The sequence below is a fragment of the Belnapia arida genome, from assembly GCF_016773205.1.
Lineage (GTDB): Bacteria > Pseudomonadota > Alphaproteobacteria > Acetobacterales > Acetobacteraceae > Belnapia > Belnapia arida.
In genome coordinates this window covers 1-56361 of sequence record NZ_JAETWB010000023.1, presented here as the reverse complement: position 1 = coordinate 56361, position 56361 = coordinate 1, and the positions used below count along the sequence as shown (strand labels likewise).

Annotated in this window: 54 protein-coding genes and 7 pseudogenes (1 of these 61 only partly in view); 46 read left to right on the top strand and 15 right to left on the bottom strand. The window is 63.9% G+C overall.

All coding sequences use genetic code 11. The features are described from left to right. From kdpA to JMJ56_RS24865, 9 genes are all read left to right on the top strand, one after another. A protein-coding gene (gene kdpA / locus JMJ56_RS24905) for a potassium-transporting ATPase subunit KdpA (RefSeq protein ID WP_202834460.1) crosses the window boundary here: on the top strand, positions 1-255 show its final stretch. It extends 1455 nt beyond the left edge of the window; only the last 255 of its 1710 coding nucleotides appear in the window; the start codon falls outside the window, past its left edge; its stop codon occupies positions 253-255. Positions 256-265: 10 nt separating this feature from the next. Further along, positions 266-2344 (top strand): potassium-transporting ATPase subunit KdpB, encoded by a 2079-nt coding sequence (kdpB, locus tag JMJ56_RS24900; RefSeq protein WP_202834459.1) that lies wholly within the window; start codon positions 266-268, stop codon positions 2342-2344. 3 nt (positions 2345-2347) lie between these two features. After that, on the top strand, positions 2348-2935 hold the full coding sequence (kdpC, locus tag JMJ56_RS24895) for a potassium-transporting ATPase subunit KdpC (protein WP_202834458.1): 588 nt from the start codon (positions 2348-2350) through the stop codon (positions 2933-2935). A gap of 14 nt (positions 2936-2949) precedes the next feature. Next, positions 2950-3726 carry a TorF family putative porin gene (locus JMJ56_RS24890; protein WP_202834457.1) on the top strand — a complete coding sequence of 259 codons (777 nt, stop codon included), beginning with the start codon at positions 2950-2952 and terminating at the stop codon, positions 3724-3726. Between the two features lie 330 nt (positions 3727-4056). Continuing rightward, entirely contained in the window at positions 4057-6744 is a 2688-nt protein-coding gene (locus tag JMJ56_RS24885; RefSeq protein WP_328702465.1) for a sensor histidine kinase KdpD, read from the top strand. After that, positions 6741-7424, top strand: a complete 684-nt coding sequence (locus JMJ56_RS24880; RefSeq protein WP_202834456.1) for a response regulator — start codon at positions 6741-6743, stop codon at positions 7422-7424. Before JMJ56_RS24885 ends, JMJ56_RS24880 begins: the two co-directional genes overlap by 4 nt. 383 nt (positions 7425-7807) lie before the next feature. Beyond that, entirely contained in the window at positions 7808-8125 is a 318-nt protein-coding gene (locus JMJ56_RS24875; RefSeq protein ID WP_202834455.1) for a hypothetical protein, read from the top strand. Positions 8126-8178: 53 nt separating this feature from the next. Next, positions 8179-9132, top strand: a complete 954-nt coding sequence (gene dapA, locus JMJ56_RS24870; protein ID WP_202834454.1) for a 4-hydroxy-tetrahydrodipicolinate synthase — start codon at positions 8179-8181, stop codon at positions 9130-9132. Positions 9133-9375: 243 nt separating this feature from the next. Continuing rightward, positions 9376-9705: a hypothetical protein gene (locus JMJ56_RS24865; protein WP_202834453.1), complete on the top strand. Its 330-nt coding sequence runs from the start codon at positions 9376-9378 to the stop codon at positions 9703-9705. Between the two features lie 558 nt (positions 9706-10263). Here the strand turns inward: JMJ56_RS24865 and JMJ56_RS24860 are convergent. Beyond that, positions 10264-10977 carry an aspartate/glutamate racemase family protein gene (locus JMJ56_RS24860; RefSeq protein WP_202834452.1) on the bottom strand — a complete coding sequence of 238 codons (714 nt, stop codon included), beginning with the start codon at positions 10975-10977 and terminating at the stop codon, positions 10264-10266. A 45-nt stretch (positions 10978-11022) separates the two neighbouring features. Next, positions 11023-11574, bottom strand: a complete 552-nt coding sequence (locus JMJ56_RS24855; protein ID WP_202834451.1) for a TetR/AcrR family transcriptional regulator — start codon at positions 11572-11574, stop codon at positions 11023-11025. 122 nt (positions 11575-11696) lie between these two features. Between JMJ56_RS24855 and JMJ56_RS24850 the strand changes: the two genes are divergently transcribed. Continuing rightward, positions 11697-12278, top strand: a complete 582-nt coding sequence (locus JMJ56_RS24850; RefSeq protein ID WP_202834450.1) for a DUF308 domain-containing protein — start codon at positions 11697-11699, stop codon at positions 12276-12278. A 66-nt stretch (positions 12279-12344) separates the two neighbouring features. Here the strand turns inward: JMJ56_RS24850 and JMJ56_RS24845 are convergent, their stop codons facing one another. Further along, complete coding sequence (locus JMJ56_RS24845) at positions 12345-13199, bottom strand: LysR family transcriptional regulator (protein ID WP_202834449.1); 855 nt, start codon at positions 13197-13199, stop codon at positions 12345-12347. Between the two features lie 244 nt (positions 13200-13443). On the opposite strand from JMJ56_RS24845, the gene JMJ56_RS24840 reads away from it, so the two are divergent. The 5 genes from JMJ56_RS24840 to JMJ56_RS24820 all read left to right on the top strand — a co-directional run bounded on the left by JMJ56_RS24840 (position 13444) and on the right by JMJ56_RS24820 (position 16819). Further along, entirely contained in the window at positions 13444-13743 is a 300-nt protein-coding gene (locus tag JMJ56_RS24840; protein WP_202834448.1) for an EthD family reductase, read from the top strand. A gap of 230 nt (positions 13744-13973) precedes the next feature. Next, complete coding sequence (locus JMJ56_RS24835; protein ID WP_202834447.1) at positions 13974-14798, top strand: oxidoreductase; 825 nt, start codon at positions 13974-13976, stop codon at positions 14796-14798. Positions 14799-14848: 50 nt separating this feature from the next. Next, positions 14849-15697 carry an alpha/beta fold hydrolase gene (locus JMJ56_RS24830; protein WP_202834446.1) on the top strand — a complete coding sequence of 283 codons (849 nt, stop codon included), beginning with the start codon at positions 14849-14851 and terminating at the stop codon, positions 15695-15697. A 104-nt stretch (positions 15698-15801) separates the two neighbouring features. Continuing rightward, the gene (locus JMJ56_RS24825) at positions 15802-16332 is read left to right on the top strand and encodes a VOC family protein (protein ID WP_202834445.1); all 531 of its coding nucleotides are present in this window, start codon (positions 15802-15804) and stop codon (positions 16330-16332) included. 187 nt (positions 16333-16519) lie between these two features. Beyond that, positions 16520-16819 (top strand): EthD family reductase, encoded by a 300-nt coding sequence (locus JMJ56_RS24820; protein ID WP_202834472.1) that lies wholly within the window; start codon positions 16520-16522, stop codon positions 16817-16819. A 127-nt stretch (positions 16820-16946) separates the two neighbouring features. On the opposite strand, the pseudogene JMJ56_RS24815 reads toward JMJ56_RS24820, so the two are convergent. Next, a pseudogene (locus tag JMJ56_RS24815) lies at positions 16947-18066 on the bottom strand (IS3 family transposase). Here JMJ56_RS24815 and JMJ56_RS24810 point away from each other — a divergent pair. Together JMJ56_RS24810 and JMJ56_RS24805 are read left to right on the top strand one after the other, a co-directional pair. Further along, complete coding sequence (locus JMJ56_RS24810) at positions 18065-18562, top strand: hypothetical protein (protein WP_236038435.1); 498 nt, start codon at positions 18065-18067, stop codon at positions 18560-18562. The pseudogene JMJ56_RS24815 and the gene JMJ56_RS24810 sit on opposite strands and share 2 nt — an antisense overlap. A gap of 38 nt (positions 18563-18600) precedes the next feature. Then, on the top strand, positions 18601-18948 hold the full coding sequence (locus JMJ56_RS24805) for a hypothetical protein (RefSeq protein WP_202834443.1): 348 nt from the start codon (positions 18601-18603) through the stop codon (positions 18946-18948). Between the two features lie 32 nt (positions 18949-18980). Here the strand turns inward: JMJ56_RS24805 and JMJ56_RS24800 are convergent, their stop codons facing one another. Beyond that, positions 18981-19886: a LysR family transcriptional regulator gene (locus JMJ56_RS24800; RefSeq protein WP_202834442.1), complete on the bottom strand. Its 906-nt coding sequence runs from the start codon at positions 19884-19886 to the stop codon at positions 18981-18983. A gap of 200 nt (positions 19887-20086) precedes the next feature. On the opposite strand from JMJ56_RS24800, the gene JMJ56_RS24795 reads away from it, so the two are divergent. From JMJ56_RS24795 to JMJ56_RS35635, 4 genes are all read left to right on the top strand, one after another. Continuing rightward, on the top strand, positions 20087-20551 hold the full coding sequence (locus JMJ56_RS24795) for a YybH family protein (protein WP_202834441.1): 465 nt from the start codon (positions 20087-20089) through the stop codon (positions 20549-20551). Between the two features lie 69 nt (positions 20552-20620). Continuing rightward, complete coding sequence (locus JMJ56_RS24790; RefSeq protein ID WP_202834471.1) at positions 20621-22027, top strand: aldehyde dehydrogenase family protein; 1407 nt, start codon at positions 20621-20623, stop codon at positions 22025-22027. A 59-nt stretch (positions 22028-22086) separates the two neighbouring features. After that, a complete protein-coding gene (locus JMJ56_RS24785; protein ID WP_202834440.1) occupies positions 22087-23013 on the top strand; it encodes an aromatic alcohol reductase in 927 nt (308 codons plus the stop codon). Beyond that, positions 22919-23353, top strand: coding sequence for a pyridoxal-phosphate dependent enzyme (locus JMJ56_RS35635; protein ID WP_407927946.1), 435 nt, complete (start codon positions 22919-22921; stop codon positions 23351-23353). The genes JMJ56_RS24785 and JMJ56_RS35635 overlap by 95 nt, the downstream gene beginning before the upstream one ends. A gap of 335 nt (positions 23354-23688) precedes the next feature. Here the strand turns inward: JMJ56_RS35635 and JMJ56_RS24775 are convergent, their stop codons facing one another. Then, positions 23689-24498, bottom strand: coding sequence for a hypothetical protein (locus JMJ56_RS24775; protein ID WP_202834438.1), 810 nt, complete (start codon positions 24496-24498; stop codon positions 23689-23691). 13 nt (positions 24499-24511) lie between these two features. Then, positions 24512-24946, bottom strand: coding sequence for an ABA4-like family protein (locus JMJ56_RS24770; RefSeq protein WP_202834437.1), 435 nt, complete (start codon positions 24944-24946; stop codon positions 24512-24514). 498 nt (positions 24947-25444) lie between these two features. Between JMJ56_RS24770 and JMJ56_RS24765 the strand changes: the two genes are divergently transcribed. Together JMJ56_RS24765 and JMJ56_RS24760 are read left to right on the top strand one after the other, a co-directional pair. Next, positions 25445-26158 carry a response regulator gene (locus JMJ56_RS24765; protein ID WP_202834436.1) on the top strand — a complete coding sequence of 238 codons (714 nt, stop codon included), beginning with the start codon at positions 25445-25447 and terminating at the stop codon, positions 26156-26158. Continuing rightward, entirely contained in the window at positions 26155-27534 is a 1380-nt protein-coding gene (locus tag JMJ56_RS24760; protein WP_202834435.1) for a sensor histidine kinase, read from the top strand. Before JMJ56_RS24765 ends, JMJ56_RS24760 begins: the two co-directional genes overlap by 4 nt. Positions 27535-27885: 351 nt before the next feature. Here the strand turns inward: JMJ56_RS24760 and JMJ56_RS24755 are convergent. Next, a pseudogene (locus JMJ56_RS24755) lies at positions 27886-28547 on the bottom strand (IS6 family transposase). Between the two features lie 228 nt (positions 28548-28775). Here JMJ56_RS24755 and JMJ56_RS24750 point away from each other — a divergent pair. The 10 genes and pseudogenes from JMJ56_RS24750 to JMJ56_RS35620 all read left to right on the top strand — a co-directional run. After that, on the top strand, positions 28776-29573 hold the full coding sequence (locus tag JMJ56_RS24750) for an MlaA family lipoprotein (RefSeq protein ID WP_202834434.1): 798 nt from the start codon (positions 28776-28778) through the stop codon (positions 29571-29573). Positions 29574-29718: 145 nt separating this feature from the next. Then, complete coding sequence (locus JMJ56_RS24745; RefSeq protein WP_202834433.1) at positions 29719-31398, top strand: FAD-dependent monooxygenase; 1680 nt, start codon at positions 29719-29721, stop codon at positions 31396-31398. 67 nt (positions 31399-31465) lie between these two features. After that, a complete protein-coding gene (locus JMJ56_RS24740) occupies positions 31466-32452 on the top strand; it encodes an amidohydrolase family protein (RefSeq protein WP_202834432.1) in 987 nt (328 codons plus the stop codon). Positions 32453-32492: 40 nt separating this feature from the next. After that, complete coding sequence (locus tag JMJ56_RS34960; protein WP_268885092.1) at positions 32493-32627, top strand: hypothetical protein; 135 nt, start codon at positions 32493-32495, stop codon at positions 32625-32627. A 73-nt stretch (positions 32628-32700) separates the two neighbouring features. Further along, positions 32701-33093, top strand: a complete 393-nt coding sequence (locus JMJ56_RS35630; protein ID WP_407927945.1) for a transposase family protein — start codon at positions 32701-32703, stop codon at positions 33091-33093. A gap of 80 nt (positions 33094-33173) precedes the next feature. Continuing rightward, complete coding sequence (locus JMJ56_RS24730; protein WP_202834430.1) at positions 33174-33416, top strand: transposase; 243 nt, start codon at positions 33174-33176, stop codon at positions 33414-33416. Positions 33417-33611: 195 nt separating this feature from the next. After that, complete coding sequence (locus tag JMJ56_RS24725; RefSeq protein ID WP_202834429.1) at positions 33612-33824, top strand: hypothetical protein; 213 nt, start codon at positions 33612-33614, stop codon at positions 33822-33824. 548 nt (positions 33825-34372) lie between these two features. Then, positions 34373-35836: a cation:proton antiporter domain-containing protein gene (locus JMJ56_RS24720; protein WP_236038433.1), complete on the top strand. Its 1464-nt coding sequence runs from the start codon at positions 34373-34375 to the stop codon at positions 35834-35836. 254 nt (positions 35837-36090) lie between these two features. Then, positions 36091-36327 (top strand): annotated as a pseudogene (locus tag JMJ56_RS35625) (transposase); the annotation flags it as partial. A 27-nt stretch (positions 36328-36354) separates the two neighbouring features. Continuing rightward, a pseudogene (locus JMJ56_RS35620) lies at positions 36355-36870 on the top strand (transposase); the annotation flags it as partial. A 223-nt stretch (positions 36871-37093) separates the two neighbouring features. Here the strand turns inward: JMJ56_RS35620 and JMJ56_RS24710 are convergent. The 3 genes from JMJ56_RS24710 to JMJ56_RS24700 all read right to left on the bottom strand — a co-directional run bounded on the left by JMJ56_RS24710 (position 37094) and on the right by JMJ56_RS24700 (position 39160). Next, a complete protein-coding gene (locus tag JMJ56_RS24710; protein ID WP_202834428.1) occupies positions 37094-37534 on the bottom strand; it encodes a Rossmann-fold NAD(P)-binding domain-containing protein in 441 nt (146 codons plus the stop codon). A 190-nt stretch (positions 37535-37724) separates the two neighbouring features. Then, positions 37725-38597, bottom strand: coding sequence for an SDR family oxidoreductase (locus JMJ56_RS24705; RefSeq protein ID WP_202834427.1), 873 nt, complete (start codon positions 38595-38597; stop codon positions 37725-37727). 35 nt (positions 38598-38632) lie between these two features. Next, on the bottom strand, positions 38633-39160 hold the full coding sequence (locus tag JMJ56_RS24700) for a TetR/AcrR family transcriptional regulator (RefSeq protein ID WP_202834426.1): 528 nt from the start codon (positions 39158-39160) through the stop codon (positions 38633-38635). 217 nt (positions 39161-39377) lie between these two features. Between JMJ56_RS24700 and JMJ56_RS24695 the strand changes: the two are divergent. From JMJ56_RS24695 to JMJ56_RS24675, 5 genes and pseudogenes are all read left to right on the top strand, one after another. Continuing rightward, a pseudogene (locus tag JMJ56_RS24695) lies at positions 39378-39764 on the top strand (ATP-dependent RecD-like DNA helicase); the annotation flags it as partial. Between the two features lie 60 nt (positions 39765-39824). After that, positions 39825-40268 carry an IS66-like element accessory protein TnpA gene (gene tnpA, locus JMJ56_RS24690; protein WP_202834425.1) on the top strand — a complete coding sequence of 148 codons (444 nt, stop codon included), beginning with the start codon at positions 39825-39827 and terminating at the stop codon, positions 40266-40268. Then, entirely contained in the window at positions 40265-40621 is a 357-nt protein-coding gene (gene tnpB, locus JMJ56_RS24685) for an IS66 family insertion sequence element accessory protein TnpB (RefSeq protein WP_202834424.1), read from the top strand. The genes tnpA and tnpB overlap by 4 nt, the downstream gene beginning before the upstream one ends. A 60-nt stretch (positions 40622-40681) precedes the next feature. Beyond that, a pseudogene (gene tnpC / locus JMJ56_RS24680) lies at positions 40682-42003 on the top strand (IS66 family transposase). Between the two features lie 42 nt (positions 42004-42045). Next, a complete protein-coding gene (locus tag JMJ56_RS24675) occupies positions 42046-42444 on the top strand; it encodes a transposase (protein ID WP_202834423.1) in 399 nt (132 codons plus the stop codon). Between the two features lie 84 nt (positions 42445-42528). Here JMJ56_RS24675 and JMJ56_RS24670 read toward each other — a convergent pair whose 3' ends face one another. Together JMJ56_RS24670 and JMJ56_RS24665 are read right to left on the bottom strand one after the other, a co-directional pair. Then, positions 42529-43629 carry an ROK family protein gene (locus JMJ56_RS24670; protein ID WP_202834422.1) on the bottom strand — a complete coding sequence of 367 codons (1101 nt, stop codon included), beginning with the start codon at positions 43627-43629 and terminating at the stop codon, positions 42529-42531. Positions 43630-44158: 529 nt separating this feature from the next. Then, positions 44159-45802 carry an inorganic phosphate transporter gene (locus JMJ56_RS24665; protein ID WP_202834421.1) on the bottom strand — a complete coding sequence of 548 codons (1644 nt, stop codon included), beginning with the start codon at positions 45800-45802 and terminating at the stop codon, positions 44159-44161. 128 nt (positions 45803-45930) lie between these two features. On the opposite strand from JMJ56_RS24665, the gene JMJ56_RS24660 reads away from it, so the two are divergent. From JMJ56_RS24660 to JMJ56_RS24625, 8 genes and pseudogenes are all read left to right on the top strand, one after another. Further along, positions 45931-46284, top strand: a complete 354-nt coding sequence (locus JMJ56_RS24660; RefSeq protein WP_202834420.1) for a hypothetical protein — start codon at positions 45931-45933, stop codon at positions 46282-46284. Positions 46285-46479: 195 nt separating this feature from the next. Next, positions 46480-48573: a DNA/RNA non-specific endonuclease gene (locus JMJ56_RS24655; protein ID WP_202834419.1), complete on the top strand. Its 2094-nt coding sequence runs from the start codon at positions 46480-46482 to the stop codon at positions 48571-48573. A 400-nt stretch (positions 48574-48973) separates the two neighbouring features. Next, entirely contained in the window at positions 48974-49537 is a 564-nt protein-coding gene (locus JMJ56_RS24650) for a hypothetical protein (RefSeq protein WP_202834418.1), read from the top strand. Between the two features lie 84 nt (positions 49538-49621). Beyond that, entirely contained in the window at positions 49622-50029 is a 408-nt protein-coding gene (locus JMJ56_RS24645) for a hypothetical protein (RefSeq protein WP_202834417.1), read from the top strand. Between the two features lie 29 nt (positions 50030-50058). After that, positions 50059-50463, top strand: coding sequence for a PRC-barrel domain-containing protein (locus JMJ56_RS24640; protein ID WP_202834416.1), 405 nt, complete (start codon positions 50059-50061; stop codon positions 50461-50463). Between the two features lie 138 nt (positions 50464-50601). Continuing rightward, complete coding sequence (locus JMJ56_RS24635) at positions 50602-51108, top strand: hypothetical protein (RefSeq protein ID WP_202834415.1); 507 nt, start codon at positions 50602-50604, stop codon at positions 51106-51108. A 159-nt stretch (positions 51109-51267) separates the two neighbouring features. Next, positions 51268-52342, top strand: a pseudogene (locus JMJ56_RS24630) (IS630 family transposase). A gap of 1225 nt (positions 52343-53567) precedes the next feature. Beyond that, entirely contained in the window at positions 53568-54218 is a 651-nt protein-coding gene (locus JMJ56_RS24625; protein WP_202834414.1) for a hypothetical protein, read from the top strand. A 239-nt stretch (positions 54219-54457) separates the two neighbouring features. On the opposite strand, the gene JMJ56_RS24620 is transcribed toward JMJ56_RS24625, so the two are convergent. Both JMJ56_RS24620 and JMJ56_RS24615 read right to left on the bottom strand, forming a co-directional pair. Continuing rightward, positions 54458-55315 (bottom strand): KilA-N domain-containing protein, encoded by an 858-nt coding sequence (locus JMJ56_RS24620; RefSeq protein WP_202834413.1) that lies wholly within the window; start codon positions 55313-55315, stop codon positions 54458-54460. A 744-nt stretch (positions 55316-56059) separates the two neighbouring features. After that, positions 56060-56361, bottom strand: a 302-nt coding sequence (locus JMJ56_RS24615) for a transposase (protein WP_202834412.1), incomplete at its 5' end; no start/stop codon positions are given.

The following is a 56361-nucleotide window of genomic DNA, read 5'->3' as shown; positions in this document are numbered from 1 at the left end:
CTCGACACCACCCTCGGCATTGCCATGCTGCTTGGCCGCTTCGCCTTCGTGGTGCCGGTCATGGCGATCGCCGGATCGCTGGCGGCAAAGGTGAAGGTGCCAGAAGGCACGGGCACCTTTCCGACCCATACGCCGCTGTTCGCGGGGCTTCTTGCCGGGGTGATTCTGATCCTCGGTGGCCTGCAGTTCCTCCCCTCCCTTGCCCTGGGTCCGCTCGCCGAGCACTTCGTGATGCTCGCGGCGAAGACCTTCTGAGGTCCGCGTCATGCCCGACATCTCCCCGCCCATCCACCAGGGTGCCTCTACGCGCACCTCCCGTGCCAGTGGCTCTGCCTTCTTCGACCGGGCGATCCTCGGTCGGGCGACGGGCGACGCGCTGCGCAAGCTCAATCCGCTGTCCCTGGTGCGGAACCCGGTCATCTTCACCACCGAGGTCGTCTCGGCCCTCGTCACCGTCCTCGCCATCCGCTCCGCCGTCACCGGTGGGGAATGGGGCTTCGCGGCGGGGATCGCGGCCTGGCTCTGGCTCACCGTCCTCTTCGCGACCTTTGCCGAGGCCGTCGCTGAGGGCCGTGGCCGCGCCCGGGCGGAGAGCCTGCGCCGGGCGCGGACCGAATCCCGCGCCAAGCTGCTGGTCCGCCCCGATGACCGGACGCTGTGGCAACCGCGGGCGGCGACCGATCTGAAGCTCGGCGACGTAGTCCTCGTCGAAGCCGGCGACCTGATCCCGTCGGACGGTGAGGTGGTTCAGGGTATTGCCTCGGTGAACGAGGCGGCCGTCACTGGCGAAAGCGCTCCGGTCATCCGCGAGAGCGGCGGCGACCGGAGCGCGGTCACCGGCGGGACGATGGTGGTCTCCGATTGGCTGGTGGTGCGGATCACCGCCGCGCCCGGCTCGACCTTCCTCGACCGCATGATCTCCCTGGTCGAGGGTGCGTCGCGCCAAAAGACGCCGAACGAGATCGCACTCGACATCCTCCTCGCCGGCATGACGATCATCTTCCTGATTGCCGTGGCCACGCTGGTGGGGCTCGCCTCCTGGAACGGGCAGCCGCCCTCGGTCACGGTGCTGGCGGCGCTGCTGATCACCCTCATCCCGACCACCATCGGCGGGCTGCTCTCGGCAATCGGCATCGCCGGCATGGACCGGCTGGTGCGCTTCAACGTCATGGCGACCAGCGGCCGAGCGGTGGAGGCGGCTGGCGATGTCGACGTGCTGCTGCTCGACAAGACCGGCACCATCACCCTCGGCAACCGCCAGGCCGCGGCCTTCGTGCCCGTGCCCGGCGTCTCCGAGCGTGAGCTGGCCGAGGCCGCGGTCCTGGCATCCCTCGGCGACGAGACCCCCGAAGGGCGCTCCATCCTCACCCTGGCGCGTGACCGTCACGGCGTGACGTCGCCTGCCCTCCCAGCCGACGCCAAGGTCGTGCCCTTCACCGCCCAGACCCGCATCTCGGGCCTTGATGCCGAGGGCGTCCGTTACCGAAAGGGGGCGGTCGAAAGCTTGATCAAGGCGGTTGGCGCCGACCCGCTGCCGGCGCTGTCTCAGGCTGTGGAGCGCATCGCGCGGTCGGGCGGTACCCCGCTGGCGGTTGCCAAGGAGGGTCGCCTGCTGGGGGCGATCGAACTAAAGGACATCGTCAAGCCGGGCATCCGCGAGCGCTTCACCGCCCTCCGCACCATGGGCATCCGCACGGTGATGGTCACCGGCGACAACCGCCTCACCGCGGCGGCGATCGCCGCCGAGGCCGGCGTCGACGATTTCATCGCCGAGGCGACGCCGGAGGACAAGCTCCGCTACATCCGCGATGCTCAGGCCGAGGGCCGCCTGGTGGCCATGGCCGGCGACGGCACCAACGACGCGCCGGCGCTGGCCCAGGCCGATGTCGGCCTGGCGATGCAGACCGGCACCCAGGCGGCGCGCGAGGCGGGCAACATGGTCGACCTCGACAGCGATCCGACGAAGCTGATCGAGGTCGTCGAGATCGGCAAGCAGCTGCTCATCACCCGTGGCGCGCTGACCACCTTTTCCATCGCCAATGACGTGGCGAAGTACTTCGCCATCCTGCCGGCGATCTTCGTCGCCAGCTATCCGGAGCTGCAGGCGCTGAACGTCATGCGGTTGACGAGCCCCGAGAGCGCGATCCTCTCGGCGGTGATCTTCAACGCGCTGATCATCATCGCGCTGGTGCCACTGGCGCTTCGCGGCGTGGCGTACACGCCAGTCGGTGCGGCGGCCCTGCTGCGGCGGAACCTGCTGATCTACGGGCTGGGCGGCATCGTGGCGCCCTTCCTCGGCATCAAGCTGATCGACCTGCTGCTCAACCTTTTCGGGATTTATTGAGCCATGAACACGCTGCTCCGCCCCGCGGTCACGATGGTGGTCGCCCTCACCGCGATCACCGGCCTTGCCATGCCGCTGGCCATGACCGGCATCGCCCAGCTTGCCTTCCCCAGCCAAGGCAGTGGGAGCCTAATCGAGCGCGACGGCAAGGTCATCGGCTCCACGCTGATCGGCCAGGCCTTCGCTGGCGAGCGCTACTTCCATGGCCGCCCGTCGGCGACCACCGAGGCCGATTCGGAGAACGAGGGCAAGACCCGCGCTGCCCCCTACAACGCAGCGGCGTCCGCCGCCTCGCAGCAAGGCCCGACCAGCAAGAGCTTGCTAGCTTCGGTCCGTGAGCGTGTTGAGGCAAACGGGCCGGCGCCAGTGCCGGCGGATGCGGTCACCGCCTCGGGCTCCGGTCTCGATCCGCATATCAGCCCGGCCAATGCGGCGCAGCAGGTGGCACGTGTCGCCGCGGCACGCGGACTTCCGGCGGAGCGCGTCCAGGCGGCCGTCGCCGCCAATACCGAGGGGCGCGAACTCGGCCTGCTCGGCGAGCCGCGGGTGAACGTCCTGCGGCTCAATCTCGCACTCGACGCCCTGCGCTGAAGGAACAAGACATTATGCGCAAACTCTTTAGCGCGCTGCTCCTTGGCGGTTTGGCCTGGCTGCCGGCACTGCCCGCCGCGGCGCAGACAGCCATCCCGTCCCTCGGCCTCACCGTCACGCTGACGCCGGTGATCGCGAACGACTACCTGTTCCGCGGCATCAGCCAGACGCGCAACAACTGGGCCTTTCAGGGCACGGTCGATGTCCAGCACGACAGCGGCTTCTATATCGGCGCCTTCCTCACCAACGCGAAATTCGTCGCCAGCCCCTGGAACAACACGCGGCAGGAACTCGACCTGCTGGCCGGCTACCGCTTCGAGTTGAGAGGCGTCGCACTCGATGTCGGCTACATCGCCTATCTCTACCCAGGTCAGAACAAGGCGCCGGGCACGCAGCTGAACGAGTACCACGAGGTCGCCCTCAAGGCCTCCTACACCATCGACATCGTCAAGCTGATGGGCGCCTTCAACTACTCGCCGAACTTCTTCGGCCGCTCGGGCGACGGCTTCTACGTCGAGGGCGGCGCGGACGTGACGCTGCCTTACGGCTTCACCGCTTCGGGCCGCCTCGGCCACCAGTGGATCGAGCGCAACCCGCTCTTCGGCACGCCGGACTACCTCTGGTACTCGATCGGCGTCTCGCGCGAGATCTATGCCGGCGTGACCGCCTCGGTCGCCTGGTACGGCACGGATATCAGCAAGCGCGACTGCATCCCCGTCGCCGACCGGGCGAGCGGCGGCCAGCGCGCCTGCGACGGCCGCGTGCTCTTCACCTTGAGCAAGGTCTTCTGAGGGGGTGGGCGACGTGGCCGTGACCGGGATGCCAGTTGTTGTCCGCGTGAATGCCCGAAGTGGCAGGACGAAGCCGCTTGCCCGCGATGGGGGCGCACGCCGGGCGCTCCGATCTATCGGCTCGAAACCTCTGCTATTTCTGGGGTTCCTGGCCGAGCTGGGTTGGGGTTTTGTCGGCTCGCTTGGGTTCGGTCTGGGCGTGTCAGCCTCGGCGACCGGCTCTGGTGAAGCACGTCTTTGGCTCGTCGGTGCCTGCGTCATCGGGATCTCAGTTGCCGGTTTGGTTCACCTGGCAGGTGTCGAGAAAGGCTGAGCCATCCGTGCAACCGCATGTCAAAGCCTGCACTGGTCTCCATGCCGCTCGACCCGAACCGTACTGAACCCGGTCGCCCCGACCCCGATGCGCTGCTGGCCATGGCAGCCAAGGAGGGTCGTGGGCGGCTGAAGGTCTTCCTCGGCGCTGCCCCTGGGGTTGGCAAGACCTTCGAAATGCTGGTCCAGGCCCGCCGGCGCCAACTGGGTGGTGCCGATGTAATTGCCGGTGTGATCGAGACTCATGGTCGCGCCGAGACCCTGGGACAGATTGGCGAGCTTCCGGTCCTGCCGCGAGCCCGCATCGACTATCGTGGCCAGGCGCTCGAGGAGTTCGACCTGGATGCGGCCCTGGCCCGTCGCCCGCAGATCCTGCTGCTGGATGAGCTTGCCCATACCAATGTGCCGGGCAGCCGCCACCCCAAGCGCTGGATGGATGTCGAGGAACTGCGGGCGGCGGGGATCGAGGTCTGGACCACAATGAACGTCCAGCACCTCGAGAGCCTGTCAGACGCGGTAGCGCGCATCACCGGCGTGCGGGTCGCCGAGACCGTTCCGGACCGCATCTTGGCCGAGGCCGATGCAATTGAGCTGGTGGACATCCCGCCGGCGGAGTTGCTCGAGCGGATGCGGCAGGGCCGGATCTATCGGCCTGATCAGGCTGAGCGCGCGCTGAAAGGCTTCTTCCGGGAGGGCAATCTCGCCGCACTGCGCGAGCTGGCGTTGCGCCGGACGGCGGAGCGGGTTGATGCCGAGGTCACCGGCTACATGCGGGCCAACGCGATCAGCGGCCCCTGGCCCACCGGCGAGCGCGTTTTGGCGCTGGTCGGGCCCGACGCTGCCGCTGAGACCGTGGTCCGCCAGGCGCGGCGCATCGCCGACGCATTGCGCGGCTCGCTCGTCGCCCTGCATGTGGAGCGGCCGGGGGCCGAGGACCGTGTCGACCCGTCGCCGGCCTTGCAACTGGCCGAAGCCTTGGGCGCCGAGGTCGAGACGGTGGTGGCAGCCGATCTGCTGACGGCCATTCTCAGCTGTGCCCGGGCGCGCAATGTGACCCATCTTGTGTTCGGGCGGGGCCGCACCGCTTGGTGGCGGCGTATCGCGGGCCGCGCTCTCTCGGCGGCTCTGCTGCGCCAAGCGACAGAGTTCTCGCTGCATTTGGTGCCCAACCCTGCCTTGCCACCGCGTCCCCTACGGGAGCGCAGGCCGCTGCCCGCCTGGTTCGGTTGGGGAATGGTCCCCGTCCTGGTCGGGGTGGCGACCGGTATTGGCCTCGCCACCGACGGCATCGTGCCCGAGGGCGCGCTCGGCATGGTGTATCTCGCTGCGATCGTCGCTGCGGCGATGGTGGCCGCCCCGCCGCAGGCGCTGGTCGCCGCCTTTTTGTCGTTCTTATGCTGGAATTACCTCTTTCTGCCGCCGCGTTACGAGCTGACGATCGCCAGCGCGCAGGATGTAGTCGGCGTCGTGGTGTTCAGCCTGGTTGCCCTGTTGCTGGTCGGAACCACGGGCGGGCTGGGCCGGTCCGTGCGGGTGGCGCGGGCCCGGATGTTCAGTCTGAGGCGATTGGTCGAGTTCTCCCGCCGCCTCGGCGCTCCGGGATCGCAGGCCGATCTCGTCACCGCCGTCGCCGAGGAGGCGCAGCGGGTAACCGGCCATGCAACCTGCGTGCTGATGCCGCTACCTGGTGGACCTCCCGGAACACCAGTCGAGCTGGTGGTCCGTGCTGCGATCCCAACCGAGGCCGAGCCGGATGATGCCTCCCTGGCCGCCGCCGCCTGGGCCTTCGAGCACGGCGTCATCACGGGCCACGGTACCGACACCCTGCCGGCCGTGGCTTGGCAGTTCCGACCCATGCGCACGGCCCATACTGTGATCGGGTTGGTTGGGACGCAGCCGCCTGAGGGCCACGACCTCGACGTGGAGCGAGACCGCGCGCTGACGGCGTTGCTCGACCAAGCCGCGGTCGCCATCGAGCGAGCGGAACTGATAGAGGAGCGGGCACGTGGCACAGCCCGCGCCGAGACCGAGGCTTTGCGCACCGCGCTACTGACGTCCCTTGGACACGACCTACGGACGCCGCTGACCGGCATTCGCGGCGCGGCGGAAACGCTCAGAGATAGCGGCGACAGGCTCACCGAGGCCACCCGGACCGATTTACTGACGACCATCGTCGAGGAGGCAACGCGCATGGGGCGCTTCCTGTCGAACATCCTCGACATGGTCCGTGTCGAAGCTGGCGAGATCGCCGCGCGACGCGAGTCTGTGGATGTCATGGAGGCGGTGGAAGCCGCAACGGAACGGGCGGAAGCCACCTCGGGCCGTCGCATCGGGCGCGATCTGGAAACCAAGCGCCTGGTACTGCAGCTAGACGCGGTGCTCCTCCACCAGGTGCTCGGCAACCTTCTCGACAATGCGCTCAAATTCTCAGGTCCCGATGGCCAGGTGCTGATTGGAGTGCGACGCGAAGGCGCTGAGGTTGCCATCTTTGTGGAAGACGACGGGCCGGGCATCCCGCCCGCTGACCTGCATCGCATCTTCGATCCGTTCTTCCGGGCGAGCCGGACCGACCGCATCACCGCCGGCTCGGGGCTCGGGCTGGCGATCTGCCGTGGCCTGGTGGGCGCCATGCAGGGGCGGATTGCGGCTGAGAGCCCGATCCGGCAAGGCCATGGCGCCCGCATGACCATGAGGTTCCCAGCGTGACGGCATCCCGTATCCTGGTGATCGATGACGAACTCCAGATCCACCGATTTCTGACACCGGCACTCGAAGCGGCGGAATATGTCACTCTGCGGGCCGAGACCGCGGCGGAGGGACTTCGGCTGGCGGCATCGCACAGTCCTGCGGCTATCATACTCGATCTTGGCCTACCGGATCTGGATGGGCAGCTCGTTCTCCAGCGACTGGCGGGCTTCAGTCGGGCCCCTGTCATCGTGTTGTCGGCACGGGACACGGAGCAGAGCAAGGTCCTCGCCCTGGATGCCGGGGCCGAGGACTACATCGAGAAGCCCTTCGCCCTGGCCGAGCTTCTTGCACGCCTTCGGGTGGTGTTGCGCCGGGCTGCGACCACACCGGCCATCGAGCCGGAGGAACTCCGCGTCGGGCCCGTTACCATCGACATGCCCGCCCGCCTGGTACGCGTACAAGGCGCGGCGGCACCGCTGCAACTCACCCGGCGAGAGTGGGACCTGCTGGTCATGCTGGCACGACATTCGGGCCGCGTGATCACCCACCGTCAGTTGTTGTCTGCGGTATGGGGCCCCGCCCATGCCGGCGATGCGCAGTATCTGCGCGTCTATATCGGGCATCTGCGGCAGAAGCTTGGCCCGGCCGCACACCTGCTGCGAACAGAACCTGGCCTTGGCTACCGCTTTGGCGAGTAGTTTAAAACTGCTGTGTCCGCACTGACTTTGACAGTGCGAACACTTCGACACCGCGAGGCAAAGCCCTGGCAAATTTTATGGAGGGTTTACGGATCCGGCCTGCAATCGACATCGCATCTTTATTCGCAGCGGCCGATCTTGGTGCGGTGGAGGTTTCGATGCCCTCAGTCACCTTGTCATCCACTGCAACGCCGAGCATAGCGCAGGTCTCTCCAGCCACTGACGCTGTTGGCTCGTCATTGAGCTTTGGCCAACCGGAAGCAACGCACCATCGGCCAGACTTGCCCGAGCAACAGCCCAGCTTGCTCGACGAGATTGGAATTAGGGAGGCAGACCGAGTGCTTGTTCTGGGGTGCTCATGCATCGAGGTGCTTTGTGACGCCGTGCGCCATGGCTGCCGCGCCGCCAGCGAGGCACTGACCCCGCCCAAGCGGCCCGAGCCCGCCGATGTTGTCGTGGCGCCGCGGATCACTTCAGAGGCCGAAGCCATCGCCATCGCCGAGAGCGGCCGACGGGCGCTGATCGCAAACGGCCAGGGTGGCCTTCTCGCCCTTATCCTGGCTGGTGCCCAGCCCCTCTCGATTGCGCAATCCATCTCCGGGCGCCTTCGTGCCTATGGCTTCCGACGCATTCGCCTCAAGCATCAGGCGAATGGGCAATTCCTGCTGATCTGCAATCTCCGCCTCGCTCCCATCAACTGAGCCTTGGCCTTGAGGATGGCGCGAGACGCTCCTCTCTCACACCGGGAAAAGCGATGACATTCAGCGTTCCCCTCTATGCTGGCTCTGTGCCGGCTCTCGTGACGCCGTTCCGCCACTCCGATGGCGCAGTCGACGAGGCGATCCTGTCCGCGCTGGCTGACCGCGCCGTCAAGCAGGGCTCTTCCGCCATCTTGGTATGTGGCAGCACGGGCGAAGCGCCAGCGCTTCTGCCTGACGAGCATGCTCGTATTGTTCGGATCGCGGCCGAGACCGTCGGCTCCAAGGCAGGAGTCTTTGTGGGAGTCGGGGCCTCATCGACCGAGGCGGCGGTTCGCTTGGCGGTTGCCGCCGAACGGTGCGGGGCGTCCGCGCTACTCTGCTCTGCCCCGCCCTATATCAAGCCAGGGCAGGATGGGCTCATCGCCCATATCAGGGCTGTCGCTGCAGCCTCTGTCCTGCCCATCATCCTGTACGACGTGCCGTCGCGGGCGGCGGTCTGCTTCGCAGACGACACCATCGCGCGGCTGTATGACGACCGCCTGATCCAGGCGCTCAAGGATGCCACGGGGGATCTGGCCCGGGTGCAGCGCCTTCGTGCATTGTGTGGCACTGACTTCCCGCAAATGTCTGGTGATGATGCAACCGCTGTGGCGCATCTCGCCATGGGTGGCATCGGCTGCATCTCGGTGACCGCGAATGTCGTGCCTGGCCTATGCGCCGCATTGCAGGAAGCTTGGGCCTTACACCAGTTCGACAAGGCCTTCGAGTTGCGGGACAAGCTAGCTCCGCTGCATGCGGCGCTGTTCACTGAGTCCAATCCTATTCCGGTCAAGGCCGCACTAAGCCGTCTCGGCTTGTGTGAGTCGACACTGCGTCTGCCCTTGCTTCATGCCAAGGAGCCGACCCGGCTACAGCTGGCTCGTATCCTGGCCAATCTGATCCCAGCAGAGCAGGCCCACCATCCTGTGGCGATGCTGCCGAGGCCGGCGCATGGAGAGGCAGCATGACGCGGCCAATGACCCGTACTCGTTCCGACGCAACGATCGAGCAGCTGTGGCTTGGGCGTCGTTCTGGTCAGGGCATAACTCCTTCGAGCAACCTAAGCTACGCCCCCAAGGCAAGAGCGGATTCCGCATGTGTCACGGCGACCCGTGACCAGTCGGTGCGGAGCGTTACACGATACCATCTGATGTTTGGTATCGCAGCGCTGGCTTTTATCGTGATGCTATTGGCATTCTTCTGATCGTTCGATGGCCAAAAACCTGCAAGGCGATGACGATTCAGGCGGACCTCACCGGGGAGTCGTTCAGGCTCGGCTTGATGCGAAGTCGATTGACGCCGTTCGCCGCCTCACTCTGATTCTGCTGTTCATCGGAAGTTGGTGTGCCTTCCAGAAACTTGTAGCTGGCGCACCAACTTTTCCGAAAGTCATGTTGGTAGTCGCGGCCATGAGCACTTTAGCCTGCGCCAAAACGCATGGTGAAGTGATAAGCCCATCAAGCTTTGGCCGGTGGGATGAAGCCGCTGTTTTGCTGCTGCTGGCGTACAGCCTAGAGATGCTACGGGTCATTCTGCCATGAGCGCCAACTATGACCGATCAGGTAATATGTGGAGCACCCATTGGCAGCTCCTCTGGCGGGCTGGATTAACCGGTTTGGCCGTGCACGGCGCCTTCGTGTTAGGCCGCGTTCCGCACACTGGTATATCTTGGAAGTATGCCGTGGCAACTTTCGCCGGAGCTCTTATTACGGTGTCGCTTTGGGCGCAAACATCGCCGATTGAGCGACTTCAACCCGTCTCCCATCTCAGGAAAGTTTTGGAGGTAGCAGGAGCAGCCATCATGGCTGCTGCCTTCGGCACCCTTTTGGGGTGGGCCGCTCATATTACGCCGGGCACGTAGGGCAAGACCTCGGAGACTGTCTTGCCCAGCACGCATCAATCTGCGGCAGGGGAGCCTTATCGCATGTGAGACCACATCTGTGTTCGCTTCTGGAGAACGAACTGCCGGTCCATCTCCAGCTCGGCAGCAACGCCTTGCATCTCATTTGGGACAAACTCGGCGACATGGCGCGCGAGATCGAACGGTGGGAGGGCCCGACCGGTCGGCGGACGGAGCCGGGGTCCAACCTCGCCGGTTGTCAAGCGGCGTGGTTGCGAGCGTCGAAGTCGAGAGCGAAATCCACCGCCGCCGCGGCGTGCATCGCGGTGCTGTCGAAGCCAGGCAGGGGCGTACCGCCCACATCGAGGATCATGCCGACCTCCGTGCAACCGAAGATTAGGCTGTCCGCTCCCTGTGTCTTTGCCTGTGTGACCAAGCCAATCAGCCCCTCGCGCGAGCGGTCGAGCACTTTCCCGGCGCACAGCTCGTCGAAGATGATGTCATGAGTAAGGGTGCGGCCATCCAGCCCTGGGATCATGACATCGATACTATGACGCTTCATTCGGGCCTGGTAGAAGCCCTGCTCCATCGTGTAGCGCGTCGCCAGGAGCAGTGGCCGGTGACGTCCAGCGTGTTTGAGGCGTTCCGCGGTAACGTCAATGACGTGGAGGAAGGGTACGCCCACGGCGGCCTCGATGGCCGGGGCGACGAGGTGCATGGTCACCGTGCACAACACGATGCATTCGGCGCCGGCAGCTTCCAATCCTCGGGCCGCGTCGGCAAGACATTGTCCAGCCTGCTCCCAATGACCCGCCCGCTGCATGTCGACCACGGCCTGAAAGTCGACCGAGCGCATGAGGATGTCGGCCGAGTGCCACCCGCCCAGGCGCTCGCGCACCGCCTCGTTGATCATTCGGTAGTAGATGGCCGAGCTCTCGAAGCTCATTCCGCCGAGTAGACCGATCCTGCGCACAGCGAGACTCCATCCTGCCGTTTTACCCAACCCAAGGCGTTGGACTTACCGGAACGGCATGACCCGCGACAGGAGCGTCTCAACGATTACGGCGAAGCGATGCGGATCGCCAAATGCGCGGGCGGACAGCATCGCTCCATAGACCGCGGACAGGAAGGCGTCGGCCTCCTCCTCCGGCGTGCCAGCAAGCGTCACGTTGCCCTGGCGGAGACCTAGGATGAAGAGGTTTGTTAGCCACCCTTTCAGTTCAACGAAGAAAGCCCTGACTGCTGTTGCGACATCGTCGGGCAGGCTCGGCAGTTCAGCCGCAAGCATCGCGGCAATGCAGAACGGGGCAGAGCCCTCGAGGATACAGCGCTCCCAATATCTCGCGTAGGCGCGTAGCTGCTCAGCAGCCTCAGGCTCGCTTTCTTTCAAGAGTTCCACCTGCGCCCGGATGCCGGCGTGCGCCCGCTCCACCACTGCGGTTGCAAGATCGCTCTTGGCTGCAAAGTGATGGTGCACGTTCGCCTTGCTGACCCCGACGGTTACCGCGATGTCGGCGTAGCTGAAGCCGTTATAGCCGCGAGTCATGATGAGGCTGCGGGCTTCGTCCACGATCCGGTCCGCTGTTGTCGCCATGTCCGCCTCACCTTCCAACTAGTAAGTAAGCTCTTGCGTCGCCTCAGGCAAGCGCATACGGTCTGCTGACCGACTAGATGGTCAGTGGAGTTGGATGAATGGCTTCTCAGGTTCTCGGCAGCGCGTCACTGAATGCGGCGGCTCAGGGTGGATTGCCCGGTTTGCGAGACTACTACTACCTGCGTGCCGGCGTATCGGCAGCATGGGTTGCGATGGCCTTCACAGCGGGTAAGGCGTCCCTGGCGGCGGGGGGCGTGCTGCTTGTCGCCTATCCGGCCTGGGACGCGTTCGCAAACCTGTTCGACGCGCATCGGAGCGGTGGGCTTGCACGCAACCCGACGCAATTCTTCAACGTCGGTGTAAGCGGGGCCACGGCATTGGCCGTAGCGGCCACGCTTGGCAACATGAACACTGTGCTTGCAGCGTTTGGGATCTGGGCCATCCTCGCCGGCCTGTTGCAGCTCGCCACCGGGGTAAGGCGATGGAAGGCGTACGGTGCCCAGTGGGTCATGATCTTGAGCGGGACACAGTCTGCGCTCGCTGGGGGACTTTTCATCAAGCGATCACTCGAAGCCGTGCTCCCGAGCGTGACCGACGTTGCACCTTACGCCGCGGTCGGCGCCTTCTACTTTCTCGTCTCCGCCCTTCTCCTCACCTTCCGCCGCAGGACGTTGGCCTAAAGGTAGAGGTAAGGCGACTAACCCCAATGGGGGCCGGTCCAGTGCGCACGCACGAGCGGCCTTCCATCATGCGGTCGTGTTGCCGATATGGTCCGACACGGTCGAGATGAACGCGCGAAGACGCTGAAGACGCCGTAGATCCCGGTGGTATCCCATCCACATGTCTCGCGCTGGCGGCGACGTCGGCAGTTCCAGCCTGCGGACACCCGGGATCTGATTGCCGACCACGCGGGGCAGGACAGCAATGCCGACGCCTTGCCTGCACATGCGCCCCTGGACGTTGCGGTTGTTTGATCGCAGGACCGGTTTTGCCTTGGGGAAACTCTCGATGAGCCATGCGACGTCGGGGAAGTGGCCCTTGGAAGGGATGATCAGCCGGCAACCCGTCCCGTCGCCATATTTGGGGTCAGGCGCCTCCTCGGCGATGTAGACGCCGTATTCAAGCCTGAAGATCCGCCGCTGAACGATATCAGCAGTGTCGAACGGAACGCCACGGAAGGCGACGTCGGCCTCTCGCTGGGCGAGGCTGAACCGACGCGTGCCGGTCAGGATTTCGACGTCGACATTGGGGTAGGCATTCGAGAAATCCCCTAGGATGGGAGACAGGACATAGGCCCCGAACCAGTCCGTTGCTGAAATGCGCAGACTGCCTTTGAGGTCCTGCTCCTGCCCGGCAAGCCGGCGCTCCATGGCCAGCGCGCCCGCTTCCATCTGCTCCGCCATGGCAATGATCCCGTGGCCCTCGTCGGTCAGGACAAAACCGTCCGCAGTCCGCTGGAAGAGCGTGTGGCCAATCGCCTGCTCAAGGGCGCGCAGACGCCTGCCGACGGTCGGATGGCTTGTCTGCAGTGCGCGCGCCGCGCCGCCGAGCGTGCCGGACCGAACGACAGCAAGAAAGATCCTGACGTCACTCCATTCCATCACAACCACCCAAACAGAATTGAACGCCGACAATACTTTTATGTCCGTTAAAGAACAAATCTGAGCACTTAGATTCCCATCATCGCTTGGAAGCGCTCCCTTCTGTGGATCTCGCCGGCCCATGAAGGCAGCCGCCGGGTAAGTCTGGCTCTGAAACTTAAGGGAAGCTCATCCGGACCGCGCGGAACGATTGTGTAGCAGAAGGCGGCGCCTGCTCCAGCGCTTACAAATAAGGACTTCGATGATGATCACGATGCTGGTGACCTATGAGGGCGATGAGCAGACGCCGTTCGACCGCGATCATTGGATCAACCTGCACTTCCCGCTCGTGCGGAAATGCTGGGGGCCTTATGGGCTGGTCAGCGCCGGAGGGTTTTTTCCACAAGGTGATGGTGCCGGGCTGATCGCGGTTGGCATCGTCAACTTCCGCGACGAGGCCGCCATGGAAGCGGCGCTCAAAGCACCAGAGACCGCCCAGGTCATGGCTGACGTCGACATCGTCACCGCCGTCAAACCACAGCGCAGCATCGTGCAGCCGCTCTGAGCGACGTATCGGTGCCTGTACGAGCGCCGAAGCCGCGGATCCTTCCAAGTCCGACCAGTGCCGATGACGTTGAAAGCCATGGGTTCCATCGCTCCGCCTCCGGCAGCTTTGTCTAGTCCCCTAACCGACCCGAACGTTGCAGTTCGCCCGCAACATCATGATCAACATGGCGATCGAGGCGATGGCTGAGAGTGTCCGGCGTCGCCTGAAAACAATCCGGAGAAAAAGTAATGAAAACCTGGCTCATCACGGGCTGCTCAAGCGGTTTCGGCCGGCGGCTCGCACTGGCTGCGGCACAACGCGGGGATCAGGTCATCGCTACGGCCCGCACTGTCGAGACGATCGAGGACATGGCGGAGCCGTTCGGTAGCCGGATGATCACCTTGCCACTGGACGTGACCGATGCGGCGGCGGCCAAGGCAGCGATCGCAAAGGCGGTCGAGACCTTCGGCGGGTTTGACGTGCTCGTAAACAATGCTGGCTACGGACTGTTTGGCGCAATCGAGGAAGGCACGCCCGAGGAATATCGGCCGATGTTCGAGGTGAACGTCTTTGGCTTGATCGAAACCACCAGAGCCGCCTTGCCTGTCCTGCGACGTTCGGGCGGCACGATCGTCAATATGTCGTCCGGCGCTGGCATCGCCGGCGGCGGCGGTGGCGGATATTACAACGCCACCAAATTCGCCGTGGAAGGGGTTTCCGAAGCGCTCGCCAGCGAGCTGAAGCCGTTCGGCATCCGCGTTCTGATCGTCGAACCTGGTCCCTTTCGCACCGATTTCCTGGGCCGGTCGATCACGATGGCAGCCAACGAGATGCCGGAATACGCCGCGAGTTCGCGCAAGCACTACCGCGAAACCAACAACGGCATTCAGGCGGGTGACCCCGACAAGGCGATCTCGGTGATCCTGCAGGCAGTCGACGCCGATGGCGCCCCGCTTCATCTGCCGCTCGGCCCGGTCGCGCATGCGATCGCCGAGCGAAAGCTGGCTGCCTTCCGCGGCGATATCGACGCCTGGCGCGACATCACGATCGCCACCGATTTCGACCAGCGCTGAGCGCTGCCTGTGAATTCTGTTCGAACGTCAACATCGACTGGAAAGCAATCATGATCGCAACCTTGAAAGGGTTTACCCAGCAGCTGGTGCCAGCGAATGGCATCAAGATCAACGCCGTCATGGGAGGCTCAGGCCCACCGATCCTTCTGCTTCACGGCTGGCCGGAAACATGGTGGGAGTGGCACCATGTGATGCCGCTGCTCGCCGAGCATTTCAGCGTGGTGGCCATAGACCTGCGTGGCGCGGGCTTTTCCGACTGCCCGCTCGACGGCTATGACAAGGCGACGATGGCGCGCGACGCGCACGAAGTCATGGTTTCCCTCGGGCATGAACGCTACGCCGTCTGCGGACATGACATCGGCGGCATGGTGGCGATGCCGCAGGCGGCACTTTATCGAAAGGCTGTCACGCATCTCGCTGTCCTCGACGTTCCGCTCCCCGGCTGGACCGGCTGGGAGGCGACCACCGCGAGGCTCTGGCATTTCAGCTTCCATATGAACCGGGATCTGCCTGAGCGTCTGATCCATGGCCGAGAATATGACTATGTTTCGACCTTCATGGCTGAGCGGTTCTACGATCACAGCACCTTCCATTACGCGGACATCGAGATTTACGCGAAGGCGATGGCGCTTCCTGGCCGCACCCGTGGTGGCATGGAATGGTATCGTACCCTGGCCGCCGATCATGCGGCCGCACTCGAGTACAAGAAGCAGCAGCTCGAGATGCCTGTGCTAGGTCTCGGCGGGGATCAGCGCTTCGGTGCGCAGATGGTGCCGATGCTCAAGGAGTTCGCCGTGGATGTGGCGGGCGGCTCGATTGCCCGGTGCAGCCACTATGTCGCAGATGAGCGGCCGGATGAAGTCGCCGCCGCTCTGATCGCTTTCCTTAAAGCCAATTGAACCTCTGCGTCCGCGCCGTCATAGGCCGCGCGGATCGCAACACTGCGACCGCAACCTACCCGCAGTGTTTTGGTGAACCGATCAGATAAGAAAGGAGACTTGTCATGTCTGCACCTGTCATTCGCGGCGTCAATCATATCGGCATCACGGTGCTCGACATCGAAGCGGCAAAATCCTTCCTGGTGGAGGCTTTCGGCGGCCAGGTGATCTATCAGTCCTTCGGTCCGCAGGATCCGCCACGGCAGGGACCTGAATTCGAGCGGGCCGTTGGCGCCTTCCCCGGAACGGTCGTGCGTGCGCAGGCGATGGTCAAGATCGGAACCGGACCCGACATTGAGCTCTTCGAAATGCACAGCCCCGATCAAGCTCAGCCGGTCCGAGCGAGCGACTTCGGCATCACGCATTTCGGCATTTACACCGACGACATCGACGCATCGGTTGAGCGCTTCCAGAAGGCCGGAGGCATCCCCCTCACCGCGCCACGCGCTATTCCGTATGCCACTGAAAAGGGCCCTGGAAACAGGGTCTGCTACTGCCGCATGCCTTGGGGCACGATGATTGAATTCATCACCACGCCGGACCGCATGGCCTATCATGACCAGACTGGTTTGCGCCGGTGGCAGGACGAGGATTGAGCAGGGGCGCGGGGAGGAATCTGCATCAGCGAAGTCGCGGCGATGCCGACACTGTCGAACGCTTCGACGGGTGCGCAGCAGTGATAGCTGCCTGCCCAATACAGAGAAACATTGCATTATCCATCTGTGGCGATCTTCAGAAGATGAACCGGCGTGCTGAACAGCAGAGGAGAGACGCGTGATCAAGATGCTCGTGACGTGCAACGGGGCGCCGGGCACCCGCATGGATCGCCATTACTACGCCACCACCCACATCCAACTCGCCATACGGCTTTGGGGAAAGTATGGCCTTGAGGAGGCCTCCGCTTTCTTCCCCAGCGATGACGGAAAAGGCGTGCTGTCCATTGGCATCTACCACTTTCGCGATGCAGCGGCGATGGAAGCGGCTCTCGTGTCACCGGAGACAGCCCAAGTCATGGCGGACGTCAAGAATTTCACTGACAGCACAGTCATCGAGCGCTCAGTCTGGGCGCCAATGGCAAACTAACGTCTGGATCCGGCGGCTATCGAAGCCGCCGATGCTGGCGTCTGACCAGCCCCCACGAGGCAGTCCAGGCGGATCTTTAGTGGAACATAGCTGTGAGGCGCTTGGGTTTGGTGGTCCAGGTTCAGCGTTAGCCTTCGCCGGTCGTCGAACCCTTCGTCGACCCCCAAGAGCCTCTTTGCAATAGGTATTCCTGCGGTGTCTTCTGCCCGAGAGCCATGTGAGGGCGGCTCTCATTGTAGTCCCGGCGCCAGGCCTCGACGATGGCACGGGCCTCGGTCAGCGTCTCGAACCAGTGCAGGTTCAGGCACTCGTCCCGCAGCGAGCCGTTGAAGGTCTCGATGAAGGCATTGTCGGTCGGCTTGCCGGGCCGTGACAGGTCGATCTGCACTCCGTGGTGGTAGGCCCAGAGGTCCACCAGCTGGCTGGTGAACTCGCTGCCGTTGTCGGCAAACAGGTACTTCGGCGCACCCCGCTGCTGGACGAGGCGGTTCAGCACCTCGACCACGTGCTCGCCCTTGAGCCGCTGGCCAACCTCGATCGCCAGGCCTTCACGGCTCCAGATATCGACCACGGTCAGAGCGCGGAACTTCGTGCCCTGGCTCAGCTCGTCGTGGACGAAGTCGAGGCTCCAGGCCTCGTTGGGATGCTTGGGCACATACCGCGCCTCGCGGTGCACCACCATCTTGCGCCGCCTCGGCCGTTTGCTGCGCAAGGCAAGGCCCTCCTCGCGGTACAGCCGCCAAACCAAGTTGCGCCCTACCGTCCAGCCGTCACGCCTGAGCATGATGTGGACCCGCCGGTAGCCATAGCGGATCCGCGTCTGGGCGATCTCGTGCATGCGCTGCCGGATCTCGAGGCGTGGGTCCCTGGTGCTTGGCTTGCGCTGGGTCGATCGCTGCTGGCGCGTCAGAGAACAGGCCCGGCGCTCGCTGTAGCCGTGGCTCCGCGCCACATAGGCCACAACCTCCTTCATGAGCGCTGGCCGGGGAACTTTTTTGACAGGACATCCTGCAGCACGGCCTTGTCGAGGCTGAGCTCGGCCACCAGCCGCTTCAGCCGGGCGTTCTCCTCGGTCAGCTGCTTGAACTCCCGGACCTGGTCCGTCTCCAGCCCGGCGTACTGCTTCCTCCAGCGGTGAAGGTCTGTTCCGAGATGCCGAGCTTGCGGGTCAGCTCCGCCACCGGCAGGCCCAACTCGGCCTGCTTCAGCACCGCCACGATCTGCTCCACCGAGAACCGCCGCTTCATGGCCAATCTCCACATCCGTCATGAGGAAATCCGCCGAAACACTAACACCAGAGCTGGACCACTTTCGCCGTGTCACCTCATCTGCTGGTATGCCCAGCGTTGGAAGATCGAGTTGTTCCAAAAGGTCCTGAAGTCCGGCTGCCGCGTCGAAGCGGCACGGCTGCGGATCGCCGAGCGCCTGATCAAGTTGATTGCGCTGTTCTGCATCCTGTCGTGGCGCATTTTCTGGACCACCATGGTTGCCCGTACCGTGCCATGTGCCCCGACCAAGGCGGTGTTGACCGAAACCGAGGTCATCCTACTCGACCGCACTGTCCGGGATCGCCTGTCAACGCCTGTGGCGGCTACGCTGCCGCACTACCTCATGAAGATCGCCTGCCTCGGCGGCTATCGCGCCCGCGATCCGCCACCCGGCATCATCGTCATGTGGCGCGGTTGGTCACGCCTGACAGACATGATGCTCGGAGCTGACGCCATGCAGCAAATTTGTGGGTAATCGAAAGCGTCACCGGACGCTTACGGCCATTCCTTGTCATGGCAGAAGCGCTTCGTGCCCTATACCCGACCATGGCCCCGCCCGCGCCCCCCGAGGGGTTCATCGCGCTCTCGGACCCGAACCGGGTGCACACGGAACTGGAGGCAGCGGGCCTCTCTGCGATCGAGATCGAGGAGATGGACGCTGTCTGGGAGGGCCCTGCCGGCCCGGCCTATCTCGACGATGTTCGGGAGTTGCACGGGTACATGGGCGCGTATGCGATGCTGGGCGACGAGGAGCGTCGCCGCGTGAACGACGTGATCCTGCAAGTAGTGGATCGGATCGCCACGGGGGACCGGATCGTGCTCCGCTCCCCCGTGATCCTGGCCGTAGGGACGCGAAGGTAGTCGACTCTTCCGCCGGATGGCAGGGCCGCAGCCTACCAACTCTTCGCTTCAGACGCGATGAGCTCGATGCACCAGTCTATGAAGGCGCGGACTGCGGTCGAGAGGTGGCGGCTTTGCGGATATAGCAGCGACACGGGTACCGGCGGCGTTTCCAGGTGCGGCACTATCCGGACCAGGCGCCCGTCGGTGAGCGGGCGGCGCACCATGTAGCTCGCCACCCGGATCAGGCCCAGGCCGGCAATGCCCGCAGCGACGTATGCGTCGGTGTCATTGACCGTCACACGGGTCTTCAGGGAAACGGGATTCAGCTGATCGCCATCCTGAAATGCCCAGCTCGACGGGCGCCCGGTACGACTGTCGGCGTAGCCGACGACCAAGTGATCGCAAAGGTCCGCGATTTCGCGGGGCTGCCCGTGCCGTTCCAGATAGGCGGGTGACGCGCACATGTACCAGCGGAACGCCCCGAGGCGGCGCAGGATCAGGCTGGAAGGTTCGGGCTCTCCCGCCCGGATGACGCAGTCGATTCCCTGCTGCACGAGATCGACGACCGCATCGCCGAGCTGAAGGTCGATCTCGATATCCGGGAAACGGACGGTGAAGCGGGGAAGTGCGGGAATGATGAAATGGCGTGCTAGCGACGGCGGCATGCCGGCGCGGATCGTGCCACGAATGGTGCCCGTATCTCGCACGACCACCCCTTCGGCAGCTTCGACCTCGCGGAGGATGGCCTTGCTGCTATCGTAGTAGCGCAGCCCGGCATTGGTGATGCTGAGCGCTCGCGTCGTCCGGTTGAGGAGCTGGACGCCAAGATGCGCCTCCAGATCCTTGATCGTCTTGGTCACGGTCGAAGGGAGCACGCCGAGGGTCTCCGCGGCTCGCTTGAAGCCGCCCGCCTCCACCACTCGCGTAAACGTCTCCATCGCCTGAAGTCGGTCCATACGAGGCGCTCTTCCCATCTAAGCAGGCGGCAGCCGAGTTGCATTTCCGCAGCCCTCAACGCTCGCGCCTCCACCATTATTCGCCATTCTCGAACAATGAAGTCAAGCCGGTTGATCTTATCCGGCCCGCCAGCTCCGCCAAATAGGTGCAGGAACAGACGCACCTTCTTCGGTCCGTCTGCACGCGAAGGAGCAGCAACATGCAGCACGCAGTAACCGAGGACGGCTCCAAAAGCGGGGAAGTCCGAGCCCTCAATGATCTGACCCGCGAGTGGGTGGAGATCGGCTGGCGCCATACACTCGAGGAGCCGTTCGATTTCCGAGAGCGCCTTGCGCGCTTCTACGACTGGTCGTCCGGCGATACGCAGTTCTTCGACGATTTCGATCCGAAACGCCGCGTCAACACGGACGTCGCGCAATATGCGGCGATCTGGGACACGCGCATTCCTTCGATGCAGTCTCTGACCAACGTCACGGTCGGTAATCCACACACCCTGGTGTCCGGCGGCCTGGCGGTCACGAGCGTGCAGTTCGTCACCTCCTACACGACCGCCGATGGTGCTGTGGAGCAGGCGCAGACTCTTTCCAGCCTCGTCTGGCGACGCTCGCCCGAGGGTTGGCGCATCATCCGCGAGCACGGGAGCGGGCTCGCTATCCGCGATTAATCGGCCGGACCACCGCAGGCTCTTTCCGCGAGGCCAGATTCTTCCACCCACCAGTTCGGAGTGCTCGAAATGAAGTACCAAACAAAGCTGACCATCGACGGAGCGCTTGTCGACGGCGACCGCCCCCTTGAGGTGATCGACCCTGCCACCGGCAAGGTCTTTGTGACAGTGGGATCCGCTTCTCCGCAGCAGGCGGAGAAGGCAGTCCAGGCGGCCAAGCGGGCGCAGCCGAACTGGGAGGCGCTCGGCAGGACTGCCCGGGCCAGCATGTTGAAGGAAATCGCCGACCGCATCGAAGCCCGCGCCGACGACTTCACCGATGTCATGGTCGCCGAACAGGGCAAGCCCCGGCGTGAAGCGGCGGAGGAGACCGCCTATTCGGTCGCGTTCATCCGATACTTCGCCAGCTTGGACTTGCCGAATCGGCTCCTCTCGGTGCCGACCAGCGGCAGGGTGGAGCTGCGGCACCGCCCGCTCGGCGTGGTCGTTGGGATTAGCCCGTGGAACTTCCCGCTGCTGATCCCTGCGGCCAAGATCGCGCCGGCGCTGCTGACCGGCAACACGATGGTGGTGAAGCCGGCGCCCACCACGCCGATCCTGGCGCTCATGCTCGGCGAGATTGCAGCAGCCATTCTTCCGCCCGGCGTTCTGAACGTCATCACGGACAAGAACGACCTCGGCGACCTGCTCACCTCCCATCCGGAAGTCGCCAAGGTGACCTTCACCGGCTCGACCGCGACCGGGCGCAAGATCATGGCGAACGCCGCCCCGACCCTCAAGCGCCTGACGCTGGAACTCGGCGGCAACGATGCGGCGATCGTCCTCGACGATGTGGATGTTGAGAAGACGGCGGAGCGCATCTTCGCGGCGGCGTTTTTCAACACCGGCCAGGCCTGCCTTGCAATCAAGCGCGTCTACGTCCCCGATGCGATCTACGACGAGTTCAGCGAGGCGGTTGCCCGCCATGCCCGTGAGGCGATCGTTGGCCCCGGAAGCAGCCCCGGCACGCGCATCGGGCCCTTGCAGAACCGGCAGCAGTTCGAAAAAGCGCAGTATTATCTCGACGTGGCGCGCAGAGATGGGCGCATCATCCCGGGCGGCGAGGTTCGCCACGGTGACGGCTACTTCATCGCCCCTACCGTCGTGCGCGACATCGACGACACTAGCCAGCTCGTCAGCCAGGAACAGTTCTCGCCAATCCTGCCGATCGTGCGGGTGGCGGACGGCGAGGATGCCCTCCGCCGTGCCAATGCCAGCGACTTCGGTCTCGGCGGCTCGGTGTGGTCAGGCGATGCGACCCGCGCCAGGGCTCTCGCGGGCCGGATGCAGTCTGGAACAGTGTGGGTGAACCAGCACCTGAACTTCGGCCCCGAAATCCCGCTTGCGGGCGCCAAGCAATCGGGCATCGGAGTCGAGTGGGCGGAGCTCGGCCTCGCCGAATTCTGCCAGATCAACGTCATCAACCAAGTCGCCTGACAGGCTTCACGGAACCCTGTCGAACATCCATCAGGCGGACAACAGTCAAAGGATTTGAAATGACCGGTACCAAAGTAGATTTGAACGGCATTCTGGTGCTCGGCGCCGGGCAGCTCGGAATGACCGTCCTGCGGGCGCTCGCGCCGCGCCTTCAAGCAGCGAAGCACACGCTGACCGTACTTATCGCTCCAGCAGTTTTGGACGCCCCGTCCGGACAGGACGCCGCGAATCTCGCTGAGTTGTGCAAGCTTGGCGTCGAGACCATTGGACATGATCTCGCTGCCGATGAGCAGTCGCTGGCCGGCCTGTTCCGGCGGTTCCGCACTATCGTGAACTGCACCGGCTTCGTCGTTGGTCCAGGGACTCAACTGAGGATCACGCGCGCGGCGCTTGCGGCTGGCGTAAAGCGCTACTTCCCGTGGCAGTTCGGCGTCGACTACGACGTCGTCGGACGTGGGAGCGGCCAGCCCGTCTTCGACGAGCAGTACGAGGTTCGCGAGTTGCTCCGCGGTCAGTCCGGCACCGAATGGGTGATCGTCTCGACGGGCATGTTCACCAGCTTCCTGTTCGAACCGGCGTTCGACGTCGTCAATCTGCAGCGCGGGACGGTTCACGGGCTCGGCAGCTGGGATACGAGGGTCACGGTGACGACACCGGAGGATGTGGGCAAGCTCACCACCGAGATCCTGCTCGCCAAACCGCGCATCGCCGATCAGGTCGTCTATGTTGCGGGCGACACCATCTCTTACGGGCATTTGGCTGAGGTGGTCGAGCGGGTCACCGGCCGGGCGTTCGAGAAGGTGGAATGGACTCTTGGCAAGCTGCGTGCCGATCTCGCGGCCGCCCCCGATGACGTGATGACCCGCTATCGTGCAGCGTTCGCCCTGGGTGATGGCATGTGGTGGGAAAAATCCACGACCTACAACGAGCGCCAAGGGTTCAGGACCGTTGATGTCGAGGAGTATCTGCGCGCGCGGCTTAGCTGATCCTCTACCGATCTTGCCGGTGCTCGCCCTCGGGGCACCGGCTCCTCCAAACGAGGAACCCACCCGCGGCTTCCCCCATGGAAGACTTTCCCATGGAAGAGGATGCGAGCTCGGCTTCAGCCTTGCGCAGCGCTTCGTCGAGCAAACGCTCCTAGTGACGGAGGAGACTATCCGGCGAGCACAGCGGCTGCTGTGGGAAGAGATGGGCATTATGGCAGAGCCCGACGGAGCGGTCGCCTTGGCCACCTTGCTCGACAGCTCCTACGCCCCAGCGCCCGGCGAACAAGTCGGAGTCGTCGTATGCGGCGGCAATACGGACCCGGCTGCCCTACTTACCTGATCAGACCTGCGGAAGTCGGTGTCCATGTCCGCTTTCGAAAAGTCCGTAAGCCTGCCGTAACCCCGGCATGGGTGCACAGTCGACGGTCCCAAACGCGGGCCCACAAGGAAGAACATCTTTGCATCGGTCAAGGTTTAAGCGCAAGCCACATGGGAGCCCGCTGTCGCTTGCAAGCGCTCACTGGCATGACTGAGGCCTACCGCATGTTTAGATGCCCCCTGTGGGATCTCGATCCGCTGGAGCTGCGGCTTCGCAGTTAGACTGCCATCGATCGTCCAGCGACAAGCTCTGATCGCATCCGGCCACCAACAGTATCGATGTACCAACGCTGCGCCTCAGCCGAGCGGGATAAAGGGGTGCCCGGCAAGCGCCTGGATGAGCAGGCCTACTGTTGCTGCTGACCAGAGCAGAGAGGCAGCCACGAGGGCAGAGCGTGCACTCCGGGTGGTCCGGGCACAAAGCGCGAGGCCGAGCAGTGGGAGAAACTGCGCAGCATGCAAGCCTACGAAGTGCGCAGCCCGTATATCTCCGGCCGTACCGGACCAGCCGAACAGCGGGATGCTGAGCCCGGCATCGCCGACGCTACCCACGACTGCGCCATTGTTGAGTGAGATGGCCCAGCCCGTGACCAGCCCTGCGATGCCGGAGATGAGCAGCCCAAGCCCGACAGCGAGGCTGACAAGGCGGGGCACCTCGGGAGCCGGATGCCGCAGCGCCAGCACGCCGAACAGCGCGGTCGCCAGGACGATGAACGTCGCACCGATGCCCATCAACACGTACATGGCCAGATCGAATGCGCTGGTAGCGAAGTGCGAGGGCAGGCCGCGCCCCCCTTGTACCGTGATCCAGCAGACCTCGAACAACAACATGGCCGAAAAAATCAGCAGTACCACCCTGACCGTGCGGCCCTCCCGCACGCGGCGCTCGATTACACCGAGCGCCAGGGCGACGGTCAGCACATGCACAGCGAGGGACAGCTGAAACTTGAAGGGCTTGAGCCAGACTGAAACCCCGACAATGGTCCGGCCGTCCAGGGCTAAGCCGAAAAGGGTCGGTACGGCCATAGCGAGGAAGAGCAGGCCAAGCGACGTGGCCAGAAGCTCGCGCCGGAGCAGCAGCGCAACATGGGCGATGGTGTCGGACATGGATGAACCCCCGTCAAGCGTTGTGAAACCTCGGGCGCAGCAGCGCGGTGCCAGCAATGGACACGAGCAGCCCGACTGGCCCGAACAGGAAGACCAGAGGCAGCGCCGGGAGCAGCAACCAGCGCGTCAGGCCGCGGCGATCCACCTCGTCGGCGATCCAGCCGCCGATCAGCAGGTCGAAGGCGAGGTAGTGTGCCCAACCGGCCAGCAGCATGCGCGGGTCTTCGAACAGGTGGGCGACCGCGACGAGGGTGTCGTAGCCGCCCTCCGTGTCCGGCCAGGCGACAGCCACAAGCGCCGTGTAGAAGACCGACAGCGAAACCGGCACGACGCGGCCGGCAACGCCGACCCGCAACCAGGACTGGCCCGTGAGAATGCCGAGGATCAGCGACGCCCATCCGGCCAAGGCCACCGTGTTGGCAATCTGGAACAAGTTGTCGGGGTTCATGTGTGTTGCTTTCAGCGCGGCTCTGACGCGTGTTGGTCGGCCGCCCCGCTGCAGGCCACCAGCCGCCGGCGCGGGAGGCCGGCAGTCGGTAGCCGTGCCGCTTGGTCACCGCTGGCAGCCGAAGGCTGGCTCGTCGAGGTGGGGGCAAGCTTGCCGGAACTCGCCCCGGCATATCCCGACACGACGGCGGGGCGGACGCTCATGACACCGGACCAGCCGGTGGCGGGATCGGAGTTCGAGCTCTGCTGCGCCTGGGCCGGGGGAGTGGTGAGCAGCTGCGCGGTAAATAGCAACGGTAACCGAAGGCCGAAGACGGAGAGCGCACGGAGGCTGAACAACATGGGAGGATGCTCCTGTTCATGGGAGGCATCCTTAGGCGCCGGCTTTTGCGGGATGATGTAGGGGTTCTGTCAGCGCCGCCACTGTGTGTCAGGGCTGAAACAAAGCTGTTAAAACTTGGTTATACGGAGACGTGGCTCGGGCGGTAAAAGGAAAGGTATGACGCAAATGCCGCACGTGCTGATCGTGGATGACGACGAGGACATCTTGTCGTTGCTGACGCAGTTCCTGCAGAACCAGGGCTGCCAGGTTGCCGTGGCCCGGCGAGGCGAGGAGATGTTCTCGCTGCTGGATACCCAGGCCGTCAGCGTCGTTATCCTCGACGTGATGCTACGTCGTGAGAACGGCTTCGACCTGTGCCGCCAGCTTCGCACCCGGTCGTCCGTGCCGGTGATCATGCTGACCGCGGTGGGCGAACATACTGATCGTGTGGTTGGCCTGGAGATCGGCGCCGACGACTACGTAACCAAGCCGTTCAATGCGCGAGAGCTGCTGGCTCGCATCAAGGCGGTGCTGCGCCGGGCCGAAATACCTGCGCCCCCCCAGGATGCGAGGCCGATGCTGAGCTTCGGTTGCTGGCGGCTAGACATCGCGCGGCGGGAACTCCGCTCGGACGACAACACCTTGATATTCCTGTCGGGAGGCGAATTCGACCTGCTGTTGGCCTTCGCCGAACATCCGCAGCGCGTGTTGACCCGTGACATGCTGCTGGATTTTACCCGTGGCGATGCCAGCGCGCCGTTTGACCGCAGCATCGACGTGCAGATCAGCCGGCTGCGCCGCAAGCTGGAAGCTGATCCGAAGAGCCCCGACCTGATCCGCACCGTGCGCAACGGCGGCTACATCCTGATGGCCCAGGTGCGGCGGACATGAGGCTGCAGCATTGGCTCGGCGACACCATCGCCCGACGCTTTGTCTCAACCATCTTGCTGGCCTTCGGCGCGACGCTGCTGATGAACGCGCTGTTCGTAAGCTTCGCCGGGGTCTGGGGGCAACAGTCGCTGTCGGAAGCCGGGCTGCTGAACAGTGCGACTACGGCAGTGCGCATCATGGAAGCCCAGCCCCGGGAGGCGCGGCCGGCCATTGCGGCAGCTGCGGGCACGGCGGACTACCGACTGACCTGGTACCCCGGCGACATGCCGCTCCGGATCACGGCGCGACTGCGCGACAACTTTAGTGAGGCGCTTCCCTCGCTCCAAGCCCTGTTCGGCGACACGCCCCGGAGCATCATCTTCTTTGCTTCCGACAGTCCTGAGATGAACGAGGCACGGTTTGAGTTTGAAGCGGCCCGTGGCGCGAAAGCCCACTTCATGGGGGTCCAGCTGCTCGATCATTCATGGGCTATTTTTACGGTGCCGGAATGGCGTTGGGGCCTTACCTCCAGGATGCGCACGGCGATGGAGCTCGCCTTCGCCCTCGCATCTGTCCTGCTCCTTGCCATGGTCACGGCGCGCAACCTGGCCCGGCCGATCGAGCGACTGGCCGCGGCGGTACGGCGTTTCGGAACCGATCCGCTGGCGCCGCCGATCCCGCCCGTCGGGCCGGCCGAGCTGCGCGGCACGATCGAGGCTTTCAACGCCATGCAGGCCCGGATCAGCCGCTTCGTGCAGGACCGCACGGTGATGTTGGCGGCAATCTCGCACGACCTCCGCACGCCCTTAACCCGCATGCGTCTGGTCGCTGAATTCACTGCTGAGCCCCATCAGGGCAAGCTCTTCCGCTATGTCGACGAGATGCAGGAGATGGTCGATTCCGCACTGACCTTTTTCCGAGACGATGCCAGCCAGGAGCCTTTCACCCGCTTCGATCTGCCGGAGCTGCTGAAATCCATCATCGACGACTACGGCGATCAGGGGATCGCGCTCCGCTACGAGGGGCCCGATCGTGGCACGCATCACGGCCGTCCTCATGCTTTGAGGCGAGCCTTCGGGAACCTGATCGAGAACGCTGTGAAGTACGCGACACCACCGACGGTTTGTCTGCGCTTGGCGAGAGGACATGCGGAAGTTAGCATCCGTGATGAGGGGCCTGGCTTGCCTGAGGAGGCCTTGGAGCAGGCCTTTGCCCCATACCATCGGCTTGAAACTTCCCGAAACCGCGCCAGCGGGGGCGTCGGGCTAGGCCTCACCGCGGTGCGAAGCATCGTTCGGGCGCACGGCGGTGAGGTTCGGCTGGTCAACCGACCATCCGGTGGGCTTGAAGCCCGCGTCGACCTGCCCAAAGCGCAACAAGACACCGCAGGCGGGTGAGTCGGCGACGGCTGTCGCGGCTTGGCGGCTTACGTTGAAGGGAGGCTGTAATGGCGCTGAAGCGCATTTGGCGCCGCCTCCCCGGGCAGCTAACCGGCTGGTGGATTCTTAACACTACGGGACCGAGTGCACGGTCGGAGGTAGGGCAAACTGCAAGCTTTGAAGTCTAACCAACCAGAGTCTCGAACATCGAAACTCCGCTGACTTTCAGGCGACAAGTTGGTTCCCGATGCCGTTTGGTGGCATTGCCAACTTGTTGGACTGCGTGACGCGCGGAGCTTTGCGGCGATCCGTCGCGCGACATCATGCTGCCGCTTGGACGCGCGTCTCCTCCCGCCACAGTTGGAAGGCCTAGTTACGGGCATGCCGATACTCACCAGCGGTCATTAGATGTCGACGTGGACGGAAATGACCGTAGATCATAGCGTGAGATGACAGGAAGCGCTGCGCCTGCGCCGGTGACTTGAAGCGCTGCATCTGCCGCTCCCGCCGACGCGTCGGCCGGTGCGAGTTCTCAGCACGGTTGTTCAGATACCGGCTGGTCCGGTGCTGCACCTCGGGCATTACCTCGCGGTGCGCGACACCGTAGCTGCGGAGGCCATCGGTGACGAGGCGCCGCGGCCTGTACTTCAGGCCGACGAGCAGGTGCTTGAAGAAGCGCTTTGCAGCCGTAGCATTCCAGCGGCCCTGCACCAAGATGTCGAGCACGACGCCGTGCTGGTCGACCGCGCGCCAGAGATAGTGCAGCTCGCCGCCAATCTTCAGGAACACCTCATCGAGGTGCCAGGTGTCGCCCGACTTGGGTCGGCGCTGGCGGAGCTTGCGAGCAAAGCCGGCGCCGAACTTGCGGCACCATTGCCTGATGCTCTCGTGGGTGACGACAATGCCCGCTCGGCCAAGAGCAACTCCACCTCGCGCAGGCTCAGGCCGAATACGTGATACAGCCAGACTGCGTAGCTGATGATCGCGGCCGGGAAGCGATAGCCGGGGAAAGTCGCAGGCTCGGGCGTCATCTCGTCATCCTGGCCCGCCCCCTCGGCAAAGCCAGGAGCCGTCAAGTTGGCAATGCCCGTTTGGTAGCTGACCTCGCTTGCGTCGATTGAGGGCTCTCACCCGGCGTACGACAGGAATCCATTAGCCATGTTTCAGACTGGTCACATGGTATCACGCCCGCAAAAAGGGGCTCATTAGGCAGCAAAGCGAGCACTCTAGAACTCTCCTGGTCTGACAGGAGCTTCCAGATGTTCATAACGAGCCGTGTCTTCCTCGCCGCATCCCTGGTGCTGCCGCTCACCATGATGGCAGGTTGTGCCAGCAGATCCGGCGAGATGGTTGGATCCCCCAGCGAGGTCAGCGATCCTGCTGAACCGGTGAACCGAGTTGTGTTCGCCGGCAACCATTTCTTGGATCGCAATATCGTGGCGCCCATAGCCAGAGGCTACCGTGACCACATTCCAGCCCCCGTGCGGAACTCCGTAAGGAACTTCTCGTCCAATCTCGTCGAGCCCAGGGTGCTCGTGAATGACCTGCTTCAAGGCAACGTCACGCGCGGCTGGAACACGACGCAGCGTTTCGCAGTTAACTCCACCATTGGCGCAGCGGGCCTGTTCGATGTGGCGACCGCGTGGGGACTACCAGGGCATCAAGCCGATTTCGGCCAGACCTTCGGTGTCTGGGGCGTAGGGCCTGGGCCAGCCGTGCAACTCCCGCTGCTGGGGCCGACCAACCTTCGTGACACCGTGGGCACGGTAGCTGGTTTCGTCGCCAATCCGCTCAGCGTCGTGGGGAGCGATATCATCGAAGCCGTGGCCCTGGTTGGAACAGGCGCCGGAGTTATCGACAGCCGTGCTGGCGCCCTGGAAGCGACCGATGGCCTCGAAGCGTCATCACTCGACTATTACGCCGCACTGCGTAGCGCACAGGCGCAGCGTCGCGCCGCATTGGTCGCAGAAGGCATACGTGGCGAGGTGGTCGTTCCCCCACGTGGATTGCGGCGGACATCTGGCGCGACGGAGCCCAATGCTCCGGTACAGCCCTGATGGAAGACGCTCCGTTGGCAGACACCAGAACACTTGCGGCTCCTTCGAGGCCGTCGATCACCATCTCCAGCCTCTCTCCAAAAACGCCGCAGCAGCGTCTCGACGAATCAATCGAACGTATGCCTACCGAGCAGGAAGACTGATCATGTCTATCGCACAGCATCCACCAGCTTACGATACCGATGTGATCGTCGTTGGCGCAGGACCGGTCGGCCTCACAACTGGCTGTGCCCTGCGTCACCACGGCATCAACTGCCTAGTTCTCGAAGAGCGTACCGGAACCATAGCATACTCACGTGCCAACAATCTCTGGGCGCGGCCGCAGGAGCTTCTGGCCAGCATCGGCATCCGCGACGCCCTGGCGGAGCAATCCTACAGCATTCGCATGATCAATACGCTTATCAACGGCGTGCCGACCGCCCCACTTCTGATCGACCAAGTCGCCAGTCCCTATCCGCAGGTCCTTTACAGTGGGCAGGACGTCATAGAAAAAACGTTGATCGAGATGTTCGAAAAGCGTGGCGGTACGCTCGATCGAGGCTGCAAGGTTGTTGGCATCGTTGCAGATGAAGCGGGCGTGACGGTCACGTTCAAACGGGACTGCAACGCGATGGAGGAGCAGCGGCGTGGTCGCTACCTCGTGGCCGCCGATGGCGCCAAGAGCACTATACGGCCGCTTGTCGGCCTGGATTTCGTACCGGAGCGTTTTGAAGGTCGTATCAACCGTCAAGTGGACGCGCGTCTGTCGTGGCGCCGTTCGACCGAGCCGGACCAGCTCTGGTTCTTCTACTACGAGCAGGGCTTTTGTGGCGTGCTTCCGGTCTGGGGTGGCTACCATCGGCTATTCTTCCTCCAGGACGATGCTGGCGTGCCTGACCGTGATCCAACGCTTGAGGAGATTGAGGCCCTGGGGCGTGCCGTGACGGGGGACGAGACGCTGACCCTCACCGACCCAATCTGGTTCAGCCACAGCCGTTTTCAGTTCGGGGTTTCTCCAGGCTATGCACGAGGGCGCGTGTTCCTTGCCGGTGACGCCGGGCACCTGTCCTTGCCAATTGGTGGCCAGGGCATGAACGCCGGCTTTCACGACGCGGTCGAGATCGCTTGGCGGCTAGCTATGACGTTGCGGGGCGAAGCCGAACCCGTGGTCCTCGCCTCCTACGACGGCGAGCGTGGGAGAGAGCATGTCCGTCTCAGCGACCAGCAGGCGAAGGGCTTCCGGCGCGTGGTCTACCGCGGTGCACTTACCGATACCGCGCTGGAACTCGCTGCCAAGTTGCTGCCAACCATCGGCTCGCTGATCCAGGGGACCGGCGACCTTCAGCAAATGACGGTCGAATACCCTAGGAGCCTGCTCAACGAGGACCATCTTTCTGGGGTGGGCCACCTATTGCGGAAGCACGGAGCGCGGCCGGGCGAACGCGCTCCGGATGCGGAGGTCACTCACGAGGCAGAAACCACGACGCTTTTCCAAATTCTCTATAATCCGGATGGTCACACAACAGGCTGGGCTTTGCTCTGTTTTGATGGACGATCACCCGACGCGCGAGTGCTGTTGCTCGCGGCGATCCAGCACGTCGCTTTTTGGAAGTGCGTACGACCGCGTTTGGTACTTGCTGGTCCGCTGTTCACCAGCGGCGACGCACTTGTCCTGTCCGATCTCGATGGCAAGGCGCACGGAGCCTATGGATTGGAAGGAGAGACTACTCTCGTACTGATCCGTCCGGACGGGCACATCGCCTTCCGTGGCGCGGCCGACGAGCCACATCGCTTGGCCGCCTACTGCCGGAAGGTGTTCGGAGAGCCGCCCATGACGGCGCCGTGATCGGCGCTGGTTACTGGAGGGCGGGCCATACGGCCCGATCCCGAACGGCGGGTGGGAGTGACAGAATATGCGGATCGTAGCGCTTGAGGAGCACTTCTCGATGCGGGAAGTGCGGGAGGCGGAATTGTGGCTCGCTCCTTCGCCGCAGGATAACAGTAGGGCACCGCTTATGAGCGATTGTGAGACGGGCGCGGGGCTCGACGATCTTTCCGCGGCTCGCATCGCGCGCATGGACGCGGCCGGCGTAGACGTGGCGGTGCTCTCCCTGGCCACGCCGGGCGTGCAGAACCTCGACGCGTCGGATGCGGTGCCGCTCGCGTGCAGCACGAACGACCGTCTCGCGGACGCCGTGCGCCGGCATCCCAATCGATTCGAAGGCTTTGCGACCTTGCCGACGCCTGACCCGGAGGCGGCTGCACGGGAGTTGGAACGCGCCGTCACGGTGCTGGGCTTCCGGGGTGCGATGCTCCACGGGCGCACGCGGGACCGCAACCTCGACCACCCTGACTTCCTCCCGATCCTAGAGGCCGCTGCAGCGCTCCGCGTGCCGCTCTACATCCACCCTCAGATCCCGCAGCCCGCGGTGTACGAGGCCCTTTACGCCGGCTACGGTGACGAGCTGAGCCTCCATTTCGCTACTGGCGGTCTCGGCTGGCATGTCGAGGCGGGCATTCAGGCGTTGCGGCTCATCCTCGCAGGAACCTTTGATCGCCTCCCGGGGCTTCAAGTCATCCTCGGGCACTGGGGCGAGGTCGTGCTGTTCTACCTTGAACGGGTAAACGTGCTGTCGAAGGTGGCGCGGCACCTGCAGCGGCCCGTTGCGGACTATGCGCGATCGAACCTGCACGTTACGCCGGGCGGGATCCTCAGCCCGCGTTACTTGTCCTGGGCAATCGATATCGTCGGCGCCGACCGCATCCTCTTCGCCACGGACGACCCCTACGTCGCATTCTCCAATGGAGGCGCGCGGCGCTTTCTGGAGCAAGCGGACCTCAGCCTCGACGACCGGACGCGCATCGCTCACGGGAACTGGGACCGGCTCTGCGCACGCTGACGTTCCCCCAACCCTCGCACGAGCATCCAAACGACCCAACATGAGCGGACGGTTCAGCGGCAAGGTCGCCCTCGTCAGGGAGATCGCCAACTGCATCGGGAAGGTGATCGCCATGTGCCTCGCGAACGAGGGTGCGATGGTCGTGCCCAGGGTGCGCCGGATGCATTGGAATTGACCCGGATTGATGGCTCTTCCGCAGAAAGCATGGTTGATGCTGTTAGCCTGCATGTTCGGCGGGCTTCGATGTGATGCCAAGGGTTGCACGGTCTGGAATGATGGACCTTCATCTCCTGCCCGAATACCGCATTGGGGAGACCACCGCTGCGCGCGAGCACATCCAAATTGTCGCTGGCGCTCAGCAACGGAGTGGCCGCTGCCCGGACTGTGGCCAGCCGAGCCATGCTGTCCACAGCCGAACGGTGCGACGCCCCGCCGATCTGCCCTGCCTTGGCCGCCAGGTCCGCCTCGAACTGGCGGTGAGGCGTTTGTACTGCCGCAATCCGGCATGCTCGCGGCGGACCTTTGCTGAGCGGCTGCCCAGCCTGATCGCGCCGCGGGCGCAGCGCACGGACCGGCTGGCGACGGCACAGGGCTGGGTTGGCATTGCCATAGGCAGTGAGGCAGGTGCGCGCATGCTGTAGGGGGTCGGCATGCCAACGAGCGGCGACACGGTGCTGCGCCTGGTCGCCGCTTACCCTCGCCGCGCCGCCCGGCGACTCATGTGCTCGGCGTCGACGGCTGGGCCCGGCGCAAGGGCGAGACCTATGGAACGATCCTGGTCCGCCTGAAGCGGCATCGCGTGGTCGACCTGCCGCCGGACCGGAACGCCCCGACGCTGGCCGACTGGCGTCAGCGCCACCGTGGGATCCGGGCCGTCGCCCGTGACCGCTCGACCGAGTACGTCCTCGGCATTGGGCCTGGGGCGCCGCAAGCCGTGCAGATAGCAGATCGGTGGCTGGCTTAGATCCCTGGCAGGCTCCGGCGCCTACCACTGATCCCGGGTCAGCCAGCCGACCCGGCGCGGCGGCTGAGCGCGTTCCCACACAGCCGGGTCGAACGAGCGGCCAGTGCCGAGAGCCGGGCGCACTGGAAGGCATTCTACAAGGAGGACCAGCGCCGCATCGCCGGCGGCGAGTCGCTGCTCACTATCAGGACGCACATGGCGCGGGCTCGCGGGACGGTGTGGAAGTTCGCCGATGGCGAGAGCTTTGCAGAGCGTTCCGTCTGGACTGCCACTCCCAACATCCTAAATCCCCATCTCGACTACCTGGAGACACGCCTCGCGGCTGGCTGCGAGAACGCGATGGCGCTGTGGCACGAACTGCGTGACCACGGCTTCTGCAGAGCGGCGCATCAGGCCGCCGCTGGCTGAGCCCGCGCCGCACGACACGCTCGGATCACATGCCTCTGTGCGAGGGAGGAGCGTCGGCAACCACGCCATCTCCAACGGCTGGCAGCGATCTCGCCACCATTCTTGGTGCTATGTCGGATCCGCCGGTGGGCTATGTACCTGGTTGCACGATAGAGGCATCACTTCTAAGGCGACGGCGCGGGTCGACGTTATGTGTGCCGTCGCCGCAATGACGCTTCTGCCGCATGGGCACCAACGCCAGCCGAGGCGAGGGTCGAGACACTTGAAATGTGTCTGGTCCAACATTTCACTGCTGGACGCACATAACTGCAGCATCGTGCCGAAACGTGTTCCGTCTATCTCTGCGCCTGTCGCAACAGGAGATACGGGGATGGATATGCCCAGCAATACGAATGACTGGCAATTAGGCAAACGCAGCACCGCAGAGTGCGCAACGTCGTCCGACCGCAGTGCTGTTCACTTCGGCCCTGGCGCTTGCCGCAGGCGTTGTCGAAGGAGACCGAGAGCCGCCGAGCCTCCGTCCCACGAGGGTGTCTGCGAAGTGAGCCATGCGCCGCTTCGACGGCAGCCTATGGCTTCCCGATGGCATGACCGCAATCGCTTCGGTCGGTCCAATGCACTTGAATCATTCGCGTATGGAGAATGGTGTGGTCACGACGGTAGGGATTGGCGCCATGCTCCACGATAGCCCACTGATCGCGGTCCTAGTGATCGGCCTAGGCCTCGCCTTCGTCCTGGGTGCGGTGGCGAACCGCCTGAGGACGTCATTGCTGGCCGGATATCTGCTGGCCGGTGTGGCGATCGGACCGTTCACGCCGGGTTTCGTAGGTGACCAGGGGCTCGCGCTGCAGCTCGGCGAGATCGGCGTATTGCTGCTCATGTTTGGGGTAGGCCTGCATTTCTCAGTGCGGGATCTGATGAAGGTTCGCGCCGTTGCGGTTCCGGGTGCGCTGGTCCAGATCACCCTGGCGACCCTGATGGGCGAAGGGTTGGGTTGGATGTTGGGTTTGGACTTGGGTGCCGGGCTGGTGTTCGGCCTATCCTTGAGCATTGCAAGCACCGTCGTGCTGCTTCGCACTCTGCATGAAAGGCAGTTGATGGGGAGCGAGGCTGGGCACATCGCCGTCGCTTGGCTAGTGATCCAGGATTTCGTGACCGTGCTAGCACTCGTGCTGCTGCCGGTCTTAGCGCCCCTGTTAAAAAACGACGGGTCAGACACTGCAACCTTGGCCGAGCTCGGGTTGACCGGTGTCGTGACGGTGGCCAAGGTCGCTGCGTTTGTCGCCTTGATGCTGCTGGTGGGCCAGCGGGTGATCCGGTTCGTGCTACACGCCGTGGTCCACACGGGCTCACGCGAGCTGTTCTGCCTTGCTGTGCTGGCGGTCGTCTTGGGTGCGGCGTTTGTCGGATCGGAGGTGTTCGGGGTGTCTTTCGCCCTTGGTGCCTTCGTCGTCGGCATGGTGTTGAGCGGGTCCAAGCTCAGCCCTCGCATTGCAGAAGAGACGCTGCCGCTCCGCAACGCATTCTCGGCCCTGTTCTTCGTATCGATTGGCATGCTGTTTGATCCGACGGTGCTGCTACGCGACCCGCTCTCGCTGCTGATTGTCCTTTCCGTGGTGCTCATCGGCACGCCCATCGCGTCGTTCCTGGTCCTGCGGGCACTGGACCAACCCCTTGGCGCCGCGCTGATGATTGCGATCGGGCTCGCACAGATCGGCGAGTTCTCGTTCATTCTGGTGGGGCTTGGGGTCGGGCTGGATCTGCTGGGCGAGCCTATTCGCGATTTGATCCTCGGTGCGTCGATCCTGTCGATCTTCCTCAACCCGGTGCTGTTTTTCATGGTCGGGCGCCTCAAGCCGTGGATCGACCGGAGGGAGGCGACTTCATCCAATCGGACGAACCGTTCCTTGCTGGTCACGGCCGAAGATGGGTTCAGGACACAAAAGTGCGTCTCGACTTTGCGCATAGGAGCTGGGCGACGCGCTGGCCGAGTGCTTCCCCAGGAAGGGTAACGGGGGCGCGCCATTCGAAACAGCGGGATGTGTGTGCGAGGAAGAGGCCGGTGAAGCCGAGCGCGATCTAGGATGGGCTCTCGACTTCATGGCGCGGCGAATGGTTCCGCTACCTGGTGCAGAACTGGCCGGCCTACGAGGCTGGCCTGACGCGGCGTGTCGACCTGGCGCTCTGGCTCGATGAGGATGCCCTGACCGAATGGCAAGCACCGCGGCGAAGCACGCCCAGCGGCCAAGCCTGATACTCGGATGCGGCGATCGAGATGGTGTTGATGCTGCGGCTCGTCTTCCACCTTGTCCTGCACCAGGCTGAGGGTTTCGCCACGAGCATGCTGCGGCTGCTCGGGCTGGCACTGCGCGTCTCGGACCATACGACCTTGAGCCGGCGCAGCCGCAGCTTTGCCAGGCGACAGTCCAAGATGGTGCCGAACGGCCCGCTGCATCTGCTGATCGACAGCACCGACGTGAAGCTCTTCGGCCAGGACGAGTAGGATGAGGAAAAGCACGGCCGTGCGCGCCAGTCCTGGCGCAAGCAGCACCTTGCCGTGGACACTGGCACCGGTGAAATCGTCTCCTGCTTGCTGCCCGACAACGCCGCCGGTAATGCCGGTCAAGTACCGGCGCTGCTCGTGCCGATCGAGGACGAGATTGCATCCGTGATGGCAGACGGTGCGCATGACGGTGAGCCGGTGTACCAGGCCATTGCCAGTCACCAGCGCGATCCGCCGCCAGACGTCGTCGTCCCGCCGCGTGCCTCAGCCGTGCCGACGAGCACAGAGAATGCCGAGGCGCAGAGCCGACGCGATCGCCACATCTGGCTCATCGCGGAGCAGGACCGCATGGCTTGGCAGAAGGCGACCGGCTACGGCCGGCGCAGTCTCGCGGAAAACGCAGTCGGTAGATACAAGGCGATCATCGGGCCTAAGCTGCGCGCCCGCCTCTTGCCGGCGCAGCGAGGCGAAGTTGCCATGGCCGCCGCGGTGCTCAACCGCATGATCCGCGCTGCGAAGCCAGTCTCCACTCGCGTCGCGTGATACATCGGACCGGACGGGGCCAGTCCTGGTTGCTTACCCGTAACCGCGCAGCAGCGCCACGCTGGCACCAAAAGTCCGAGCAATAGTGGATCACCTTGGGTCAGCGCTCGACGCTGCGGGCTAATCAGAACTCCGCGCTGCTGCCACCATCTCATTCCCAAATGGGAAGGTACAGCGGGATATGCACCGCGTACCCAGCATATTCCGAGATGGAGGAAGGATATCAGCCTGCGGGGAAAGGTTTTCGACGGTGTCGGCCACTTTTTGCCCGAAAGGCCGCCCTTCCGTTCCGCGGATACAGACCGCGACTTTGCCTCACAACCGGAAAATGAATGAAGAAGGGATGTTGGCGACGATCTGCGCCGTGCCGTTCATCAGGGCGCTGTTGCTCACGATCTTCGCCAAGCACGCTTGGACGAATCATCGTCAATGGCAGAAATCCGAGCTTCTTTAACTCGGATTCCAGCTCGCCCTTGGTACGCGTATAGACGAAGCGCGAGCGGGGATTTGCTCCCAGCGACGAGGTTAGCGCGAAATGCGTTGCACCATGGGCCTGCGCATGGCTCGCGACGGCAAGCGGATAGTCGTAGTTGATCGTCCTGTAGGCGGAAGGCAACCTGGTCGTGGCGCGCGTCGTCCCGAGCGCACTGACGACACCGTCCACGCACCACCAGTTGGCCTGATCGGCATCTCGGAAAAGTCGATCACGATGTTTTCCTGTCTGGCACGGAGTGCGACCGGCCGGCGCGTCAAGGCAATCACCTGGCTGATCCGCTGAACAGCGAGCGCCTTCTCTACGACCTGCTTTCCGACCAGCCCAGTGGCGCCGACGATCAGGAGTTTCGTTATGGTTACTATCTCTCGGGTTGATGCGACTTGAGGTCGCGGGCGAGAATGCGGTCGAGCATCCGGTCCGGCAGGAGCCGGGTGAGCCGGACGAGTATCGCCGTGTTGCGGCCGATGGTGTAGCGGGTACGAGGCCGCGTGCTGGTGATCGCGTCAGCGATGATCCGGCCGGCTTCCCCGGGGGCCGCTCCCCCGGGGATCGACGCCTTCGCCTGGGAGATGACGGAATGCATGAGCGTGGCGTAGCGGCCTCGCTGCTCGGTGGTCATTTCGCCAATGATGCGCTCACCCCTGACATCGACTTGGCCGAGCATTTCTGTCGTCACAGCGCCCGGTTCGATCACGATGACCTTTACCCCGAGCGGCTCGACTTCCCGGCGTAGCGCGTCGCTGACCGCTTCGATGGCGAACTTTGTGCCCGCATAGGGACCGTAGGTCGCCATCGCCACCTTGCCCCCGATGGAAGAGATATTCACGACGGTCCCACGGCTCGCGATGAGCATGGGCAACAGCGCTTGAATCATCGCAACGTGGCCGAACAGGTTGACCTCGAACAGCCGCCGCCACTCGGATAATGGATGGGTCTCTACGGGCGCGTTGACTGCCATGCCCGCGTTGTTGACCAGCGCGCGCAGCGGGCGGCGCTCGGGATCTTCGGCGACGCGCTTTACGAGTGCTGTGATCGCGGCCTCGTCGGTGATGTCGAGGATGATCGGCTCAAGGTTCGCGTCCCGGATAGCGTCCGCGTCCTTCGCCTGGCGCACGCCAGCAAGGACATGGAAGCCACGCTTGGCAATCTCCTGCGCGGTGGCGGCACCGATCCCTTTAGATGCGCCGGTTACGACAGCGATGCCACGATGTTCTATGTAGTGGTTGCTCATGTCTGTCCAGTCGCTCTTTAAATGGATAAATGAACTCAGGTGAGGATGCGCCAAAGCGCCTCGAAGCCGGCGGCATCGTGCTTCTCGGCACTGGCGGGATCCTGCGTCATGTAGTCGACCGTCGCATCGACTATGCCGGTCACCAGCGAGGCGACGAACATCAGCGGGGCGTCGCGCAAAGCCCCACTTGCGCGGCTCCGATCCAGAAGAGCCGCGACGTCCGCATAGGACTTGCTTGCAGCTTCATGGCTCTCTGCCGTCACCTCGTGTGAGACACCCAAGTGCGCCAGGGCTCTGCGCTCCTGCGGGTGATCTATCGCCCAGCGCAGCCACCCCTTCCAGACATGCCGCACCTGCTCCCGCGTATCGGCTTCGGTTGGAAGATCGGTCGTGGTCGCTGCGGCCATCTCTGCCTTCAATTCGATGTAGAGCTGGTTCAGCAGGTCGGCCTTGGTCGCAAAATAGGTGAACAACGCCCCGTTCGAAACGCCTGCTTCCTTGCCGATCATCGCGGTAGGCGCGCTGAGTCCTTGCGCGGCGATGATCTTGATCGCCGCGGTCATGATCGCGTTGCGCTTCTCGTCACTCCTTGGTCTTGCCATCGGTCACTCTCCACCATGCCTTTTATAGGAGAGCGACCAGTCGGTCAAATGGCGCTATGTCAGGCTCAACCATAGTTCGCAAAGCGCTACGAGCTGATCGCATTCGGTGCCGGCGCGTGGATTTGCACAGCGCAAGCTATCCAAAGAGGTCCATAAGAGCTGTAGCTGCTACAGGGTCAAGCTGCTGACCGTGGTGCGCGAGCGCATCCCGACGCGGTTTGGGCTCGATCCGATCCGGGACGTCCAGGTGCTATGCCCGATAAACCGGGGCGGACTGGGCGCACGGGCGCTCAACATCGAGCTGCAGCAGGCGCTCAACCCGCCGGGCGAGCTTCGGGTCGAGCGCTTTGGCTGGACCTACTGCCTTGGCGACAAGGTCATGCAGATGGCCAACAGCTATGACCGCGAGGTGTTCAACGGCGATCTCGGCGTGATCACCGGCATCGACCTGGAAGCCGGTGAGCTCACCGCCAGCTTCGACGGCCAGCCGGTGACCTACGGCTTTGGTGAGTTGGACGAGCTGGTACTGGCCTACGCCACGACCATCCACAGTAAGCGAAGCTCTGCGGCCCTTCTTGTTTGAGGTGAGATAGGTGGTGAGATCGGCCATCGCGGAGGGCGGGCGATGGCGCAGACGAGGGCTAGCACTGGTGCGGGCACTGGTGCGGAGATAGTGGCGACGGAGCGGGTGGAGATTGTCACTCGCGGCGAGCGGCGTCGAAGCTACACACCGGAGGACAAGGCGCGGCTGCTGGCTGAGACGGCGGAGCCAGGGGCGCGGGTGCTCGAAGTGGCGCGGCGGCATGGCATCTCGCCGAGCCTACTGCATCGCTGGCGGCGCGAGGCGGAAGGTCGTCCGCTTCGCAAGATGACGCGGTCCTTGCCGAGGCTTGTGCCGTTGTTGGTGGAGGCGCCTGGGGCAGCGTCGTCGTCGTGCACGACGGCTGCGACGAACGGCGCGGTGGGGGCGACGATCGAGGTAGTGCTGCGCAACGGCCGGGTGCTGCGGGTCGGCGCGGCATCAGACGTGGCGGTTGTTGCTCGGCTCGCCCAGGTGCTCGAGGCGTGATTGCGCTGCCGCCAGGCGCACGCATCCTGCTGGCGACGCAGCCCGTTGACTTTCGCAAGGGAGCGCATGGCCTCGCGGCGCTGGCGGCCGAGGCTCTGGGCGAAGATCCGTTCTCGGGCGTGGTCATCGTGTTCCGCTCGAAGCGCGCGGACCGGGTCAAGATCCTGCTCTGGGACACGTCGGGACTGGTGCTGATCTGGAAGCAGCTGGAGGGCAGTGCGTTCCGCTGGCCGCCGATCGTGGACGGGGTGATGCGGTTGACCCCAGCCGAGTTCGCGGCGCTGTTTGCCGGACTGGATTGGACGCGCATGGAAACACCAAAACGGATTCCCAGGCCCACAGCGGTTGCTTAGACTCAGGCTATGAGCGCTGCCGGTGCCGACGCGGAGACCTTGCCCGACGATCCGGCGGTGCTGCGTGCGCTGCTGGCCGAGGCGCGATCCCGGTGCGCGACGCTGGAGGCGGAGCGGGCCACGCTCGAGATGCAGAATGATCGGCTCCGGCACCTGCTGCTGAAGCTGAAGCGCATGCAGTTTGGGCGGAAGTCGGAGCGGCTGCCGCAAGAGCAGCTCGAGCTCGGGCTGGTCGACCTCGAGACTGCCATAGCCGCGGCTGAGGCGGACGCTGGGAAGCGAGACCCGGAGGGACGCCAGGAGCGGGCCGCGAAGCGCCGGGCCAGCCGCGGGGCGCTGCCCGCCCATCTGCCGCGCCTCGAGGTGGTGGTTGTGCCGGACAGTGCAGCCTGCGCCTGCTGCGGCGGCACAATGGTGGAGATCGGCGCCGACACCTCGGAGCGGCTTGACGTGATCCCCGCCCAGTTCCGGGTAATCGTGACGCGGCGCCCGAAGCTGGCCTGCCGCGCCTGCGAGGGCGTTGTGGTGCAGGCGCCGGCGCCAGCGCGGCTGATCGAGGGTGGGCTGCCGACCGAGACCACCGTGCCCATCCTCGACCCCGGGCGCGGCCGGACCAAGACTGGCTGGTTCTGGACGGTGGCGCGCGATGACCGGCCTTGGGGCGGCACGGAGCCGCCCGCGGTGGTCTACACCTACGCCCCGAGCCGCGCCCATGAGCATGCCCGCACCCTCCTGGGCGGCTACCGTGGCATCCTGCAGTGCGACGGCTATGGCGCTTACAAAACCTTGGCCAAGCCCGGCGCGGGCCCGGCGGCGATCGCCTATTGCTGGTCGCATGTGCGCCGGGGTTCTACGACCAGGCGCGCACTGGAGCGGCTCCGGTCGCCACCGAGGCACTGCAGCGGATCGCCGCCCTCTACGCGATCGAGGCCGAGATCCGTGGCAAGGCGCCGGAGCTGCGCCTTGCCGCGCGGCAGGCCCGCAGCCGCCCCCTCGTCGGAGACCTGTTCGGCTGGTTCGAGGCGCAGCTCGCCCACCTACCCGGCAGCAGCAAGACCGCCGAGGCGATCCGCTACGCGCTGAACCACCGCGACGGGTTGGAGCAGTTCCTGCAGGACGGGCGCATCGAGGTGGATACAAACACCGTCGAACGCGCCGCCCGGCCCGTGGCGCTCAGCCGGAAGAACGCGCTGTTTGCGGGCAGCGACGAAGGCGCCGAAAACTGGGCCGCCGTCGCATCCCTGATCGAGACGTGCAAGATGAATGGTGTCGATCCGCAGCGCTACCTCGCTGATCTCCTGATCCGCCTCGTGAACGGCTGGCCGCAGGCGCGCATCGACGAGCTCATGCCCTGGCACTGGGGCACTGCCAAAACTGCCTGACCGTCAACACCAAAGACCAAGGGCCTCGGCGCTCCGCTTACCTTGCTCGCGCAGCTGCCGGAGGAAGAGAGGATCGCGGTAATCAGCGGCGACGGGGCTTGCGACACTCGCACGGTCTACGAGGCATCAACGGCGCGCAACTCCGCCCTGCTCGTGCCACCCCGGCGCAACGGCAAGCCATGGAAGACGCGAACCGCCAGTGCGAGTGAGCGCAACGAGACCTTGCGCGCCATCAAGCATCTGGGGCGGCGGCTCTGGAAGCGCTGGAGCGGTTATCACCGACGCAGCCTGGCCGAGACAGCCATGTCACGCTTCAAGCGCCTCGGCGAGCGGCTCGCCGCCCGCGACCCTGCCCGTCAGGTTGCCGAGGTGCAGATCCGCTGCGCCATCCTCAACACCTGCAACCGCCTCGGCATGCCCGACACCGTCGCGCTTACCTAATCGAAGCAACTCGCGGGATCAGTGCGCCCTCATCCTGATTTCCGCAACAGCGCCCACTGGACCTGACAGAATCCGGCAGTGGACTCATGCAGGTTTATTAGTGAAGCGAGCGTTGCCTAGCCCTGTTCCGATGGTGAGGACGCCCCAGCGCTCGACGGTTCGCATGTTCGGAGCCTCACTTAAGCCCTGCACCACCGCATCGTTGTGCATCACGATAGCAGGCTTCTGATTGTCGATCTTCGGCAGCGCTGCGGTGAGGCACGACGGAAGATGGAATGCCGAGTTTTCCCAATCGCCCCCGGGCAGGTTCTGGCCACCTCGCTCGATGGTGCCGTCGGCGCGTATTACGCCCGGGCAGCCTACCCCAATGAAGGGAGCCAGCCGCAGTCCTTCCTCTTTGGCCTTACTTACCAGCCTGCTGAGCATGGCAACGAGTCGCTCAATGGCTTGTTCACGCCCGGGCTTGTCCTGGGCATGGCACCAGCGCTCAGTTGCCAGCACACGGGCCCGAGACAAGTCAGCCGCCGCCTCCTGCTCTAATGCCACAAGTCCCACGCGCATATTGGTGCCGCCAATATCCACAGCGAGGATCGCGTCCCACTGACGCAGAGTCTCGGGCGGAGCCAGTTGTACAGCCCCGCACAGGGCCGCATCGTCTGGACGCCGCGAAACAGGGCTCAATTGAACGGGCTCGCCACTCGCTTTGAGCAGGACACCGACACGGCCGATGGCCATGTGTCCAACCCGCGAGCCTAGAAAGCCTCCACCAAGAGCAATACGCTTGGTGCCCTGCCATTCCGGCAAACGCAAGATACGACGGACGACACCGGCCATCTCCTGCGCAAAATCCTCAATCGCTGACTGCACCAAGCCGGCCGCTTCGGGGTCTTCCTCCGCCATCTGAACAACGCGGTCCAGCTCCTCACGGCTGATGTCATCACTTGGCCGGTGCGCACCAAGCGGGTCGCCACCGTCGCTGCCACGGCGCACTCGTTCGCGCCAGTCCTCCAGGATTTCGACAAAGGCGCGGTTGCTAGCACGATCGCCAAGGAAGCTTTGGCCCGAGGCATCGCGCAGTTCAGCATTGTACGTATCGACCCGCACTCGCGGCAAATTTGCCGATCCGTGAACCACTGTCTGGATGCTCGGCTTGGCGTCGTCTTCCTTGGTCCCGGTCGCGCTCATCGGTCCGTACCCTAATGACCCGCAAGAAACGCTCCCAGCACCTCGGGGCGCGGGATACCCCTGCAACGTCACGAAACTGGCTTATTATGAGTAGAAAAACAGATAGGCGATTGCCAACGTGCCGGCCACAGAGTCACTTTCAATCACCTCGACGAAGTTCGTGACGCCTGTTCCAAGTGTTATGCGTCTCGAGCGCGGGCAGCCTTTGCTGCATCAGGTGGCGATCTCCCGATAAAACTGAGCACTCACTCTCTCAGTGATGTTGGTGCGATGCGCTACGAGAGGTCCCCCAACAATGCGTGAATAGGTCAGGGACAGATTGCAGCCAGTCAGCGTGAAACATCACGCCGTCCGAGCAGTGATAGCCGGCATCAACGGCGAAACAGCCAGCAGGCTTGCACCCTGATGTAAGAATAAGAAGGCCATCTCACATCGCGCGGAGATCATTACCTGTTGTGACATCTTCTGCTGCTGTAGCCAGGCTTACTGGGCCGACCGCGGAAGGATACCGCCGGCCATGGCGAGCGTCCTATGCCACGAACTGGCGGACCAGCATGTAGATCCCGCCAGCGAGGATCATTGCGGCAGGTAGGGTCAGAACCCAGGCCAAGGCGATGTTGCGCACCGTCGCCCACTGGAGGCCAGTCCCATTAGCGGCCATTGTGCCAGCCACGCCTGATGAAAGAACATGTGTGGTCGAGACGGGCAGGCCATAAACGTCAGCCGCGCCGATTGTCGCCGCTGCCACCAGTTCGGCGGCCGCGCCCTGGCCGTAGCTCAGATGCGACTTGCCGATCCGCTCAGCGACTGTCACCACGATACGCTTCCAACCAACCATTGTACCCAGACCGAGTGCAATCGCGACCGAGACCTTTACCCAAGTTGGGATAAAGCGCGTGGCATCGTCGAGCGCGCTGCGGTATTCCTTAACTGTTGTAGCCGTGGCCGCGTCGAAATGCGGATCCTTCAAACGGCCCATCTGCCGCAGTGCTTCGTCCATCAGATACATGTCGTTCCGGACGTTCTGCACCTGCTCAGCGGGGACCCGTCGGATGGCGCCGTAGCTGCGCACCTGTTCGGCGATGTCGTTGGCTAGAGCAGCCATGGCGGGCAGGGTCTCCGGACGACGCTGGTCGGTCTGGAGGTAATCCTCCACGCGTCGCCGCGTCTCCTCCGGCGCCACGGCAGGAGCGCCCTCACCGGCGAGCCCACGAAGTGCCCCGGCGGCCCGATCCGAAACCTCGATGAATGCCGGTGTTGCACTGTCCGGCACCGCACGGTTTAAGGAGTAGGCGGCGGGCACCACGCCGATGAGGATCAGCATTATCAGCCCCATCCCCTTCTGACCGTCGTTGGATCCATGGGCAAAGCTCACGCCTGTGCAGGTCAAAATCAGCAAGCCACGGATCCAAGCTGGTGGAGGATCGGCTGTCTCAGGAGCCTCATAAAGACGGCGATTGCGAATGAGGAGTTTGAGAGCGAGCAGGAGCAGGGCGGCTCCAATGAAGCCAACGATCGGGGAGAATAGTAGGGCCTCGAACACGCCGCTTGCCTGCGACCAATCCACGCCGGATGCCTGTGCGCCGGCTTCGGCGGTTAGCTCATTGGCCCAGCCCACGCCGATTATCGAACCGATCAGTGTGTGTGACGATGAGGCCGGAAGGCCCATGTACCACGTTCCAAGGTTCCAAATGATCGCAGCCACCAACAGCGAGAACACCATGGCAAGGCCTGCGCCACTGCCGACCCGTAGGATCAGCTCGACTGGTAGCAGACTGACAATGCCGAAGGCGACCGCACCCGACGAGGTGACAACACCGAGGAAGTTAAAGAAGCCTGACCATACGACGGCAACAGGCGCGGGTAGGCTGTGGGTGTAGATCACGGTCGCTACGGCGTTGGCCGTATCGTGGAAGCCGTTCACGAACTCAAAGCCCAGCGCGATCAGCAGGGCCACCGCGAGTAGCGCGAAAGGAACCCAGGTGGTCGGCTGGGCACCGGCGGCGTCTACATCGGAAACGAGGCTGAAGGCGGCATAGGCAACGCCAACGGCCAGAATGCCGATGATGACCAGAGGTCCATAGCGGCCCAAGCCCTGATCCAAGCGAGGCTTAGCTGTCTGCCTTGACTCAGAGATAGCGGGTTTGGAAATAGGTATTGTGGTTCCGGACATAAGTGCTCTCCGCGCATCGCGGCCAGAGAGGGTTCCCGTACGCGAGTTGCGCCGCTGCCCAACGTTCTCTGCTGATGGGCCGTTTCCGATTTTCGCGGTGCCACCGCAGGAGCTTGTATGAAGTTTCGATGCCGGTGCTGATCCACCTCACGCCAAGTAGCACCGTCAATTTGTCGACCCTTCGGCCGCCTAGCTGGCATGCAGAAGTCGACGCGCAGCAGAGTTCACGTTGCGGCGGCAATCCCGCTGATGTCGGCCTACAGCGCAAAGGCGCGCGCTCTCGCGGCGCGATTTTGGACGGCAGTGACGTGGTCGCGGCGGAGACGGAAGAGGTTGTTGATCTGATCGTAGGCAGAAAGGAAGCGCTGTGCCTGCCGAGGCGACTTGAAGCACTTCATCTGTCGCTTCCCCTGGTCCTGCGCCAAGCCGAGGGCTTCGGCTCCTTGAGCAGGAGTTTTGTGTCTGGCCTAGCTTGGCTGTAGAACAAGGATAGTGACGCAAGCTCGGACCGACCTAAGCTCCGCAGCGCGAAAGCCCGCGGCCAAGTCCGCAACCCGATCCGTACTGAACCGCCACGTCAGCCCCGATCGAAACTTCATCCGCCGGAAACAGGAACGATCAGTGGATCATTCTGCGCCGGGGTTAGCCTTCCTGCCTAAAGCGCGGGAAGGCGAAAGATGTCCGGCACTACTCGAAGCGTCCAGCCCTTTGCCGACCAGGTCGAGGCGGAACCGGCCGATCCAAGCGGGATCGAAGCCTGGATCGGGCCGGCCCTGCACCGAGCCCTGCCTCCCATGGCAACGCCGATGCAGCCGCAACGGATGGTGTCCCTCGCTGCCGAAGGGGGCATCGTCACTCGCTTCGACGTCGAGCGCACATTGGGCACCAACGATCTGGTCGGCATCGAATTTCTCGAGCGCGGCTTGCGCGCGGCGCGGGCCGTGACACGCGTCCTCGTTTCCGATCCGGCGGAAGGAATGGAGGCATGCGCGACCGGCTTCATGGTCTCGCCACGCCTTCTTCTCACGAACGCCCATGTGCTGCCCAGTAAGGAGGTCGCGCGGTCCACCCTCGTTGAGTTCGGCTACGAGCTGGATTCCGAGCGTCAGGCTAAGCCGACCGAGCGTTTCCGGCTGATGCCGGAGGAATGCTTCATCGTCGGCGACCCGAAGGTCGCCGAGCGCGACTTCGCCCTCGTTGCGGTCGCCCAGGAGGGTGAGCGCGGTGGCAGGCTCGCCCGCTGGGGCTGGCTGAGGCTCGACAGTCGTGTCGGCAAGGTCGAGCCTGGAGAGTGGGTTACCATCATCCAGCACCCCGGCGGCGCTTACAAGCAGGTGGCTCTGCGCGAAAACCAGTTGATTCGAAAGGACGACACACGAGGTCTGCTATTCTACAAAACCGATACGGCCCCGGGGAGCTCCGGAGCGGCTTGCTTCAATGATCAATGGCAGGCAGTCGCCCTGCATTCGCGTGGCGTGCCCGAGATGACCGAGGACGGGCTTGTCAAGCTGACCGGAGAGCGCAGGCCAGTGGAGCGGGATGCAATCGACAAGATCCCCGGCCTTCGAGACACGGACATTTTGTGGGAGTCCAACCTTGGCGTCCGCATCAGCCGCATCGTGCAGTTTCTGCGCGGCGATACCCTGGCCGGCACGAACACACTCGTGCGCGCCATGCTGGCGGACATCGCGTCCGGCGGGCCGAGCTTGGCCGGCCCGCCGCTCGCCTCCAGCCCCGTCGCCGGCGCCGCGCTGAGCTTGGCGCGCGTCGAGGAAAGCTTGGCCAGTCTTGCCCAGCAGATTGGTGGCGACTTCTTGTCGGCAGAAGAAGTGCAGCAACGGCGGAGGGGCAGCACCTTCGCCCAGCCGCGGCGTGCCGGCGCCTTTCCCGAAAAAGGCTACGACCCCGATTTCCTGGGCACTTCCATTCCGCTTCCGGCACTCACTCCGAGGGCGCTCTCGTACGGACGGGCCGCCGTGAACAGCGAGACCGGCCGGCACGAACTGCCCTACACTCACTTCAGTATCATCATGAACGCGGAGCGGCGATTGGCCTTTGCCACGGCCGTCAACATCGACGGGCGCAAGAGCTTTCCGCTCAGCCGCGGCCGCGACCGGTGGACCTACGATCCACGGTTGCCAGAGGAGGAACAGGCGGGCGACTGGCTCTACAAGGAAGAAGGTGGGAATTTCTTCGACCGGGGTCATTTGGTGCGCCGGCTTGATCCATGCTGGGGCACCGCCGAGGTCGTTGAGCGAGCCAACATCGACACCTTCCATTGGACTAACTGCTCGCCGCAGCACTGGTCGTTCAACCAGGGCGAATTGCTGTGGAATGGTCTTGAGAACTACATTCTGAACAATACGGACAGCGAGAACATCCTGGGCACCGTCTTCACCGGCCCCGTGTTCCGACAAGACGACTATGTCCATCGTGGTGTCCCGCTGCCGCGCGACTATTGGAAGGTTGTGGTGATCCGCACACGAGACGGAGACCTGCGCGCCAGCGGCTACACGATCAGTCAGGCGCGCCTCGTTGCGAATATTGATTTCGAGGAGTATCCGGTAGGCCAGTTTCGCACCTTCCAACGGCCGCTGCGGCGCATCGCGGAGATGACCGGGCTGGGGTTCGATGATGCAGTGATGCAGGCTGACGTCCTGAGTAGGAGTGCTGGCGGAACAGAAGGTGTGGGCCCGGAGACCAAGAGCAGAGCCGGGACCGCAAGCTTGGATGCACGTGAGCTTCTACGGCTTTCCGACCTCATGCTGTAGTCAGATATCTCCCGCACTCACGGTTTGCATCGTGATCCTACGGCCGTTCCCGGCTGCATCTTGTAAGCCTTGAACAACCGGGCTGATGGCTTCGGGTGGCTTCGTGCAGAGCGCTCTGCCACAAGGAAGGAGCAGCGAGTGGTGTCGGCGGAAGCCTTTCGGTTTCTAGGTACGGATGCCGAGCATGGAAGCGTCCGTGCCCCAGTTGCGGGATGGTCCGCTTCATACCCAACAGCAGAGCTTGAAGGTGATCTGACACTGCGACGTCCGTCGTCACGCCGCAGCGTCAGCCCTTCATGATTGTTGGCGGTTGGTTTGGATTCACATGCTTGTTTTGACTCCCCCCCTGAACGGGATCCGGGTGTAGTGAGAGAGTTGGCTTCCTTGAAAGCAGGCAGGGATGCCAAAGAAGCGTCACACGGCGGAACAGATCATCGGGCTGCTGCGGCAGGCTGAGGTAGGGCTGGCAATCCCGCATAAGCTACTTGCTGATCCGGCAAGCCTAACTCGACCGCTATTGTTAACCTCTAATAGCCGAACTTCACGGGAACGTCTTTCGGTGGCGCTTGCTAAGCAGGGCTGCCAGCCGGTAGGGGAGCCGATGTGCAGACTTCGTCCTCGGAACTGCGCCGCCGCGCTGCTGGCATTGATGCAATTTTCGTCCGCCGCGCCCTTAGTAGCAGCGGTAGAAGAGCCGATTGAGCTTGCCGACGATCCCTTCCAGATTACCGACCCCGTCGCGGCCAAACCCGGCGCAGCCGAGGCTGCTTTCATCGGCGCTTACGAGAGAGCGCGGCAAGGTTCGGTGCGCAACACCGGCGCCGCCGAGACCCAGCTATCAATGGGTGTCGTGCCAAGCCTGGAGCTTCGCATCGGTCAGGTTGGCGCCTATGGCAATCTCGAGACCCGCCGGAAGCTGGGCACTGTCAGCGACGATCTCGGCTCGTCAGACAACGGTGGGTAGGCAGCATGGGGAGGCTCGACCCGCATTGGGACGCTCTACGAGTTCAGCGATGGACGCGGTGGGTATCCCGCTATTGCGGGCCTGATGCGGATACGGACCCTCTACGGGTGCGGCAAACCCGCTTATGAAACCGAGGCCGTGGCGCTGATAGGCAGGACGTTTCCTTTCGGGCAGCAGGCCATTGGCACCCATCTCAACATTGGCTGGGTGGCTCGCCTGGAGCCACAGTTTGGCGAGCGGCCGAACCGCTACCTGCTGAATGCCTCCGTCGGTCAGGCAATCTCCCCTACCACCGCACTCGTTCTGACTTATGCCAGGGAGCAGCAGGAGCGGGGCGACCGCGACTACAGCCTCCTCCAAGCGGGGGTTCGCCACCGGCTTCAAGGAGGGCGGTTCGTGCTAGGCCTCGCTGCCGGGGTTGGGACTACTCGTGACACGCCGCGCTATCAATTCGCGGTTGCCCTGCAATGGCAGCTCAGCGGTGCCTGGTAGAAGCCAATGATCAGCCAACGGAGACGATAATGTCAGAAGCCACAGGAGCCGGCACCACAGGCGGCGAAGGTGTTGCTATAAACGAAACAGATCGACTGATTTCCTCCGACAAGGTTGAAGGTACGCCTGTCTACAGTCGCGCCGGCGACTGCCTTGGTTCGATCTATACGCTGATGATCGACAAGTTGTCCGGCCAGGTTTCCTACGCTGTCATGAGCTTCGGCGGCATTCTTGGGATTGGTGAACGCTATCACCCCCTGCCCTGGAAGACGTTGACCTACGATACAGACTTGAGCGGCTATGTGGCAGATGTCTCGCGTGTACAGTTGGAAGCGGCGCCGAGCTATGGCCGCGACGAGACACCGTGGTCCGAGCCGGGTTATGGCCGCAGCGTCTATGACTACTACGGCCTGGCCTACCCGGGCATCATGTGAGCATAGGCAGGCACTGCCTCATGGTAGGAGCGCAACGTCACCGGACGGTGACATAACTACGAAGTTGCGGTCCTACCTGGCACGCATGGTGCGCTTGGCAGCGTCTGCACGACGCCAGCCGGGAACGAGGAGCGCGCCATGGCCTATGTTTTGAAAGCCGCGGCTATCGCGGCAATTTTTGCCGCTGCCGTTGGCCACAACGACGTGCAGGCGCAAAGCGCGAAGCTGGAGACAAATCAGGTTCCACCCCACATTGCGGCAGCGGCGCGGGCTGCCGGCGGCTTCGAGCAGATTTCTGAAGCCGGCGTTGAGATCGAGTCCGGGCGAATGATCTTCGAGGTCAAGGGGCGCACCCGGGAAGGCCGCGTGCGTGAGGTGGATGTGCTAATGTCCGGTGAGATCGAGGAGATCGAGGAGGAGATCCAGCAGAATGAAGTGCCGCCGCCGGTGATGCAGGCGGTGCAGCGTTGGATGGCAAACTTCAGGCCGAACAAAATCGAGCGCAGCGAACGTCCGGTGCCAGGTGGCAATGGCACGACCTTCATGGTCTATGAATTCGAAGGTCAGCACGGCGGCATGGATGTGGATGTCGAAGTATCTGCGGACGGCAACCGCTTGATGATCGTGGACGACACGAAAGGCTGATCGATCGTGCACGGACAGGTACTTTGCCTGTCCGTGCATAACACTTCTTGGGCGGAACGCTTTCTGTGCAGCCTCGCGGCTCTGTTCTCTAGTGAAAAACTTTGCCGGAAGAGTCCGAAAGGGATTCTCCTGGCGCGGTGGGATGTGCGAGTCCGGGGCATGCGCACCGGGATCAGTCTGCATGTTTCCGCATCCGACCGCGAACGACTGCTGGCCACTGTCGGGGACTGCAACAGCCCGCAGAAGCATGTCTGGCACGCTCGGATCGTGCTGCTGACGGCCGATGGCCATGGCACGACCGAGATCATGCGCCAGGCTGGCGTGGCCAAGACCGCCGTCTGGCGCTGGCAGGAGCGGTTCATGCAGGCCGGCGTGGCCTGCTGCGCGACAAGACCCGCCCGCCGCGTATCCCGCCGCTCAGCGCGGAGGTCATCGGCCGCGTGGTGCAGATGACGCTTTCGGACCCGCCTGGCGAGACCACGCACTGGACGGCGCCGGCGATGGCCAAGGCGAGCAGCGTCAGCGTCAGTTCGGTACAACGGATCTGGCGCAGCCACGGCCTGCAGCCGCACCGGATGCGGCGGTTCAAACTCTCGAACGACCCGCGCTTCGCGGACAAGGTCCGCGACATCGTTGGCCTCTATGTCGATCCGCTGGCCCATGCCGTGGTCCTGTCGATCGACGAGAAGAGCCAGATCCAGGCGCTCGACCGCACCCAGCCCGGCCTGCCGCTGAAGCGCGGCCGCTGCGGCACCATGACCCATGACTACGTCCTTAACGGCACCGCCACGCTCTTCGCCGGGTTGGACGTGGCCGCGGGCAAGGTCATCGGCCGCTGCATGCAGCGGCACCGGCATCAGGAGTTCATCCGCTTCCTCACGCCGTCGAGGCGGAAATGCCCGCCGGCAAGCTGGTGCACGCCATCGTGGACAATTACGCTGTCCACAAGCATCTCAAGGTCATCCAGTGGTTCGGCCGGCATCCGCGCTGGACCTTCCATTTCACCCCGACCAGCGCCTCCTGGCTCGATGCCGTCGAGGGGTTCTTCGCCAAGCTGACCAAGCGGCGCCTGAAACGCTGCGTCTTCCACTCCCTCGTCTCGCTCCAGGCCGCCATCAACCGCTTCGTCGCCGACGCCAACGCCGAGCGAAGGCCTTTCCGCTGGACCAAAAACCCGGACGCCATCATCGCCGCCGTCAGGCGAGGGCACCAAGCGTTGGATTCGATCCACTAGCTCTATCCCCTCACCACCTGTGAGGGGCCGAGTACTCCTTTGCTCATGCCAACCGGGCAAGGTCATCCAATCTAACGCCGGCAGGCTTCAACCCTGCTTGTTACGGCCGAAGCGATTGACGAGGTATGTCGGTATATCCGAGCGCTGATGGCTGTGATCAATCCTGGGTGCGCTGATCTCCCTCCATGTTAGAGGCGGCACGTGAAGTGGAAGTTTAGGCCGAGAATCCTCGATGGGAACAGTCAACCATTCGGGCATGGCGGCATCGGACGCATGCATCGTTGTAAGCAACTGCCATCTTTTGCAAGGATCCATGATGACGTTCCTCTAATCTGTATCGACAACACTGCATACAGATGAACCACTCGATGCAATCAGCGCCGTGCTGGCCATGATCGCATGGTCGGGGACCTGCTCGACGGCGAGCGGGTTGCCATCGTCTAGGCTACCTAGTCGCGCATCTTCTGTGTCTCGCCATGACGACTGAGAACACCTGAGCCTGGAGAAAGCAGTACCTCAAGCCGGGCTACTTGCTCGCGCTCAAGGTTTCTCAGCCGTCGCGCCCAATCCACCTGCAGGCCACCATACTCGGATCGCCAGCAGCTGAATGTTACCTCCGATGGCTCGATCTAGCAGCAAGTCTTCCCCACCATCTGGCTCTGCGCCAGCTCGGCCCCAGCCTGCCACAGCAACCCAATGATCTGCTCTACGTATGACGCTTCCTCGACATCCAGACCTCCTTCCAAAAAGGCCAATTTTTTCATTCGAGGTAGATAACAGACAGGGGAATGTCACAAGGCCATGCAGCTCCCATTCATGGCCGGGTTGGTGGAAGTGCCGCTGGGCAAAGAGGCGGGTTCGCCGTTTTTCTGCCTGCACGTGCCTCTGGTAGGCCCGCACCGCCTCCGCCTGCTTCGCCGAATTATAGTGCCTGCCGGCGCAGGAGACGGCGAGGATGGCCGCAGCCAGACCCGGGTTGGAGGGATCATTCCTCGCCGCTGTCGCCGCCAGGGCGTGCCGGAAGCTTTGGGGCCTTCTCCATCCGCTACACAGCAAGAGTGTAGCGGTGTCGTTGACGGTGATGAGGAAAGCTCTGGCGCCACTGCTGCTGTGCTGTGCTGTGCTGTGCTGTGCTGTGCTGTGCTGTGGCGTCAGTTTACTCAATGCTGGACGACACGCTGCATCTTGGCAAACTGCTCAGCGCTGTAACTTTGGAGCGAGCTGCATGACGCATGATCCGTTAGGTGGAGAAGCCACCGGTCGTGCCCACCTCCTCGAAGAGGAGCAGGTTCGGGGTGAGTTCAATGCTGCCGGCCATAGCATCTGGATTGGCCTCGCGGGGCTACTCGGGAGACGTTGGGACAGCCAAGCTCTCGCCCACAGAGCGGCTTCGAGGATAGTTGGTGAGCTGAGTGATTTGGCGAAGCTACGTTGCTTGCCGGATGCACGGCCGATCCCGGCCTCGTCCGTGCTCGATGAGCTCTATGAGCGCGTGTCACGGTATGGCAGGACGCCTAGGACAGTCGTTGAAAGTCACTTGGTGAGAAGGCTTGCCGGCGAGCCACGCAATCTCCGAACAACGGCAGAGGTTACGGAATTGATCGAAGCGCTCCTCCGTCGCTATGCGGCCGACTACGAGCGCGGCGAGCTGACTTGGGTCGACGAGCTCTATGCCATGGCAACGCCTGGCAATCCTGTCATGACTTGGAGGCTTGAGGTGCCGCCAGCGCACGCGGCAGGTGAAGACGCGATGGTCACCCTGCGTGTTCCTGTGGCTGCGCTTGAGGCAGCCGGCCTGTCGACGGGCGACCAGCTCATCCTGGAGCCGCGGTGGGACGGCTTGTGGATCGGGGGCGGCCCCCCCTCCGCAACATGACTTGTTTTAGCCAACCTGACCCGCCGACTAACTCAAGGTGTTGCTGCTCGCTCGTGGCGACGGCTTGAACGATGCTGCCTCGGAGCTTGGCACGGGCGAACTCTACATCGGGCTCGGTGGCCAAGCCCCGATCCTGATGCTGCGGGACCGCTGGGAGTCAGAAACGCAAAAAACCCCATGGCCTCGGGCTGAGGTCATGGGGCTGTTGCGTGTCTTCCATCAGGAAGGAGGATTGGTGGCTATACTACTCGGCCACCGGAGGCGGTTCGCTCCCGGCGCCGGTGCTCGATCACCGCGCCCTGGAAGGCGCGGAACTCGGGCACCCGCATGAAGCGGACGAGATAGCCACCATGGGTCAGCTCGTCGTGGCAGGCGGCGCAGATCAACCACCCATGCTCGGGCTTGTTCAGGCTGCGATGGAAGAAGTGGTCGAACTCAGCGCCGGGCACCACCCGGCCGGTCTCGGTGAGAACGCGCTCGCGCAAGCAGCAAGGGCACTGGCCGCCAAAGGGCTCGGCCGCCACCACCTTGGTGATGATGCTCCGACCCAGTCCGGTAAACTCCAGCCGGTTACCGAGGAGGAGTTCCTGCGCGGACAGCTGCAGGAACATCAGGTCCGCCGCATGCCGCTCGAGCGTGTCGAGGCGGTCATGCAGGGCGCGGAACTGCCTCGCCAGGTGCTGCCGCAGCGGATCGTGGTCGGCCGCGGGCCGGCCGTCATGCCACACCAGGGCGGCACGGACGACGGTGTTGCACCAGAGGTGGAACTCGGGCGAGAGGTAGCGGGCATAGGCCAGGGCAAGCTGCCAGTGCGCCCAGGTGCCGCCGAGGCGGCCGCGGGTCGTGGCAACGAAGCCATCGGGGTCGAGGCGGATAATATCATCCTGGATGATATTTTGACTGACCGGCCCATCGGGGTCGGTCCAGTGCGTCTGGGCATGGGTGCGAAAGCGTGTGGTCTCCTCGAGGACCAGCCAGTGGATGGGGCGTCGGTACTCCGGGCAGCCTGCCGCCCGCCACATGTCTGTCAGGTTCAGCATGATGCCGCGGAGGCGGATGGGCCTGCCCTGGTAGCTGAGGATGCTGATGGGGGTCATGGTGATCTCCAACAGGGTTTCGGCCTTGCTCAAGGGACCGCTGCGGTCGGCTCAAAGCTGCCGAGACCGGTTGGAGAGGGGCGGCACAGCCCGGCGTACCGCCGGGGCGGATGTCGGGCTGGCGCCTCATGGGCATGGTGGACGCGGTCAGGCTCGACCCTTGGGCCTGCATCCTCCTGCCACCGCTGACAGGGGGAGGGTTTGCAGAAGCGGCCGGCTCAGTGCCGGATGCGCGGTGCCAGGCAGCCAGGGACGTCGAGGTGACGCCCTGGCTGCCTGCCCAGATGCCGGACAAGGGAAGCCGAGAGACAAAAGACCCGACCCTGAGCCCAGTCGGGGACGGCGCGGACCAACCACGAGGCATTCGTTGGGATGCGCTGGGGCGGTCCGGCAAGCGACCGGCTTGTGCTCGACCCGCGAGTTTGAAAGCGGCGCTATGCCATCAGGGGAGCGAGGGCGCCGGCAGGGTCATGCCTCTCGTCCACCACACATGGGAATGGCGCGATCTAATTTCAAGTTAGCAATGAAACAGGGCGGTACGCACCCTCCCCGCGCGCGAAGGAAATGCTGCGTACCCCCTGCGTACCTCCGCGCCCAACCCACTTCCCTTGGCCTCCAGGAGGTCGGTGGCAGCCCCATCCTACAAGCCCATCGCGCGCCTGCGGCATAGCCCCAAAGCACCGGGCAGGATCGTGCCCCAACGCGTGGTGTAGGAGCGGTACTCCTGGGCGAGCTCGGGCCTCGTCAGGATGCCAGGGCGGGCAGACTGACGGGTGCAGTATCGCTGATGGCGCCGATGGTCTCCAGGGTCATGTAGCGGGCTCGCTGGGTGGCCCATTCGTCGGACTGCTCGAGGAGGATCGCGCCGACCAGCCTGACAGCGGCAGCGTCATTCGGGAATATGCCGACGACATCGGTACGACGCTTGATCTCGCCGTTGAGCCGCTCGATCGGGTTTGTGCTGTGCAACTTGGCCCGGTGCGCGATGGGGAAGTGCATGTAGGCGAGGACGTCTTCCTCGGCGGCGTCCATCAGGGCGGCCAGCT

Excerpts from the sequence above, each read along its gene's own strand:
- kdpB (WP_202834459.1), top strand. The coding sequence starts at position 266 with ATGCCCGACATCTCCCCGCCCATCCACCAGGGTGCCTCTACGCGCACC.
- kdpC (WP_202834458.1), top strand. The coding sequence starts at position 2,348 with ATGAACACGCTGCTCCGCCCCGCGGTCACGATGGTGGTCGCCCTCACC.
- JMJ56_RS24890 (WP_202834457.1), top strand. The coding sequence starts at position 2,950 with ATGCGCAAACTCTTTAGCGCGCTGCTCCTTGGCGGTTTGGCCTGGCTG.
- JMJ56_RS24885 (WP_328702465.1), top strand. The coding sequence starts at position 4,057 with ATGTCAAAGCCTGCACTGGTCTCCATGCCGCTCGACCCGAACCGTACT.
- dapA (WP_202834454.1), top strand. The coding sequence starts at position 8,179 with ATGACATTCAGCGTTCCCCTCTATGCTGGCTCTGTGCCGGCTCTCGTG.
- JMJ56_RS24865 (WP_202834453.1), top strand. The coding sequence starts at position 9,376 with ATGGCCAAAAACCTGCAAGGCGATGACGATTCAGGCGGACCTCACCGG.
- JMJ56_RS24850 (WP_202834450.1), top strand. The coding sequence starts at position 11,697 with ATGGCTTCTCAGGTTCTCGGCAGCGCGTCACTGAATGCGGCGGCTCAG.
- JMJ56_RS24845 (WP_202834449.1), bottom strand. The coding sequence starts at position 13,199 with ATGGAATGGAGTGACGTCAGGATCTTTCTTGCTGTCGTTCGGTCCGGC.
- JMJ56_RS24840 (WP_202834448.1), top strand. The coding sequence starts at position 13,444 with ATGATCACGATGCTGGTGACCTATGAGGGCGATGAGCAGACGCCGTTC.
- JMJ56_RS24835 (WP_202834447.1), top strand. The coding sequence starts at position 13,974 with ATGAAAACCTGGCTCATCACGGGCTGCTCAAGCGGTTTCGGCCGGCGG.
- JMJ56_RS24830 (WP_202834446.1), top strand. The coding sequence starts at position 14,849 with ATGATCGCAACCTTGAAAGGGTTTACCCAGCAGCTGGTGCCAGCGAAT.
- JMJ56_RS24825 (WP_202834445.1), top strand. The coding sequence starts at position 15,802 with ATGTCTGCACCTGTCATTCGCGGCGTCAATCATATCGGCATCACGGTG.
- JMJ56_RS24820 (WP_202834472.1), top strand. The coding sequence starts at position 16,520 with ATGCTCGTGACGTGCAACGGGGCGCCGGGCACCCGCATGGATCGCCAT.
- JMJ56_RS24810 (WP_236038435.1), top strand. The coding sequence starts at position 18,065 with ATGGCCAATCTCCACATCCGTCATGAGGAAATCCGCCGAAACACTAAC.
- JMJ56_RS24805 (WP_202834443.1), top strand. The coding sequence starts at position 18,601 with ATGGCAGAAGCGCTTCGTGCCCTATACCCGACCATGGCCCCGCCCGCG.
- JMJ56_RS24800 (WP_202834442.1), bottom strand. The coding sequence starts at position 19,886 with ATGGACCGACTTCAGGCGATGGAGACGTTTACGCGAGTGGTGGAGGCG.
- JMJ56_RS24795 (WP_202834441.1), top strand. The coding sequence starts at position 20,087 with ATGCAGCACGCAGTAACCGAGGACGGCTCCAAAAGCGGGGAAGTCCGA.
- JMJ56_RS24790 (WP_202834471.1), top strand. The coding sequence starts at position 20,621 with ATGAAGTACCAAACAAAGCTGACCATCGACGGAGCGCTTGTCGACGGC.
- JMJ56_RS24785 (WP_202834440.1), top strand. The coding sequence starts at position 22,087 with ATGACCGGTACCAAAGTAGATTTGAACGGCATTCTGGTGCTCGGCGCC.
- JMJ56_RS35635 (WP_407927946.1), top strand. The coding sequence starts at position 22,919 with ATGGCATGTGGTGGGAAAAATCCACGACCTACAACGAGCGCCAAGGGT.
- JMJ56_RS24775 (WP_202834438.1), bottom strand. The coding sequence starts at position 24,498 with ATGTCCGACACCATCGCCCATGTTGCGCTGCTGCTCCGGCGCGAGCTT.
- JMJ56_RS24770 (WP_202834437.1), bottom strand. The coding sequence starts at position 24,946 with ATGAACCCCGACAACTTGTTCCAGATTGCCAACACGGTGGCCTTGGCC.
- JMJ56_RS24765 (WP_202834436.1), top strand. The coding sequence starts at position 25,445 with ATGACGCAAATGCCGCACGTGCTGATCGTGGATGACGACGAGGACATC.
- JMJ56_RS24760 (WP_202834435.1), top strand. The coding sequence starts at position 26,155 with ATGAGGCTGCAGCATTGGCTCGGCGACACCATCGCCCGACGCTTTGTC.
- JMJ56_RS24750 (WP_202834434.1), top strand. The coding sequence starts at position 28,776 with ATGTTCATAACGAGCCGTGTCTTCCTCGCCGCATCCCTGGTGCTGCCG.
- JMJ56_RS24745 (WP_202834433.1), top strand. The coding sequence starts at position 29,719 with ATGTCTATCGCACAGCATCCACCAGCTTACGATACCGATGTGATCGTC.
- JMJ56_RS24740 (WP_202834432.1), top strand. The coding sequence starts at position 31,466 with ATGCGGATCGTAGCGCTTGAGGAGCACTTCTCGATGCGGGAAGTGCGG.
- JMJ56_RS34960 (WP_268885092.1), top strand. The coding sequence starts at position 32,493 with ATGAGCGGACGGTTCAGCGGCAAGGTCGCCCTCGTCAGGGAGATCGCC.
- JMJ56_RS35630 (WP_407927945.1), top strand. The coding sequence starts at position 32,701 with ATGCCAAGGGTTGCACGGTCTGGAATGATGGACCTTCATCTCCTGCCC.
- JMJ56_RS24725 (WP_202834429.1), top strand. The coding sequence starts at position 33,612 with ATGGCGCGGGCTCGCGGGACGGTGTGGAAGTTCGCCGATGGCGAGAGC.
- JMJ56_RS24720 (WP_236038433.1), top strand. The coding sequence starts at position 34,373 with ATGCGCCGCTTCGACGGCAGCCTATGGCTTCCCGATGGCATGACCGCA.
- JMJ56_RS24705 (WP_202834427.1), bottom strand. The coding sequence starts at position 38,597 with ATGAGCAACCACTACATAGAACATCGTGGCATCGCTGTCGTAACCGGC.
- JMJ56_RS24700 (WP_202834426.1), bottom strand. The coding sequence starts at position 39,160 with ATGACCGCGGCGATCAAGATCATCGCCGCGCAAGGACTCAGCGCGCCT.
- tnpA (WP_202834425.1), top strand. The coding sequence starts at position 39,825 with ATGGCGCAGACGAGGGCTAGCACTGGTGCGGGCACTGGTGCGGAGATA.
- JMJ56_RS24670 (WP_202834422.1), bottom strand. The coding sequence starts at position 43,629 with ATGAGCGCGACCGGGACCAAGGAAGACGACGCCAAGCCGAGCATCCAG.
- JMJ56_RS24665 (WP_202834421.1), bottom strand. The coding sequence starts at position 45,802 with ATGTCCGGAACCACAATACCTATTTCCAAACCCGCTATCTCTGAGTCA.
- JMJ56_RS24660 (WP_202834420.1), top strand. The coding sequence starts at position 45,931 with ATGCCGGTGCTGATCCACCTCACGCCAAGTAGCACCGTCAATTTGTCG.
- JMJ56_RS24655 (WP_202834419.1), top strand. The coding sequence starts at position 46,480 with ATGTCCGGCACTACTCGAAGCGTCCAGCCCTTTGCCGACCAGGTCGAG.
- JMJ56_RS24650 (WP_202834418.1), top strand. The coding sequence starts at position 48,974 with ATGCCAAAGAAGCGTCACACGGCGGAACAGATCATCGGGCTGCTGCGG.
- JMJ56_RS24645 (WP_202834417.1), top strand. The coding sequence starts at position 49,622 with ATGCGGATACGGACCCTCTACGGGTGCGGCAAACCCGCTTATGAAACC.
- JMJ56_RS24640 (WP_202834416.1), top strand. The coding sequence starts at position 50,059 with ATGTCAGAAGCCACAGGAGCCGGCACCACAGGCGGCGAAGGTGTTGCT.
- JMJ56_RS24635 (WP_202834415.1), top strand. The coding sequence starts at position 50,602 with ATGGCCTATGTTTTGAAAGCCGCGGCTATCGCGGCAATTTTTGCCGCT.
- JMJ56_RS24625 (WP_202834414.1), top strand. The coding sequence starts at position 53,568 with ATGACGCATGATCCGTTAGGTGGAGAAGCCACCGGTCGTGCCCACCTC.
- JMJ56_RS24620 (WP_202834413.1), bottom strand. The coding sequence starts at position 55,315 with ATGACCCCCATCAGCATCCTCAGCTACCAGGGCAGGCCCATCCGCCTC.